A 51,293-nucleotide genomic window follows, 5' to 3' on the forward strand; every position below is an offset into this window, starting at 1 on the left:
GCCAATCGGCAGGTCTTTCTCATGTGTCGGTCCTGCGATCGGCCGGTTGATATTTGCGAAGCGACCTCCGCTCTCTTTAGTCCAGGCCCAGACCTTCGGCGGCGTATAATCGTTGGAAGCACTCATTTGCAAACTCCGGGGATTCGATGGTGAATTGCGTTGACCATCGATCTAGCCTTATTGCTCGTGATGACTAGACGAAAAGGTCAACTTTTGTGGTTCCTGACTTCACTTTTCTGTCAAGTCGCCACCTGATCGGCCGGGAAGCCGATCGTTGACTATCGGCCAAACAAGTGAGGTTTGCAATTTATGCGGGACTTTTGGCGTCACATGTTGCCTTTGCAAACCATTCGTTCGGTTTTCTGCTTTTTTCGTGTTTTGAGCTATTGCGTTCTCAGGCCAATATCTCTAGGGACAGCAGCGTCAACAAAGGACGGAGCGTAGCGCAGCCTGGTAGCGCATCTGGTTTGGGACCACCGTGTCCACCCGAATTGCTCTTTAATTCCAATCACTTGCGGTTTGCTTTTTTCTTGGTGGGATTTTTGGTGGGACTCGCTGCCTCCAACCCGGCGCGCAAGTCTTCATGTGTAACGTGGGCATAGCGGCTCGTGGTTTTGATATCCGTATGGCCGAGCAGCAACTGCGCCTGCTTGAGATTGCCAGTCGCGCGCACCAGGCGGGTGGCAGCGGTATGGCGGTTATCGTGGAACCGATAGCCCTTGAACGACCGTCCAGCCTTCTCGCAACGTTCCTTCGTGCGCCGCCATTCTGTCTTCAACCCGTTATAGGTGATCGGATAGCGCGCATCCTTTGTGCGACCGTCGCGGGTGCGCACGGCCACATAGGTGAAGACGGCCGTCGGATGGTCATCCTTTAAAGACCACAAGAGATCATAGACGGCTTTGGTCATGGGGATGGTTCGTTCCTTCTTGAGCCCATCCTTGCCCTTTCCCCATACCGTGAAGTCGCGTGTATGGAAGCGAACGTCGGTCCATTCAAGCCCTACAACCTCCTCGAGGCGGACGCCGGTCAGGAGCGTGAAGCGCACGGACGGTGCATAATCGCCGCGCAAGATGGTCATCAGAAAAGCTTCCTGATCGGGGCTGGCTTCGGTCTTAATGACCTCTTCGGCCAGCATGAACTTCTTCCATTCGATGTCCTCGACAGGGACCTTCCAAACCTTCTTGGCCTCGAGCATCATCATGCGAAAGTATTCGGTATGCCGGTTCACGGTCGAATTGGCTGGTCTGGTTCCACGTGTGGTGAGCATGCCGCGGCGCTTCGCAACGAGTTTGGTTACGATCGCATTGTCTATCTTGGTGATAGGTAGATCTGGTCCGCCTTCGATGTTGTTGGCAATCCAGATCAGATAGCGTTCGGCATCGAGGCTGTTGGCGTGGAATGCCGCGCGCTCTTCATAGAACTTGGCGGCAGCCTCGGCGATGGATATTTCCTTGGCGGGTTTGACGGCCTTCGCCTCGTCTTTGAATTCGGCCCTTAGCCGGTCTTTTTCGGCTTTTTCAAATTTGTCAGCCTCTCGTTTGTCATGGCATCCCGTCGTGCCAGAAAATCGATGGCCCTTGAACTGGAAGTCGTAGCTGTACGGCTCGCCCTCGCGCTTCCTGTAGACGGACATTCCTGCCTCTTCCTTCGTTCAATGAATTCCTGAAGGTCCTCTTCAGTGTAACGACGCCACTCACGCTTCATGCCGTTGCCGACATTGACATACCTAATGTGGCCAGACAGCGTGAGTGCCGTCAACTGCTTGTACGAGATTGCCAACTCTCTCGCGGCTTCCTGCGGTGTCAATAGAGCCATCAGACGTACTCCCAACCGCTATGATCGCCGTGCTCGGCACACTTCTGACGGACGTCCTCGGCTTCCGGCGTATCGCCATAATCGAAATCGCCGCAAATAATGCACTGGTGAACATCGACAGAGCAGCCGCAATCACGGTCGCAACCGGCGTTACAACCACCGTAGAATTTCCAGGTATGGCCGTTGGCGATGCACTGAGAGAAGTCGCGAGGCTTCACGCCTTCGCCGGCAGCTTCTTTCAGACGGTAAAACTCTTCCTCGGATATAGAGACGGTGCTCATTTGCCGCCTCCTCTAGCAGCGCGGGCGGCGCGGAAGTCAGAAGGGCCGAACCAATCGCATATGCGGTCGTTTAACGGAGCCTCATGTGTCCATCCGTTTTCGTCCACCCAGTTTTCCCAGTCTCGCACGAACGGCTGTAGCGCCTTCAACGCCTCGTCTCGCTGGCGTTCTGCGAGTTCAAGGCGCGATTGAATATCAGTCCGCTTCTCTCTGGCTTTAGCCATAAATTCCTTTGTGAACTCGTCTATATCCCTGAAGGTAGTGTTAGGGTCTCTCGCCAGCCATTCGCTCTCTGCCCATTCAAAAGCTGCGTCACGTTCTTCGGTGGCATCTGCCTCATCGTTTGCCCATTGAAACGATGTGGCTTTCCACTTCTCGCTCTCCGCCTCTGCCTTCTCCACGCGCTGTATAAGGTGGGTGAGTTCGGTGGCGTCGGAACGGATGCGGGCGATGAGGGAGAGGACAACGCTGTCACCCCAACAATCATCCCAATCATCATCGCACTGGGATGCCCAATCGGTAATCTGTGCGTCTGTCGCAGGCCTAGTCATGGCTTGGGTTCCAGTGCATCTGCGATGAGCGGGATAATATCGTTTCGTATTTCTGAAGCGGACAACATCGCGGCGCGACCGATCTCATCGTCTTGGCTTTTCACCGCCTGAACGGCTTTCATCCAATGCGCTGTTAGCGCTACTCGGATTTGTTGCAGCGCTGCCCGCTCCACCGCCTCCCCGCTTATCTGCTCTGAGGGGGAGGAGTGAATGTAGAGGGGCATTTTCATCCCATATTGCGGCAACGGGATTGTAGACAGACTTATATCTGCACCATCCTCAGTTAGCGCGCGAATGTCAGCCTCGCAGGCATATGCCACAGCCCTGCTTATCTGCTCGGTGGAAGGGCGGGAGTTGAGAGCCGTGATGTGATTATATATCGATTTCCATGTATCTATCTCAGCCTGCAATACCGCGCATTCAGATTGGAGACGTTCAATTTCAGCGATCTGAAGTGTTTTGGTCGATTTGCATTCATCGCATGTGTCTGTCTGCCATTCATCGGCGCGCATTTGGTATGGTTTCAGTACCTTGCCGGAACCGTTGCATGCATCGCAGATGATCTGATTGGGATATTCAACTGTACCCCCCTCCAGCCGTTCACCTTGTCCGTCACAATCTGCGCAAGGCGTCGGATATTCCTGAACGGGCTGCACCTTGTTGTAGGAACGCTTGCCGTCCTTAAACACCCACCGGCGCTCCACTAACTCCCCGCTTATCTGCTCGCCTTCCGGTTTGAGGGTGGAGAGGAGGGCGACGGCTTCTGCGAACAGGTCACCGACGTACGTTCCCGCGTGCATCTCGGACATAACCGACATTTGACGGATGGTCTTCGCCTTATCCATTTTGGGCTTCCCCTTCCTTGAGAAGGGCGCGGAGAGCTTGTGCGGCTTTCTTGGCCGCGTTCACTCGTTCGACCTTTTTGTCGAAGTCTCCATCGCCATTGAATGCCTCGACAGCATCGAAATACTCAACAAAAACCCGTATCGTGTCGTTGTGGGCAACAACAGCCACATCGCCCGGCCCTGCATATCGCCAACCGTCTATGCCGTCGCCAACAATGATTACTGGTGTGGGCTGGCCTACCGGTTTGAGGGCGGCGCGTATCTGCTGTTCATAATCGCGCACCAGATTTAGCCCGCTGGATGCAGCTATATTTCGGTACGTCTCAGCCCTCACATAGAGACCAGCGGCAACGGCCTTGTCATGCTCTCGAATAGCCTTAGCCATCCGGTCAAACCATTCGGCCGCGCCCCAATGGTCACAGATCTCGAATAGATCTATTGGATTTGTCATGATTGCACCTTCAGGGCTGCGGTGAGGGCTGCGCGTCCAGCATCTGTGATCTCCCACGGCGTTGGGGTGGGAGGGCCATCTGAGGGAAGTTCATCCTCTGTAGGACGGGCAAATCCGGCCCTCCCCAGGTCACGGAGCGCAGCAAGCTCAGTTATGCGCGTGCTGGCGTGATCGGAAAGCCCAATCCATCTAGAAGCAGTGCCGCGCTTTAGCAGGATGATATGAGTAGGAAGAAGCTCCAGCACACTCAATGGCTCGGTTGCTCCTTGTGCTGGAGTTGGCCCCCATTCGTCGCCGAAGTGCTTGCGCAAGATGTTGCAGAGAACGGATTGCACGTCGCCGTCCAAGGTCTCGGTTGCGGCGTCCCAGGTGATGATCCGCGGGTCCACGTTGAGAACCTTGCAGAGCTGTTCCATCACAAAATCTACGCCAGCATTCCAGCGATCATCTAGCGCTGGATCGACGCGCCAATCTGCCACCGCCACCTCAGCGGGGGCTGCCGCGCCAGCGGATTTGGAAGTTTCGATGTAATCGGCAACCGTGCGCAATAGCTTGACTGTGCCCTCTGTATCTTTCAGGTAAGCTGCATCAGCACGTGACCGAAGAACCCACGGCCAGTCTATCCGACCATCTTCCACCTCAGCAGGTGCTATGGGGGTAAGGGCGCGGAGTTTGGCCTTGGCTTTGACTGCAATCTCATCACCACCAACCCTGAATTCCATGGCGCGAGAAATGCGATCCTGAACTTCGGCCATTGTTGGCGGCGTGGTCCCCGGCTTTGATATGCCGTGCAAAGCGTTGAAGTGCAGTCCTTCGATGGCCTCGACCTCAATGCAGAAGTCGTTGGCAGGATCAGGGTGATGACCGAAAAGGCCCAAAGTTTCCATGGTAGGCTCCTCGGTTGGCACCATTGGGGAAACTGCGGAGAGGGCGTATTCTACAAACTGCTCGTACGTCATCAGGGCGTGGTCTGGCAAATCTTCTGGTGAAGTCAAATCGTCGGGGTTAGCGTCACAAAAGCTGACCCAAGCATCACGAAGCGCTTTCTCGATCTGGCTCATAGCTCTTCATCCTTGAGAAGCGCGCGGGCATCAGCAATGATCTTGTCGAGTTCTTTGAGGCCAGCGTATCCGTTGTAGCTGTTAACGGGAAAATCTTTGTCCCATTTCACAAGCCGCGAGAGTAACCCCGACTCTCTCGCGGCAGTTACTTGGGGCACGTATTCAGGCAAAGGAGAGTGCTTAGGCTTTGCCGCCTGCTTTGCACGAATCTTCTCCACCTTGGTCCAGATGCGAGTGAGTTCGGTTTCGCCAGCCTCATGCATATCGAGGCCGTGAGCGAGGCAGAAGGCTGCAAGCGTAACCATTACGCCGCCTACCTCTTGTGATGGTTCACCCTTTGGACGGGAATATGTGTATTCCTCCAGGAAGCTAAGGCGCTCGCGCGGATATCCAACTGACTGCAAAAGCTCGAATAGTTCTTCTGCCAGACGGTCGCCGCGCTCCAGTTGATCGTCGCTGATTTCTTGACCGAAGCATGCCATCATCCAGGGCTGGACTCGCTGCTGGAAAGTCGCCTCAGTGGGTGCTTCATAGGCTTCGTCTGCCGAAACAATACGCTGGTACTCAACACCGTTAGGAGCGCGAACTGTTTGAGAAACGCGACCATCAAGTGTGTCGGCCTGCTCGATGACCATCTCTGCGGGCAAAAGGGCGGTGGCGAGTTCATCGAATGCTTTGTGCATGTCGCCCATCGTTGGATAGCTGATAGTAATCCGGTGTTTCCCATCCCCGCTTTCTTGGAGACAAAAGCCCGTCCTGAACGTCGCAAACTTGTCGCTCACCGTCCCTACTGTGGACGGGGAAAGGGCTGCGAAGACATAGACGGTCATGCCATCTTCGAAGTATTCGCCGCAAACAATGTCTTTATGCTTCGCACGGTCGAACCGTTCCTCGACCAGAACGCCATGCTTCAAGCCTAGTTCTTGGATCGTGCCGCCGTCAGCGTCGTGACCTTCGAAGGCAATTCGACAAATATTCTTGCCGAATGCTTCCCATCCTGTGGATGGTTCTATTGGTGTGTTCATTGCAGAATCCTCCCGGCGTAGGCGGCTTTGAGCGCTTCCAAGTTGGGAAAGCATTTGCCACGCGCCCATTCGATAATGGCCCGATAGCCGGGGTTGCCGGCGGCCTCGTATCTATCGACGCCTTCAAACCATTTCTTTTCATCTGGCATTTCGAACAGCATATTCCGGCAATGCGGGCAGCACGGAAGGCCGTCTCGGTTTCCTACTTTGTCAATGCCGTCCCACCATGTGCAGCGGGCCCCATAGGGGATTCGGGTATCTTTCATGGCTGGATGCTCCTGAACAGTTTGCGCGGCGGCAAGGATTTGGAACTCGGCGCGTGCACCTTCTCGGCCTTGCGAAAGCCAGGTGACTTGATCTGGCCTTTCGCCCGTTTCATACCGAGGTGCTTTTCCTCGCGGCTTTTAGCCTTTGCGATAACAGCGACATCGATTTTTGTTTTCGATTTGTGGCAGCATTCGACACCGAGCAGCTGACCATCGTCGGCCGTCAGCTTGCGGCTCTTCTCGATCTCAAGGCCATCCGGCTTGATGTGGTCGACGTGATACGGCTTCTTGCCGAGGATCAGCCCGCAGCCTTCACAGAAGACGCCGTGAACCGGATGCATTGCCCGCTTCACGATCTGGGCATAGACGGTCTTTGTGAACTCGCGCCGGGCCATTATGCAGCCCTCACTTTTGAGCGCTTCATAAAATCGCCGAACTTGAGTTCGCTCCAGCAATCCGAAACTTCGAGGTAGTAGCTATACCGCGCTGCTGATCTGGACTTCGCTGGCACGATGCGGGTGTAACCATCGAACTCAACAACGAACGCCTTCCAAGGTTGTTCTTGCTTCGCCAGATAGTCGGACAAAGCCCAACGTCCGGTTTCGGTCACGGCGAAATATGCCATGTCGTCACGCTGGCCGAGCTTTTCCCAATTGGGGGAGGCGCTGAACTCGGCCTGCTTTGTTCCCGAGCTTGTGGCGAAATAATTCCGGTGCGATTCGAGAAGAGGGAAGATGGGTCGACCTAATGCATGATCGATATGGTCTATGCTCTTATCGTGGAGGTACCGGTTGACGCTCGGATTGTTCATGCTGCGGCCCTCGCTTGTTTGCGAACGGTCTTGATCAGCTTGCCGCCCACCTTGAAGACGCGAACGATCTTGGCTTTCTCGCACTCGAATGAATGATTGCCGACGCCGTCAGGATCCGGGACAACTGCACCTATTGGCTCGACCTCGTAAACTCTGCCACGGATGTCAGTGTGCAGGCAGGCGCAGATGAATGCAGCTTCCATGTTCGTGGTGACGTAGACGCGATCCCGTCGGCAAACCGCGCCAGCGCCATAGGATGCAGTCGAAGGAGCTCCGGTTTTCTCCGGCGGCAAGACGTGTTGTCCCACACGCAACCCACCGAAGCCGCCATGGTAGTATTTGACGGCTTCCATCACTCTTTCCCTTCCATGCGATCGAAGAACTCGCGATCTTCGTTCCGGATGTCGCGGAGATGGTCAGGATCCGGTTCTGCCTTGACCGGCTCGCCTTTGCACCAATCACAAACCCGCTCGCATAGATCACAGCCGCCCTCGGGATCGACGCAGCCAATCTCGTCTAAGCAGCAGTAGATGACACCTTCGCCAGCGCAGTTTGAACAGTATTCATCGATCTCGCGATCATCATCTGGGCTCGCGAGCTTCCATTCGTCATAACCTGGCAAGCCCGTCATGCCGCCACCTCGTCGATGTTCTGCTTGATGACGTCGAAGGAGACAGCGACAACCCACGGGTTAGCGTCAGCAGCACTAGCGCCGTTAATGTTGCCCCAAAGGGCGAAATAGGCGTCGGATGCCGTCTTAAAACCTTCGTCGTCGCAGCCGTCGTAAAAGTACCGATGGGCGGTCTCTTCGACGTGAACTCCGCCGGCACAATGCGCGCCTATGATGACGTTCTCGCACGCAATGCCTTCTGCCAAAGCATCGGCTTCGCTGCAATCCTGCAGACGCTCTATGCGAACATCGGTAACGATCAGAGTAAGGCGTGACACAATTCGGCGCATGAACAACGATGGCCGCCAGCGTAGGGCTTCCGGTTGGACGCTATCCGCGCGGTAATAGACATGTCTGCGAAGATCGGGGCAGGCATGGATATCGTCTTCATTGTCACCAACCAGCGCGTGGGTCTCTTTCACCCAGAGCCGGTCGCCAATCTCAAAGCGAACTGGAACCTTTGCCAAGCAACCGGTGTTGGAGGCGATGGCATAGATACCGTCGTCGCCAAGCTCCATGTCTAGGACGCCAGTCGACCATTTCGGGGCTTTGATAATCCGGCGCGTCTGGAACTTGCGGCCGTCAAGCAGTGCGCGAACCATAGGAGCGCTGAACAGGGTAGGACGGTCGGTCATTGGATACCTCCGATGCGTTCGCCAACGCGCTTTTGAAACCACAATGCGGGCGGCTGATACGGCAACGGATTCTGCGTCATGTAGACGCCGACAAAGTCCGGATAATCATCGACAGTAACAATCGTCGGCAGTGGTTCGCCGGTAGCCGATTGACTGTGGCGGTGAAAAACCGATGCAGCTTTTTGCCGTACTTCTGCTATCCGATTTGGAATGCGGGTAAACAGTGCCTGAACATCCGGATGGACGATGCTGAAGCCCGATGTTTGAAGCGGGCTGGCCAGCGCCCTTTCGAGCGGACCTCTCCAATTTACGGGAGTGCCGTCCGTCCATTTGTAATCGCGGCCGATATGGTAGGATTTGCCGCATTCCATCGTGCTGTAGAGCGCAGGGTGGAATTCATCATCCTCTTCTGCCCAATCGGGGTGGCGCATTTTCGGCACCACGTGAGCTCCAACAGAATACGCATAGACTATGCTTGGCTGCGCCCATTCTGGAAGCGGGCAAAAGTATTGCCCGCCGCAATACCCCATATGAATGGGTTCTGGAGGTTGGCAGGCCTTGAACATGTCGTCCGGTATGCCAAGCGTCATAGGGGCGCTGCAGGTGCCGTCCGGATCGCGAAACACTGCCATAGCGTGAGCGCTGACTGCCGCCACGATAGCGCCGCCTTCGGCGCATGGCTCGACGACTATGGTGTCAAAGTATCGTTCATTTTCCGGACGCCGAGAATGCTGAACGATTGGTTGGAGCATCCATAAAATATCGGATCGGAAACCGGCAAACCCGAATTTCGGCTTTTCAGTATCAGCCATGGTTCACCTCCGGAAATGCATCGTGGGTAACACCGTCGAGCAAACGGCCGGAGAGTTTCTTGCCGGCGCGGATCATGCTGTGATCAGGATCAAGATCGTCGCACCACATTGGGCGATCCCAATACTGCCACTCTTCACCATCCCATTCGGCCCACTGATATCGGCTAATCTCCGGATTATCGGGCAGATCGACGGCGCCAAGCTGCGGTGCCCATTCACCGTTCTGTTTGTGGTGATAGGCGAGACCATGAGCGAGGCTCTGATCCCGGATAGAGCGCAGCCAGTCGGGATGCGTAGGACGTGCCTTGTGTCCTCCCTGGTCGGTTTCTCCGCCGCTGATCCACCATCCGATGGCGGGTAATTTTGGCCATCCATCGGCGCCGATCTTCAGCCCGCTCGCCTCATAGTGTTCGCCTTCGGAAAGCCGCTGCGGATAGGGATCGCCGGTCATCCATGGCGACAGGTCGCCGAGATCCCCAAGTAGTGGTTCGCAACTGGCGAAAAGGAATAGAGGACGGAGGCCCGCGGCAACGACCATATGAGGCAGGTTCGTTTCGACGCGCTGCCTATCCTCGATCGAGGTTCCGAAAGCGATGTTGGATGGCATGAAACCTACGATCTTCACCATCTTGACGATGTTCTGTGGGCGCTTGGTAAGCAGCAACCAGACAAGGTTTGGTGTTGCGCGGATCAGGTCGAACAGATCGCGGCGCCATTCCGGCGGCACCTGATTGTCGAACACATCAGCCAGGGAGGCGCAGAACACGAATGGCCGAGTTCCATCGGTCTCGGCTTGCCGGTTCCATTTCAGCGGCTGCTTCCAGTTTGCCGGCGCAGTCCTGACCCGTTCGCCGTGAGGTCCCCATCGGACCTTGCCATAGCGCTTATCCATCAAGGCTTCGGCGTAGCAGCCATCGCAAGCCGGTGAGACTTTGGTGCAACCCATCCACGGATTGAAGGTATGGGTAGCCCAAGAGATTGCTGTGTTCTCGGCCATCAGTTTGCTTCCCAATTTTCAGCGGAGAGAACGCGATCTAGATAGCGCGCCAAAGCTGGCTCGCGCATCGCATCAAGCCGGAGCTGTTCGTGCTTGGCCGCCTGCTTTTCGATGAACTCGGCAAGGCGGGCTTTGGACCGGCGGACATGGCTCGGGGCGTAGAGGGCGGAGGTCATGCTGTCACCGGAACGAAAGCAGCCTCAAATTCTTCCACCTTTTCCATGTCGGCCTGGTAGAACACGCAGTGGTCGTTTCGATCCCAAACGACAATGGGATGTTTCATGGACTTGCACGCAGGGCCGCCGATTTCGATTTGCAAGGCAGCACGAAAGGCTTTGATGGTGTTCTCTCGCGAGTGGTCGCAGCCGATAACGACAAAGCCGCCGCCTGACATGCTGTGCATGGTGTCGCCTTCCGGCAGCAGAGCTTCTGCTTGTTCTGGCGTAAGGATAATCTGAATATCGTCGTTCATGCTGAGATCCTCGTTTGATTGGCCCAGGCTTCGAAGGCTTCGCGATCACCGTTGCAGCACGTGTATTCGGGCTTGACCGGCCCTATGAATGGACTGCGCCACTGGTGCATCGGTTCGTTCCTGCTGTAATGAGCAGGCGCGATCTGCATGCCGGGGAATTTGAAAGAGATGACTACTTGCCCCCAATGCCAGGCGCCCTTGTCCATCGTGACATAGGCGTGGTGGTGGCCGCGGTATTTGTCTGGCTCGTTGTCGCAGAACTCAGCATCCGGGAAGCGCTTCAACACGACGGCCTTATAGGCCCCGATGGCAAGCTGCTCCTGTTCCTTCCGCTTCGCTGCGCGTTTCATCGATTTCCATTTGCAGCGCGCGCAACAATAAACCGAGGTGGCCTGAGTTCCGATCACACCCTCGACGGGCAAGCCTTCTTCGTCGAGCCAATCCTCATCGATCTTTGCGCCACAGCCTTGGCATTCGAAGTGCCAGCCATGTGCGATCATCACGGAAATCGTGGGGTCTTGGTTCTCGGCGAATCTGTCGGCCCATGGCGCCCGACGACACGAGACGTAGGCGAATTCGCCACCGGCATATTCGTTTGCACCATGTCGGCGCGCTGTCACGGCATGCCTGGCAAAGACGATCCCGCCCGTGTTGTCATCGGTTTCGGTTACGGCAAAGGCTTTGAGCGCGCTCATGCTGCCTCGCTTCTGGCCGTAGCGCCACGCTCGACACCCAGAAGGTCATCGATGAAGTTGAGAACGGCTTCCTTGGACTTCTGAAACTCCGCGGCGCCCATGGCCTTCATCGACTGGCTCTTCGCCGTCATGACATGAACAACACAGTTGAGCGGAACGACCACGCAATAATCATGCAGGGGGCGGATGAAAGCGGCTACGCGCTCGGCTTCCTTTTTGTTGGCGCAGACAATCGAGCGCTCGTCACGAAACCCGGTGCGGATCAGCGCCTTTTTGCGCAGGTGTTCGACCGTCGGATACTCGCCGAGCATGGAGTCGTGCAGGTTATCGAAACCGTTCTTGACCGAAGCAAAGTAGTGATTATGCGAAACATCGGAACGTTCGCGATGCTCGACCAGCTTGTAATGCTCGCCGACAACGAAGTGTTTATCAGCCATGGTCTTGTTGAAATGGCTGGACGGGCGGAACGCGCCGTCGCCTTCATACTGGAATGAGATCGGAGGGATGTTCATGGGGCTGTCTCCAGCGCTTTGGCATCTTCGAAATTGACGATGCGCCGGGTCGAACCTGTCTCGCCATCGAGCTTTACAGTGTACTTGGCCGGTCCATACTCATAGACACCATCAATGGTGCCTTGCGCGTCGCCTTTAAAGGTCTTGATCGAGACGCGGGCGCCGATCGGCAATGGTGGCTGGATATTGTTCTCAACAGCCCAAGCCTTCTGTGCTTTTTCCACTTCGATGCTGATCTCGTAGGAATAGCCGTCGAGAATTGATGCCATATCGAGATTGCAGTCCCAGTGCGCGCGGCGATCGAGATCCTTGGCCAACTCGTAACCGTCCGCAGAATCCCCGCCGTACTGCGCAAGATCGTTGGCATGTTGATCGACCGCGTTAGCTTCGATGTGACCGGCCTTCACGAGGCGCGCGGCTATCACGGCAGCTGCGGCGAGGCGCATCTCATCATTTACTTTTGGGCGTTCTGTCATTGTCCTAAACCTTTCCGGGGCATTCGCGCCCCTTGTCTGGTTGCTAAGCCGTCACGCGCTCGTAGGCGCGTTGCATGATGTCAACGAGGCTTTCCCAATCGGGCGGGAAGAACGTCTCCTGCAGGTGAGCAAACTCGCAACGAAGCTCTTCCCAATCGCCTTCGTCCCGGACGCACGCAAAGCGGGTCTCAGCATCCTTCAGAACATCGTCCGGATTGGTGAAATCCTGCTTGGCAGGCTGTTGTTTCGATGGTGACGGTGGTGTGAGGTCCATCGTCTGCTGATCATCATCGGTTGCGATTTGAGCTTCTTCGATCTCGGTTTCGCCTTCATCATCGCCGTGATCATTGTCGAAGCCGTTGTCAGGGATAGGATCGATACCGCTCGGCTTCGTCGGCGAGGGCGGGATTAACGACGTCGCGGCCTGTTCCGGCTCGAAAATCTCGCCAGCGATCTCGCGGGCTTCATATTCGTCTGTGATACCGCCGAGGACGTCGGCAAAGAGCTCTCGCAAGCAGTAGCCAGCGGCGCGCCATTGCTGCATGCGCTGCGGATAGCGAAACCATGGCGCCTCGTTCGGCACATCACTCCACTGCTTCGTGTTCCAGTCCTGCTTTTTGACGAAGGGGCGCTCATCCCAAAGGCCAGCGCGCTTTGCGTCGGCGATCGAGAACTCTACCCGCTTCTGTTCGCCGGTATCGGCACGCTTGGCCTCACACCAGCCGACGCCTCTCGCTTCGTCATATCCGGTGCGGATATAAGCAGCTTTCTTCGAGCGTCGCGCGACATTGATGATGCCATCGCCATAAAGCGCAGGTTTCCCGCCGATGACGGTGAAGCTGCGCAAAGCAACCATGGGAGGCAAGCCAAGCTCGGCGCCGGCCATGATGGCGATAGCAACAGCGCTGACCGCATCATTGCCCGTCTTTTTGCCGACGAGAGCCTTCGGTGCCAAACCGGCCGATACGACCATTGTCGACACGCGCCAGATTTCCTCAATTGACTGAGGAACGATCGCGTTCACGGATCCGCCAACCATCAATGCTGGCGGTCTGCTGTCTGGCATTTGTGTAACGGCGTTCATGGCATGACCTCTGCGATTGACGCCTTCAAGTCGTCGATGAATTTCCGAAGACTGATGACGGATTTTTCGTTTCCCTTGATGGGATAGATGTGAGCGTACAGGCCCTCACCGAGGGTGCCGCGCAGTTGCTGAAGGTGCCAATCGACACTTTTCAGCGACTGCTCCAAGGTATTGATGCGCGAAATTGCACTCTGCATATTCGCCGCTGCGCTCTTCATGGCAGCAACAGCGGCCTTTTCCTTTGCGATCTGATCGTCGGTTTTTTCGGCATTCATTTCGGTGAAACTCCTACTGATCGACGTCGTCGAAGATTGAGCGGTTGCCATGCTCGTCGAGCATTGTCCCGTCGCGTGAGAAGACTGGAAAGCCGTTGGGATGTTTTGTCGCTCGCTGATCGTCGGTGCGCACGTCCTCTGAGACAAAGCGAAGGACGAACCGTTCGGCGCGGTCGGATTCGGTCTTGATCTCAACGATGGTGGCTTTGGTTTCGCCACGGCTGGTTGCGACGTAAACCTTCTGTCCGACCTCAACGGGAATGTCGGAGAAGAAGTCGTACAAGTTCGGGCTAAAGCCGAATTTGACGGCGACGATCGTGCGATGTGCGAGGGCGTCGCTCATGCCGCCCTCTTTTCTTCGAAGCGCTCGACACCGTCGAGTTCATGACCTGCGCGGATGGCGCGGTTGGCAAGCTGCTCGACAAGGGCCTTCATTTCAGGGTGATCCTTCAAGGCAATCAGCGCCTTGTCGTAATCGGCGATACGAGCGGAAACGAACGTGCGCAGCGCCAATTTGGAACCGGTACGACCGGCCGTGACGTTGCGAGCCTGCGCTTCCTTGTCCGCCTCGGCGGCAAGCTTGGCCAGACGTTCGGCATCAGCCTTTGCAGCCTCGTCGACCGGATCATTCGGGTTGGAAGAGATGTTTTGCGCAGCGCGCGCAGCCTCATCAGCGTCGCGCCTGGCCCTGTCGGCTTCCTCGCGTGCCTTGCGTTGGCGTTCCTGTTCCAGGCGATCCTGCTCGTTAAGATAGGCGTCCGAGGCGCGCTTGATCCTTGTGGACAGGAGTTTCGGCTCCTCCTTCAGATCCCGCCACTTCTCATCGACACGACGGCCTTCGTCGAGGCTCGGCTGCTTGTCGACCTTGTGCAGGCTAGTCGCTTTGGTGCCGATGGCAGTAAGGCGCTTTGCCCAGACGGCGGCCTTGTCAGCTTGCTCCCGCGTGGTGATAGGGGTCTTGAGAAAGTTCTCCGCGATTTCCTTGTCGCTCTCGAACTCTGCTTTCAACGCCTCGAACGGATCGGAAGGCACATTAGTCAGAACCTGCGTTGGCTCCGGTTCGCGCGGCCATGGTTTGCCGGTGCGCACTGCCTGGTAGGTCTCTTCCGAGATCGGATTGCGGCAAGCATACGTCCAGACGGTATCTGCTTCCGTGAGCTTGCCATCAACGAGGCAAATGAGTTTGCCCTTCGGATCGATCCAGATGGCGACTGTCTGCCACGGTCCATCCTTGGAGGAGCGGCGGCGGAAGAAACCGGACTTGGGATCAGCCTCCGAAACGCCGAGAGTTTTCATATGCTCGCGGGAAAGCTCGCCGCAATCACCAACGAGTTCCAATGCTTTGAAATACCATGCGTAGGGATCAGTCATTACGCTACTTCCTTCCGTTCAAAAACTGTGTGGTAGACATGCTTGAGTGCAGCGCGAACGCGGTCATCCGGCTCGTTAAGCAGTCGTTTTTCGATGTGTCCGAGCGCATCTTCGCGGGAAAGCCGCTCGATGATGGCGAGATCGGAGGCGATGCAGATCTGAGCGGCGGTCACGATGGGTCACCGTCTAATACGTGCCGGAGATCGCTATGTGTCTGTTCAAAGTCGTGGTGGAGGATGGCTGTGCCGCCTTCCTTGACCCATGCCTTGGTGTTGCGTTCGAAGTCATCGATGAGGATGTCGCCAGGCGCGTGCATGAACAGCGGCTTGTTCGTTCCGCCCATGACTGGCAGGACCAAAACATCACCTGACAGGTGCCTTCGTACCCATGCACGCTTCTGTTTGGCGACATGCTGATAGTTCGACTTTGGACATGCAGTGAGAATGATCGGCCGCATCCAAAACACTTGGCGGAAGAAGTCATAAGCACCTTCGCAGAGCGGCATATCCAAGAAGTACGAGGGATGCGCGTTGATGGTCGACCACATGTCATCATCAGCGAGACTGCGATGATCCAAATTGAAGGTCGCCGGGAAGTGCTTGTCGAAATCAGCCATGACGCCGTCAAGATCGAGATAAAGGCGTCTCATGCCGCAACCTCGTCAGCCATGATGCGGAGAGTGATCCTGCGGACCATCATCCAGCCTTCATAAGCATCGTATGTGCCGATGTAGTCGCCGTTCTTGGCGAACCAGTCACGCTTGCCTTCGACCCGTGATGGCTGGTGACGGATGGCCAGGATGGCGAGGGCGATCGAAAGATTCTTTTCAGCGGTGCTCATTTCGCACCTGCCTTCGCGTCCAGAACACGGCGCTCGGCGTACCAGCCGACCGTCATGCAATTTTCGATTTGAACGCCGTATCCTTGGCCGGTAGTCGACCAGACGTGCTGTTCCATACACTTATCGTTCGCATCCATCAGGGAGGCGGTTTCGTATACGAAGCCGTTTGCACAGCCGGACAGGAACATGGATGAGAGGATGACGCCGAGCGTCACTCCGGTGAGAAGGGCGCGGTTCATGATGCCACCGCCAGTTCTTCGGGATCGACCGGCAGTTCTTCGACTTTGACCGGATCCGGATCAACGCGGACAACCTTGCTGATCCACCACGTCGCGTAATTCCCGTCGCCAAACGACACCCACGCATGATCGTCTTCTATGGCAAGCACCGTGGCTGTACCGGTGCCACTATCAGCCCACACCGTGTCACCAACCTCGATGCGAGGATGGAGCATTTTCACATTGCCCAGTGGCGCATAGGTTTCGCCAAATCTGGGGATGTCTATTTTGACGGCATCCGCACCGTGGTAATCACTTGCGACCACTGCTTGGACAAGCACGACATCGCCTTTTCTAAATTTGGTCATGGGATCAATCTCCGCTGTCGACGGTCATGTTGAGACCGCAATGTTTGCAGGAACCGGGATGCCAGCCGCGACCGTGGTTCGCGCCGGGAGCGTCAACCTTTTCGTGTTTGCAGATCGCAAACCGAAGAACGATTGGTGTCGGAATGCTCTTCTTGGCATCCTGGTCGTACCGGCTGCCGCCATAAATGACCGCGTACCCGGTGCCGTCGAAGGTTCCCTGACCGCCCATAGAAACGGGGCTCAGGAAGAACTGCGTCCATTGCTTACGTCCAGCATCCCGGCCCTCATTACGGAGAGCCCATCCCCATTTCGGGGTCATGCTGTGTCCGCCAGAGGCGAGGTTGTTCAGGAACATGAGAGGTTCGGCTTCCTCGGTATTGGGGAGGGGAACCTTGCCTTCGACGATCGGCAATAGATCGCTCTCGATCGTGTATGCGCGCTGGCTCATTGATCCACCTGCCCGAGCGCTGCTTCACGTGTCTTGAGCGCGCTTCCAATGCTGCCGAGAACGACAGTGGTGAAGCCAAGCAGGGCGACAACGGCTACGAGGAAGCTCATGCTGCACCGCCAGTCGCAGAACCTGAATGCTCAAGGAATGTTTCGAGATTGCCGACGAAGCCCTTGAGCTCGCGAACGTAATCGTTGAACCTGTTAGCATCACCGGGCTTGCTGAGGTCGAAGCCGCGATAGGCAGCCTTCATCTCATCGAACTTCTTGCACGAAACCTCGAAGGCCTCTTCGGCGCATGTGCCAGCGTGCATAAACCTGCCGCCGTGGTTGTACGGTGTCTTAGCGCTCATCAGATTGCCCTCGACTTGAAGCCATTGCAGATGATGTGCGTCTCACGAGCCAGAAGCTCGCCTACGTCGCGCATGTGACCAAGCAGAGCGTACTGCTCGACCATCTGTTCAGCGGCTTTACGGTTGAGAGGGATCAGCGCTTCGAGCTGCTGATAGACGGTCCAGCAATCGCGCGGCAGCTTTGCCAGAGCGACTGCCGTTTCCAGATCGCCGGTCAGGTTGGCATGGTCTGTGAAGAGGGCCGATGCGGTGTTGCTGTAGCTCGTCCGTACCCAAAACGAAGGCTTGCCTTCAGCGGCTGCTTTGCATGCGTACCGCTTTGAATTGGTGTCAGGATAGTTGCGCAGCGCGTCACCGATGCTCTCGATGATGAAGCCGGTTTCGGCTGCAACTTCGTCTGGCGTCCTGAACTCGTGGTTGATGATGTTCATCGTGTGATCTCCAAGCCGTTGATTGGCTCTATGTCGATCACATTAGCGGGAAATTTCCCGAAGTCAACACGGATTTGGGAAAAAACCCGAAATTGATATTGTGACTTCGGGAACAATCCCGTACAATTAAGGAATGGATGAGGGTGATGGTGTCAATGGTAATGGACGGCGAAGCGCTTTTCTGCGGTCGCGTGACCTATGGATTGATTATGTTAATCAGCACCATATGTTGAGCCATGCCACGGCACGCATCGGAATCTTCATAGCACTGCGTATGACAAGTAAAAACCCCACTACACAATGGACGGTGGAGAAATTAGCCCGAACTTTGCATGTCAGCACCAAGACTGTGACTGACGCTACCCTACGGCTGGAGCGCCTTGGGTTAATGAGGGTGAAGCGAAGTAAACACGCGGGAAATGAATACAGCATCCGACTGCCGGGAAAATTGGATACGTTCTAGCTACGTATCCAAACCCGTTGGTTTAGGGCTTTGCCGATCTTAGATCAAATGTATTAGTCGAGCTCTAAGTTCACTTTCCAGGGATTGGGGTAGGGCGATAGCCGCCTGTTACCACACCCTTGATGATGACTTCAGTGGTCTCGTCTCCGTCGATCGGGATAGGCTGCCATTTGTCGTTGGAGCTCTTCGGTACCAGAAAGAATTGCTCTCCGGTGCGCTCGATAGCCTTTACGGTGATCTCAACGAACTGACCCCCGCCCATACGACGCTCGACGTGGACACGCATGCCACTCGCTATTTCAACGCCAGCATCCCAGTAATCAACGCACGTAACGTAGGTTCCGTCTGGGTATTCGAGATCCATAGAGTCCCCGCGGACTAGTAATGCATATTGTCTAGCTCTCGGAAATCTCGGGTCTCTCGCGACGGGGATATGATGCGGTTCTTGTTCACCTTCAAACACAGTTACTTCCAACCAGGTACCAGCGTTAATTTCGGATATGACGGGAAGTCCTACAACCGGGATCTCGACAGTCTCAACATTATCATCGTTCGCCCCCAACAGAAATTCGGTTGAGGTCTTTAATGCTTCAGCTAGCTTTGCGAGATTTTCAGCGCTCGGACTTTTAGTTTTCCCTCTGAGTATATCACGAACGAAACTGGCGCCCAACCCGGCAGCTTTAGCAGCTTGTAGAGCGTTGAGGCCAAGGTGGTCCATGCGTTGCCGCACTCTTTTTTGCAATGACGAATCCATGGCATCTATCATACTTTTGGGAAAAATCACGTCCATCGGGAATGATCCCGAAGTTTGTGGTTGACACATTTGGGAAATTTCCCGATAGTGCCGGGCATGAGCACGAGCACTGAAATCACCAAAGAAGACATCCGGTCATACCTGTTGCAACGCGCCCAGGCGTACGCCGACACGATAGACCGTAAGCTTTCGTTTGTTTCCCAGCAAGCTGTCAGCGATAGCAAGTTTCTGGACCATGTGAGGAACGGTGGGAACTTCACCATCGTCACATACCAGAAGGTCATTGACTGGATCGATGAGCAGGAACGCGTTTCCGCTGGTGAAGCAGCATGAGTGCCGAGGCGGAAGTCAAAGCATTTATCGATCGTATCCTTCGCCTCAAGGAAGAGGGCGCGACGCGGCAAGAAGTGAAGGCTGCCTACGCAGGCCTTTCCGGCGATCAAAAAAATTATGTCGGTCTGATGGTTCGGCAGGAATGGCAAAGGCGCCAAGGATGGCGCGTCTATTTCGCAGCCTTCCCAAAGTCCGGACTGATCAAGATTGGCATTTCCAAGAATGTCGAAAAGCGGCTGCGCGATCTTTCGAAGATCAAGGGAGAGGAAGCTGAGCTTCTTTTCGATTTCCCTGGAATGTTCCCTCTGGAGGGTTGGTACCACGCTGTCTTTCACGACTGGCGCGTTGTCGGAGAGTGGTTCGCCCTCAATGACCTGACGCTTGCCAAGGTCGATGAACTTCGACGGAACGGCCCCGCGATAAAGATGGAGGCCGCATAGATGATCACGCGTAAAAGCCTCGCTGATGAGATCGACACATACGACCAGTCCATCGCTGATCTCAATGACAGCAAGAAGGATTGCTTCGACGCTTACCGCGATCAACTCTTCGCAGCTGGTGTGCTGAAAGAGAACGTTCGCAAAGAGATCGTCGCCGTCAAGGCAGCTATCCGCCGCCGTCGCGCCGTCCAGAAGAACGAAATCGAAGTCGAGGAAAAGGACGCCCTCATCGATGAAATCTTCGACGAGATCAATCAGCGTTCCCGTGCGCCGCGCACACACGTAGAAAACACACGAGAATTTCCGGTTGATCGGGAAGCTCGGCGTAAGCAGCGCATGTCCGAGAGCATGGACGATAATATAGCGCTCTCTGCGGAAATGGTTGCCGATGGCTTGATTTCGGAAGAGGCACACGCTGAGAACATCGCGCTGTCCAATGCCGTTGCTCGTAAATATGGCAATGGACCCCTCGACGGACAAATCGATCCCAAGCTTGCCCATACCATCGTAACCGGCTTGCAGACCGAAGCGGGTCGCGCCGCGCTGATCACAGCCGTCGATATCATGATCGCACGTGAAGAGCGCATAGACCCGGACACCGGCGAAATCCTCGGCGATGTAGGCGAGGGACAGGAAGCCCAAAGCAGTGACGTGGAAGCGGACCCTGCCAACGCAGGAGGCGACGATGTAGATCGCAGCGCATTGCGCGCCAGCAGCGCCGTGGAAGTCGGCGCAACAAATTCGCCGGAAACGGCACACCAAGTCCCAGCGCAGGACGGCGGCGGCACGGCTACCGGCGAAAGCCCTAGCGATAAGTCCAATGCGGCGCGACCAGCATCTGTAGATGCTCAACCGAACGTCGAGGGGATAGCGGGACAGGCTATCAATCCGGGCGTGACGGGTGGCGAGAGTGCCACAACCAATTCGCCGGAAACGGCAAACGAGATGGACCGCGACGTGCTTAGTGGTGGCTTGCCCGCCAATGCCGTGCCAGCGGAAAACGCCCGTAAGGCAATCCCGGAAACGGAAGACGGTAGCGTGAGCCATGCTGGCGCGGATGAAAGCTCCGCAACCAATTCTGAGACTACCCCTGACCCGCACACCCCAGCGGCTGACGACGGCCAGCCGGGCATACACTGCTCTTCTCCCGCGAGCGCAAAATACGATGGACTCCCATCCATCGTCGGTCAGGACCGCGAAAGCGGTGTTAATCATACGGGTTCGAAAGAAGAGCAAGCCGTCGACCAATTCACACCACCAGCATTCCTGCAAAAGCCGGTCAACCTCCGGCCTGATTGCCAGCATCCGAGCGCTTGCGCCGGTTACGGCTCGCATCAGTGCCATGCCTGCACCAAAGCGGCGCAAGAGGTGGCAGCATGAGTACGGTTCGCATCCCGCTCACACGCGGCTTCCATGCGGTTGTTGACGCTGATGATTTTCACTTGGTTGAAGGGTACATCTGGCAGGCAAGCTATAGGTCCGGTCTCATTTATGCTTCGAGACGGGAGGGTAGCCAAACTATCTACATGCACCGGGTAATCCTGGGCATAACGGATGAGCGGCTCGTCGACCATGCCGACAAGAATGGACTGAACAATCGCCGATACAATCTGCGCGAAGCAACCCGGCCGCAGAACATTGCAAACAGCGGACCTCACAAGACGAATGCCTCCGGCTTTAAAGGTGTTTCCTTTGACAAGGAGCGTCGACTTTGGAAAGCGCAGATCAACGCCAAACTCATTGGCCGTTTTGCATCGCCGGAAGAAGCTGCGCTCGCATATGATGACCGAGCCTTCGCGGCTTGGGGTGTATTCGCTTACCTCAATCAAGATCATTGTCCAAACCTCTGTGCGAAACGCATGCTCGATCTCGGGATCGAGGACCTGATTGCAGTTGAAAGCGAGGTCGCATGACCGTCGCGGTAAAAAAACTGGCAGCCGCCCGTAGGTGCTGCCAAGTTATTCAGGACGCAGTTTCCCTTCGGAACGTCGTGGCTTTTGCCTCACTTGATCTGCTTTTCTGTCCTGAAATTCTCGTTGTCGTGTCCCGCCAGGCTGCATCCGCTGTTTCGGATGCGAGCGCGGACGTCCAGCTTGATAACCATGCCGCTCGCCACGTCCTCCCGGCTTTGAGCGGTGACGGCCACAGAGGGTGCGACATCCTCTGTGGCCTCTTTACTCGCCTTTGCGCGGGACAGGATGCGCTCGGCGAGAAGTCCTATCGAATTCCAGTCATCAACCTCGTGATCCCCATCGTGTTGGTTGCTGCTGGCTTCTTCGTCAGTCTGTTTCAGTTCGTTTTTCTGGCTCGGTTGATCCGTCATGAGATCAATTTAGCCAAGGAATTCAAGCATGACGTTGTCAAAAAACGAGCATCACGTTGTCAAATTGAAATCGGAGCCGGAAGTCGTGAGTAGGGCCGAAATAGCCAGTAGCTACGTCAACCGCATGGTTGATGTCGAGAGCCGTGGTTGGGGCGATGTGTACCCGGCCATGGAACGTTTGGGGCGCCGGTACCGGCTCTCCAAGTGGACGCTTAATCATCTGAGGAAACACCGCGCAAAGACGGTCGATGACGGCACATTTCAGCGCATTCGATCGGCATACCTCCATTTCTGCGAGCAGCAAATTTCAAATCTTCAGCACGAATTAGAACTCGAAAGGTCGGTCCACCCAGATGCTCATATGGAGGATTTTGAGCGCGAGGCTTCGCAGCTTTTGGCGAAGGTTCGTGAAGCGAAGAAAACAGCGAAAAGCGCCGAAACCGGAACGCAGGGAGGATCATAAATGACAGTCTATTTCGCCAAGGCAAACAATCTGGTGAAGATTGGCCACGCGGAAGATGTGCAGCGCCGCCTTGCGGCTCTGGCAGCCTCATTTATCGACGGCATTGAGTTGGTTGCTCAATGCGATGGCGGGAAAGACGTAGAAGCCGCCTTCCATGCGATGTTCTCGGATTCTAAGGTCGAGGGCGAGTGGTTTGCCAATTCCCCCTTGATGGAAGCAACGATTTCCAAGCTCGCGCACAACGTTGGCGAGCGCAGGTTCTTCGGTGGTCAGCCCAAACTCATAGTTCGGTGTGTTGAGGCCAATCTGGCGAAGGCACTAATCAACAACCTGTTCGAAGCTGGTCTCTGGTCTGTCTCCAAGAACCTAGAAGCCGTTTATCACAAGCTCGCCGCTCTCAACCCCGAATGGAGCCGTCGCCGAGTGCGATCCATTTGGAATGGCGAAACTCGGAACATCAATTTCAGCGAGGTTGTCGATCTAGCCGCAGCGTCAAGCCTCACGCCTTATCAACTGGCGAAGATGATAGTCGATTCCAATGAACCTCAGGCTCAAGACGCCGAGGTGGCGGCATGAACCGCCCATTGATCATCGATTCTTTTGCAGGGGGCGGCGGTGCTTCCACCGGTATTGAAATGGCGCTTGGCCGTTCGCCGGACATCGCCATCAACCATAACCCGGCTGCGCTCGCCATGCACGAGGCGAACCATCCGCAAACGATGCATCTCTCAGAGAACATCTACAAGGTCGACCCGCTCGATTATGTGGCTGGCAAGCATGTCGGTCTGGCTTGGTTTTCGCCGGACTGCAAGCACTTCTCGAAGGCCAAGGGCGGCAAGCCAGTCGAGCGCAACATTCGCGACCTGGCGTGGATCGTTGTCCTTTGGGGACGCCGTGCCAAGCCGGATGTCATCTTCCTCGAGAATGTCGAAGAGTTCCGCGAATGGGGACCGCTGATCGAAACAGATCGTGGTCTGATGCCGGATCCTGACGCAAAGGGCCATACCTTCGAGCAATGGTGCAAGGCGCTGCGCAGCCTCGGCTATAAGATCGAATGGCGGGAGTTGCGGGCCTGCGACTTCGGCGCTCCAACGATCCGAAAGCGGTTCTTCCTCATCGCCCGTCGCGACGGCAAAAAGATCGTCTGGCCTAATCCTACTCATGGAAAGCCGACTGATCCCGAAGTCATTTCCGGCAAGAAGTTGCCTTGGCGCACAGCTGCCGAGATTATCGATTGGTCGATTCCCTGCCCGTCCATCTTCGATACCTCGGAACAGATCATGACAAAGCATGGATTGCGCGCTGTCCGCCCGCTTGCGCCAGCGACGATGTCGAGAACCGCACGCGGCTTAAAGCGATACGTGCTGGACGCTGCCCGTCCCTTTCTGGTCAACCTCACCCACGGCGCACGGCTCGAATCCGTCGACGAGCCTTTCAATACGATCACCGGAGCCCATCGCGGTGAAAAGTCCGTTATCGCGCCTTCGTTAATTTCAGTGGCGCACGGATATAGCGGCGGTCGCCGCGAGTATCCGCTGACTGATCCTATGGCAACGGTTACAAGCGGCGGCATAAGCCACGCTGTCATCGCGCCGGTTCTCACAGCCGGACAACACGGCGGGTCTAATCGCTCCGTCGAAGATCCCCACCACACCATCACCGCCAGCAAGAAAGACCAGAACGCGATAATCGTTCCCCATCTTTCAAAGTTGTATGGCAAATCGGATGCGCAGACCGTTGAAGGGCCAGCACATACGATAGCAACAAGGGGCAAGTCTGCCCTCGTGTCCGCCTTCGTGGCGCAGCACAACAATGACAGCCGTCGCGACGGCGGGGTTAATCCCGGCCGCGCAATGCATGAGCCGTTGTCGACCGTCACACAGACCGGATCGCAGCAAGGCGTCATCGCAGCATCGCTCATGAGCCTCAAGGGATCAGATCGGCGAGATAGCGACATGGACGAACCTCATCCAACAGTGCTTGCCGGCGGACGGCATTCGGCGCTCGTGACCCCGTTCATGACGAAATACTACGGCACTGGCGACGGTGCTCGAGTCGACGAACCGGCACACACCGTTACGATGAAAGATCGCTTTGCCTTCGTCGAGGGTGAGGTCGCACCGCCACCGCTGACCGATGACCAGATCACCCGGGCGCACGCTGTAGCCGACTTTATGCGCGAGCATGGTTTCTGGGATGAGCGCGAGGTCGTCACTGTCACGATCGGCGGCGACCTTTACACGATCGTCGATATAGGAATGCGCATGCTCACGCCGCGCGAGTTGTTCGGCGCGCAAGGCTTTCCACCAAACTACATCATTGACCCAATCTACAATGGCAAGCCGCTTTCGAAGAGTGATCAGATTGGCTGTTGCGGCAATTCCGTTTCCCCGCCCATGGCCGCTGCGCTTGTTGGTGCGAACTGTTCTGACCTCATTGAATATCGCGAGGCTGCCGAATGAGCGACAATCCTGACACGGTCAGCCCTTTGCATACCGCTATCGGCGTGTGCCTGGCACTCGTCGCCCGCTCAACTCGATCTGTTCGGCGGTGCGGCATGATCATTTTTCGGCAGGATATTTCTCCAAAAGCTGCATCATGGCGTCAAGCCACTCGGGTATCGCACGATCTCCCGACTTCCATCGGCGCATTGTCCGGGCATCAACCCGTACTCGGCGCGCCAACGGAGATTGCCAATCGTGGCCGTATAGTCCCATCGCACGAATTTCCAACTCAGATGGCGTCATTGCGTAATGGTATCAACAAAAGGGATGTTGAACTGTTTCGCGTACTTGCTGGCTTGCTTACGCATAGACGGAAGTGCGTCACCCGTCTTGAACGGAACAGACTCCATGACGGTGTAACCGTTTTCGGTCTGAGGTGCATCAATTCTAAGCTGAATGTACCCGTTCAAGAGCTCAAGCGTGATTTTTGTGGGGGTGAGAGGCCGGTAGTTCATTTCGCAATTTCCTTGTTTCGTTACCATCAATATAGGGCCAATGGTCCTATGTGTCAACGACTATTTTCCGGGGAAATTGCGGCATGAACGACGATCTGAAGCCATGGGAAGTGTACGTCACCCTGTTTCTCGTCTCCCTGCTCATCGGGATCGTTGTCCTCGGCTTCATGTCCATGGGTGAGGTGCCGGTATGAGCTACGTCGATTTCCTCAAGAACAAGGTTCGGCTCGCTCCTGTTTCCGGATTCGAGATATCGGATGATGAAGTCAATCCGATCCTCAAGTCGCATCAGGCGGCCATCGTCAAATGGGCGGTTCGTGGCGGCAAGCGCGCGATCTTCGCTGCGTTCGGCCTAGGCAAGTCTGTAATCCAGATTGAAGTGCTGCGCATCGTCTCGAAGAAGGCCAAGGGCAGGGGATTGATTGTTCTCCCGCTCGGCGTACGGCAAGAGTTCCGCCGCGACGGCCGGATGCTTGGTGTCGAGATAAAGTTCATTCGCAGCATTGCGGAAGCGGGCGAAACCGGGCTCTACATGACCAACTATGAAACGGTCAGAGACGGCAAGATCGATCCGAACGACTTCATTGCCGTCACTCTCGATGAAGCATCGGTGCTTCGCTCCTACGGCTCAAAAACCTATCAGACCTTCCTCACGCTGTTCGATGGCGTCCGGTACCGCTTTGTTGCGACGGCAACACCAAGCCCGAACCGCTACAAGGAACTGATCCATTATGCTGGCTTCCTTGGCATCATGGACACTGGTCAGGCGCTGACCCGGTTCTTTCAGCGGGACAGCACGCAGGCGAACAATCTCACGCTCTATCCGCACAAGGAAAAGGAATTCTGGCTCTGGCTTAATTCCTGGGCGATCTTCCTGCAACGACCTTCCGATCTCGGATATTCCGATGAAGGCTACAGCCTCCCGCCGTTCAAGGTCATCTATCACGAAGTGCAGTCCGATATCGCTGACGGCGGTATCGATCGCGACGGTCAGTCAGCCTTGTTCAAGGATACTGCCATTGGTGTTGTGTCAGCTTCGAAGGAGAAGCGCGACACGCTCGAGGCTCGTATCGCAGCGATGCAATCCATTCTCGCCGCGGCGCCGGCAGATCATTTCATCATCTGGCATGACCTCGAGGATGAACGCCGCGCCATTGAGAAGGCGGTACCTGGATCAATCTCAATCTATGGAACGCAGGATCTCGACAAGCGCGAACAGTCGATAGTCGATTTTAGCGACGGCAAGTTCCAGCATCTCGCCGCAAAGCCGGTGATTGCAGGATCCGGCTGCAACTTCCAGCGCCATTGCCACAAGGCCATTTTCCTCGGCATCGGCTTCAAGTTCAACGACTTCATTCAGGCGCTGCACCGGATTTACCGGTTCCTGCAAACCGAACAGGTCGAAATTCACATCATCTACGCCGAGAGCGAGCGCGAAGTGCTGCGGACTCTGCAGGGCAAGTGGGAGGCGCATAATCGCATGGTCGAGAACATGAGTGAAATCATCCGGGCCCATGGTCTGGACAAGCTTTCGGCCGCTGATGTGCTGACCCGTTCCATCGGTGTCGAACGGATCGAGGCGAAGGGCGATGGCTGGCTGGTTGCGAACAATGATTGCGTCGCTGAAGCGCAGTCCATGGCGGACAACTCCGTCGACATGATCGTCACGTCAATCCCGTTCTCAAACCACTATGAATATACGCCGAGCTATAACGACTTCGGCCATACCGACAGCGATGCGCATTTCTTTGAGCAAATGGACTTTCTTACGCCGGAGCTCCTGCGCATCCTGAAGCCCGGCCGGATATACGCCTGCCACACCAAAGACCGGATCATGTTCGGCAACGTCACCGGCATGGGAATGCCGACGGTCAATCCGTTCCACGCCAAGACGATGTTTCACACCATGTCACACGGCTTCGCCTACATGGGGATGATCACGATCAATACCGACGTCGTTCGGGAGAACAACCAAACCTACCGGCTGGGATGGACGGAAAATTGCAAGGACGGTACCAAGATGGGCGTCGGCTCGCCTGAGTACGTCCTGCTGTTCCGCAAGCTGCCTTCAGACACGTCGAAGGCCTATGCCGATGATCGCGTAGCGAAAGACAAGGAAGATTACACCAGGGCCCGCTGGCAGGTCGATGCACATGCGTTCTGGCGTTCATCTGGCGACCGGCTGCTCACACCCGATGAGCTGGCGTCCATGGGCCCCGATCTTCTTGCCAAGGCCTTCACCGAATGGACGCTCAAGAACGTCTACGACTATGAAACCCATATCCGCATAGGCGAGGCACTGGAGCTCCGTGGCGCGCTTCCGTCATCCTTCATGAGTTTGGCACCCGGAGCGCATGACGACTTCACCTGGCACGATGTAAACCGGATGCGGACGCTCAATGGCGACCAGACCAAGAAGGGTTTGGAAAATCATATATGCCCTCTCCAGTTCGATATCGTCGACCGGCTGATCAAGCGGTATTCGAATGAGGGCGATCTCGTATTCGATCCATTCGGCGGCCTGTTCACCGTGCCGTATCGTGCGCTGAAGCTGAAACGCCGCGGTCGCGCCTCCGAACTCAATCCCGGCTATTTCCTCGACGGTATCAAATACCTTGAGGCTATGGAGCGGGAAGTTTCGACACCAACCATGTTCGATATCTTCGAGACCAAGCACTTGGAGGCAGCCGAGTGACGATGCAACCGACACTGTTCGAAGGGTCGAAGCGCCTCGTTTATGACGACGCTATCGAACTGACTTTGCAGTCGATGCAAGCATATGGCCCCGAACATGAAAATTGGGGCATTGCTTGGTCAGGCGGCAAGGATAGTTCTGCCACCCTGACGCTGATCATTCACTTGATTGACGTAGGCAAACTGAAGCCACCGAAGAGCCTGACCGTGTTCTATGCCGACACGAGGCTCGAGCTTCCACCGCTGGCGATAGCGGCCGAGCGGATCATGGAACAACTAGCGGCGCGCGGCATCCGATGCGAGGTCGTTCGCGCACCGCTGGATAAGCGGTTCATGGTCTATATTCTCGGCCGCGGCGTTCCGCCTCCGAACAACAACACCCTCCGTTGGTGCACGCGTCAGATCAAGATCGATCCTATGGCCGCAGCGCTCGAGGCTCGCATCAATGAGTTTGACGGCAAAATTCTGATGATTACCGGCGTCCGCGAAGGCGAAAGCGCCATCCGCGACAAGCGCATCACCATGTCGTGTGGCAAAGACGGCGCCGAATGCGGGCAGGGCTGGTATCAGGAAGTTCTGCCGAACGCCAAAGGCATCCGTGGTCGTATTGCTACTCTCGCGCCGCTGCTCCATTGGCGCGTCTGCAACATATGGGATTGGTTGCGCATCTATGCTCCGATGATCGAATATGGCGGATGGTTCACTGCAGCCATTGCCGACGCCTATGGTGGCGACGAGGCGGAAGAGAAGAATGCTCGAACCGGTTGCGCCGGCTGTCCACTGGCTTCGAAAGACATGGCGCTTGATACCATCGTGGCGATGCCAGCATGGTCACATCTGGCCCCGCTGAAGCGCTTGAAGCCTCTTTGGCGGAAACTGCGCGAGCCTGAGAACCGACTGCGTAAGGCTGGCCTGGAGCGGCTGAAGAATGGGTCCGTTGCCGCCAATCCTCAACGCATGGGACCGTTGACCTTCGAAGCGCGACTGATGGGCCTTGAGACGGTTCTATCTATCCAGGCGGAGTGCAACGCGGAAGCTATCCGGCTCGGCCGCCCGCTTCTCGACATTCTCAATCCCGAAGAGGAAGAGCGGATCCGTGAACTGATCGCCGCTGAGACTTGGCCACAGGGTTGGGACGGTGACGAACCGACCGCTGACACTCCGATGGACACGATCTTTGCAGACGGCTCCGTTCAGCCGCTGTTTCTGTGAGGGGTGGATTATGAAACACTCTCGATCATCTGCAGAATGGGAAATCCGCGATGCGCTCGTGACGTATTGCCGGGCATCAATGCCGACCGGCCGGATCGTGCATGAACTCAACACCAGCGGGCAGGGAAGTTGCCGAGCAGACCTTGCAGTGATTGAACCGGACTATCTCACTCTATTCGAGATCAAATCGCAGAAAGACACGCTCAAACGGCTTCCCGAGCAATCCAAGGCCTTCGAGGCGTGCAGTCATGAGTTCATTATTTGCGCCCATACCAAGCACTTCATCTTTGAAGAGACAGAGCACTATACCTGTCCCGTGAAGCGGTTAAATGCTGACGGTTTTGCATGGAGAGATGACCATGTTTGGGAATACCCAGAGCCGCCGAAATATACCGGCCTAGGTGATTTCCGGTGGAAGCTTCGCCGCAACGATCAGTGGAAAAAAGGCAGGCCGTTTGAACCGCGGGCATTGTCTATGCTGTCCATGCTTTGGCAGGAAGAGCTTGTAAACATCTGCCATGCCCATCGCATCGCCGTCACAACCCGCGCCACGATCCCGGTCTGCATCAAGGAAATCACCTGGCACATGACCGGGCAGGAAATCTGCAAAGCAGTATGCAGGGCGTTGCGAGCCAGAACATTCACTGAAGCTGATGCTCCGATGATGGTGGCAGCGTGAGAATGACATCTGCCGAGTTCCGCCAGATGGCAACAGCAAAGCCAACCAAGTATGGCAATGAGCCTGTTTGGATCGATGGCATTCGCTTTGACAGCAAAGCCGAGGGCAAGCGCTATTGCGAATTGAAGCTCTTGCAGGCCGCCGGTGAGATTGCTGATCTGGAGTTGCAGCCCAAGTTCAAACTGATCGTCAATGACGTAGAGGTCTGCACCTATATCGGCGACTTCCGTTATTGGCACAATCATTCCAAGACGCGTGTTTGCGAGGATGTGAAAGGGGTTTCCACACCTGCTTTCCGTCTAAAGGCAAAGCTGTTTCGTGCCGTCTTTGGCTATGAAATCGTTCTGGTGAAGTCATGACCAGCGCTGCCGTGCGTCTCACCCAGATCGACGGAAAGCTGCCGAACCTTGCTTTGATGAAGCTTGCTCACTGGCACAAGTCACGGGGGGATGACGTAATTTTCACCAAGCATATCGAGCGCGACCTATACGAGCCCGAGTATCATCGGGTCTATGGCTCTGCCATATTCTCCTATAGCGCAGATCGTGTTGCCCTTTTCAAGGAACAGTTCCCTTCTGCCATTATTGGAGGGACATGGAACCTTTCCACCCTGACCACCGTCGAAGAGATGATTGGCCAGGACGAATACGAACACTACGATTATTCGATCTATCCGACCTTTGACGCGTCGATCGGCTTCACACAGCGCGGTTGCCGGCTGAAATGCGGCTTCTGTGTCGTTCAGAAGAAGGAAGGCAAACCGCGTTCGGTCAATACCATCGCTGATATTTGGCGCGGCGGTTCCTATCCGAAGCATCTGCATCTGCTCGACAATGACTTCTTCGGCCAACCCGAGGATCAATGGCGGGCCCGGCTCAATGAGATACTGGACGGCGGCTTTAAGGTTTGCCTGAACCAGGGAATAAACATCCGTCTGATCACAGAGGAAGCCGCTCAAGCGATTGCGACTGTTCCCTACTACGACGACAGCTTTAAGTACCGACGCCTCTACACGGCTTGGGATAACCTCAGGGATGAGAAGATATTCATGCGCGGTGTGGAGCGCCTAAATAGCGCGGGCGTGCCTCCGTCTCATCTCATGGTCTATATGCTGGTGGGTTTCGATAAATCCGAAACATGGGAACGGCTGTTCTACCGGTTCAACAAAATGGTCGCCCTCGGCATCCGCCCTTATCCGATGATCTTCGGCGATCGAGGAAAGACCCTTCCACTCGGAGGCGTCAACGCTCCGATCGCGGATCGAACCCTTGGTGAGTTTCAGCGGTGGGTGATCCGCAAAGCATATAATTTCGTTCCATTCGAATCCTATGACGTGAACGCCCGCGGAACCTTGGCGCCTGGACAGGGAAATTTGTTCGAGGTGGCCGCATGAGCAAGAACCCTTGGATACGATTTTTTCCCTCGGATTGGCTTGGTGGAACGCGTGGCATGAGCGCTGTTGAGACCGGCGTTTACATCACGCTGATCATGACGATGTACGAGCGTGGCGAGCCAATTCCAGAGGATCACGCCCGTCTGGCTCGGCTCTGCGGAGCGTCAAATTCTGCCTTCAAATCCGCTCTCGAAACCCTCGTTTCGGAGGGAAAGATCGTCCGCGTCGTGGCTGGTCTGTGGAATGAACGTGTCGAAAAAGAGCAAGTCTACCTCTCGGAAAAGTCAGAGGTAGGATTTCAGGCCGCAAAAGCCAGATGGACGAAAACCAAACAAAAACAAAGGCCGAAAGATGCAGATGCAATGCGTTCGCAATGCGATGGCAATGCCATTCCAGAAGCCAGAAGCCATATAGAAAAACCTACCAGTTTTTCTGAGCGCGCAAGCGCGCGAAAACCGAATGGATTTGTCCATATTCGGAAATCAACAGATGCAGCACTTTCACTCATCCAGGAGCTCAAGGAACATGAACAATTCGGAGAAGATCGAGGCGACAAAGTCATTGACCAAACTGTTCGGGAGCTTCCCGCAATCGCCCATGTCAGATCCTGACCTGCAGCTTCGTGCTTACCTCGATGCTGTCGAGGACTTCGAGTGCATCGACGTGCTGGCAGCCGTAGAGCGGTTTCGTCAGGGCGAGGTCAAGGAGGTCAACAAGGCCTATTGCCCGTCCACAGCTCAGCTCTGCGATGAGGTTCGGTACCGGAAGCAGATGCGGGAAATCATGGCCCGTGCCGGCATGAAGCCGGGACAGGCAGTAATTCAGTAGGAGTGCGTTGCATGGAACATGCAGAGAGTTCAGTAATGGCCAGCATCGAGGAGAGGGCAGATCGCATCATCGCGGTTAGCCCGGCGCTGGCGAGGGAAATAGCGCGACGGTTTCATGTGGAGCCGTCAGGACTCACCCATCGCCAATCCGAGGCGTTGGCGTTCCTCAGAAATTTTCAGGCCACGCATGGTGTTGCCCCAACATACAGCGAAGCGGCTGAAGCTCTTGGCGTATCAAAAACAGCAGCGTTCCACATGATCCATCGACTGGAGAAGCGCGGTCACATCCGCATGCTTTCCAATCAATGCAGGTCGATCGCGTTCATCGAAGCAGCATAGACCACGGGGAGGCGACGCCCCGAACATTTAACGGACAGGACAGGACACAATGGAAGCGGTGATTGACAAAGACAAGCATTGGTACGTGGTGAGAACCAACGTGAAGAGCGAGGAAAAGGCCTTTGCGAACATCCGCAAGGCCGGATACGACACGTATTATCCTCGTCGACGGGTTGAGGTGCAGAATCGACGCACCCATACCTATAAAACGCTCGAAAACCCTTTGATGCCGCGATACCTATTCGTCGCTTTCTATGTCAGGGACAAGAGCTTCTATCGGGTGACTTGCTGCGACGGTGTCGAATGCATCCTTGGTGTTGATGGCCGTCCCATCCAGGTATCTGCCAATAATGTGGAAAAGATTTACCTGGCTGAAATCGACATGAAGTTCGACGATACCCGAGCTGCGAGAATACATCGGCAAGAAGAGTTGGCATCAGAGAAGGAAAACACAGCGATGCAGTTTCCGGCCGGGCGCAATGTCTTTGTCACAGAAAAGGGAAATCCTTTTGCTACGTTCGGCGGTGTTGTTGAGGAAGTCACCAAATCCGGCAAGGTCATTGCACTGATAGAACTATTCGGGCGCATGACGGCGGTTCAGTTTGATGGTAAGCAATTGACACCAGCTTAGGTGGAGGCTTTCCATGAAAGACCCGAGAGAACTGGCAGCGCGTGCGCTGTGTCGAAAGGCCGGTAATCCAGAGAATACAAAGTTCGAAGGCAAGCCGATGTGGACGTCTTATCTCGATGAAGTTGAGACCGTGCTCGCCGCCGTGAATTATGACGAGCTCGTTGCTTCCTTGGCAAAGAAAGCATAATAGGTAGATATCCCCAGTATCTTGATAAAAATCCTTTTGTGTAGGACGCAAATCAGTATATACGCGCATATGTGATTTGCGCTGCCGCCGGACCTTAGTCATCGGGAACACTCGCCGGGCGCCTGGGAAGAGCTTCACGGCTTCCCGCCATGGAAAGCTATTCACCAAATTCAGTGTGTCGGAGTGGAGCAGTCTGGTAGCTCGTCAGGTTCATAACCTGAAGGTCGCAGGTTCGAATCCTGTCTCCGCAACCAATTGCCCGGTAGTGCTGCTGGAAAATGCAGATAGACCTCGACCGGGTAAGTGCCGCCACCCATTGACCGCAGTCTATGCGATAGGGTGGCGGCCTTTCCATTCTTGCAGTCGGGTCTGGCCAATCCATCCGCCAAGACGTGCAAGGTCTCGTGGCCCGCGAGCGATAAAGGAACGGGCGAGCGCATGCCGGGCGTGCTTCTGTTGAGAAGCGATACGGGCGCCAGCGGGTCAGTGGCCTTCTCGTTTGGTGGCACCCTTGGAAGAGGTCTCCATGGCGGTAGGATCCCGCCCTGTCTGGCGAGAGACGGTAAACCTCGCATAGTTCCCAGCGCCGGCACACACCCCGGCTCACCTTCATTTCGTTTCCGGTAAATCGGGATGCGGGGACATCAGGAACCGGCAGGTAAGTGCGCTCCCACAGGAGGCCAGAAGCCTGATAGCGAGGCGCGGAACGGGTATCATACCGGTCTACGGCGTGGAGTGGGGAAGCCCCAGTCTCGAAGTTTCGCCACATGGTGGCAGGGATGGCCAGTAATCGCGGATCAGAATGCCGTGGTGAATACCATCCCAATCTGTCCGCCCCGCCTTGTGCGGGGCTTTCATTGGAGAGCAGTGATGAACGCGTGCAACTGCATCGGCCCTCAAAACGGCAATCCACTCTGCCCCTGCATGATGCGCGGCGTCACCGTTGAAAACGGGCGTTATGTCCAGAAGACAGATCTCGGTCCCGCACCTGCAGAGGTAGGCGGGAAATCATGGCTCACCCGTCAACCTGCGAAAAGGAAACTGACATGACTACGACTGTAATCGTTAAGGCAAATCACGGCTGGCCGGTTGATGTAACGCCACGCGATCCAAAGACGGGCGAAGCGTTGGATCACTATCCGACACAGCGCGTCGAGCCAAACACCGAACGCATGGTCCACGTTCACTCGGGTATGGATCTGCTTATTCATGAAGTCCAGCCGGACGAAATCAAAAGCGACGACGACGGCGCTTAACACCATCCCCCGCACCTCATAGTGCGCTTGCGGCGGCCTTTCGGGTCGCCGTTCTCATTTCACCAACCCGAAAGGAACCAAGCATGCGAATGTTTCGAAGTATCATGTTCTGCAGTCTGGCAATGTTTGCCGCTGCCATCATTTATGTGACGCCCTCCAGTGCGGAATATCACCGCTCAGATGCTGGAATCTACAGCCTGGCATTCACCGACTTCGACTATATGGCTCCGCTGGCCGTGCACATTGATGTGGAACGCCTCGCTGTTGTCCATGCCGATGATCCCATGAAATTGGTCAAATCGCGAAGTATCGGCATTCTCAAGCCGGTCTATCAGGCTTCGCTCATCACCGACGGTCAGAACCTCATCGATCTTCGAATGCGCTGCTAGCGTCTCTAAATCGAGCCGGGTGCCACAACGCGCCCGGTTCTTCCGATGTTCATCTCTGCTTCCTCGAATCGAGGACGAAGAAATTAACATAGGGGTTTCAATCATGGGTGATATCGGCGGTGCATTCAAAATGCTCCTGATAGTTGCATGCTTCGGTCTCGCCTTCATCGGCTCAATGGCTGTTAGCGCACTCGTGGCCATATTCGCTCCTGTCAGCATCTTCTATGCAATTGGCTTTGCTTTGCTCGTTAGCACGCTCGCCAGCTTCTACGTTTCGGCAAAGGTGCAGTGATGATCAATCGGGTACGTCGCAAGCCAGGTGGAGAAGTTCGCCAGCAAATCCGCGAAGCTATCCTTGCAGATTATACCGCAGGTGTTCCGGTTGGTGAGATTGCTCAACGCCACAACGTCTCGGGTAGCTATCCTACGATTTTGGCTCGGCGCCATGGATTGACGCGTCGATCGAATGAAGTGACCAAGGCAATCAAGGCTGCAAAGATTGCCAAGCGCGAAGCGGAAAATGCTCCAGCGCCAAAGGTAGCCGCGCCTTGTCCGGTCAATGAAGTTCTTCGCCTGTCCGCCAAAGGAATAGGCATTTCAGCTATCGGTGCTTTGCTTCGCTGCTCATACCGCGATGTGATGGCAGCCCTGGATATGGGAGAGACAGCATGAACCGGCGCTCACTCCTCGCATTCATCGGCCTTGCTCCCATTGCTGGAGTAGCGGCTGCGCTGCCACGGCCGGCAGACCCGGTGAAACTCGCTGGTACCGGCGGTCGTGAGGTGAAATTTACCTTCCCACCCAATCCCGAGGCGGATGATTATCTCAAGCAATACTTGCATGAGTGCTACGGCAATCGACGGCCGTTCATTTTCAAGGATGGTGTTTTGGTGCTGGAGAATGCTCGCATCAACGATATCTACCGGTAGATCGCATGTTCATGTCCCGTCCCATACCCCCGGAGAGCATCACGTCCATTGATGCCAGGATAACCTTTGCTCCGGCTCCTGAATTGGTCGAGTGGGCAAGGGCTACCTTCATTGAGGATGATGGCAAGTTGCACAACCCAGATCACTTCCATTTGCAGTCGGCTTCCATCGGCATGCTCTGGACCAACGTGAGCAACAGCCGCAAAGGCCGTCGCATCGTCGGTCAATGTGAAGAGGGTCAGCCATCCGGCATGATGGGCAAATGGGGCAAGGCTCGGGCGGAAGAGCAGATCATCGGATGGTTCGGTCACGTGCCGGATTTCATTCTGACCTTCGAGGCTGAATACGCCATGTCCTGCAGTGATGCTGAATTCTGCGCACTGGTTGAGCACGAGCTGTATCACGCTGCGCAAGAGACTGATCCTTTCGGTGCCCCGAAGTTCCGTAAGTCGACAGGACTGCCAGCATATACCCTGAGAGGACACGACATCGAGGAGTTCATCGGTGTTGTCCGTCGTTATGGGGCAGATGCTTCACATGTTCGCGCACTGGTCGATGCAGCCAATGCAGGGCCAGAGATCGCCAATGTCCGTATCGCTCATGCATGCGGTACCTGTCAGTTGCGTGCCGCTTGATTGCTTGATGGATACTTGATCGACCATGGCCAAGGGAAAATTGTCAGTCGAGCAGCAAACCTTCGTTGTTCAGTCGCTTGCATGCTTCGACACTCCGATGGTTGTCGTCGCTGCACTCAAGAAGGACTTCAACGTCGTCGTCAGCGCACAGGCCGTAGAGGTTTACGATCCGAACAAGCGGGCTGGTCGGAAACTGTCAATGCGGTGGCGGGCACTGTTCGAAGAGACGCGTAAGACTTTCCTCGCGGATACTGCGACGATCGCGATCTCTCATCGCGCTGTTCGTTTGCGTGCTCTCCAGCGTATGGCGGACAAGGCTGAGACGCAGGGAAACATGGTCCTCGCATCATCGCTGCTAAAGCAGGCTGCTGAAGAAGTTGGCGGATCGTACACCAACCGGCGCGAACTGACCGGGAAGGATGGAAAGGACCTACCGACGGCGGTGCCAGCGGTGACGATATTCCAGTTGCCCGATAATGGCAGGAGCTAGCGCAGGGCAGGTCGCCCAAACCATCATCCGGCCGCAAGCGGGACCACAGACGACATTCCTCGCTTCTCCGGCTGATATTGCTATCTATGGCGGATCGGCAGGAGGCGGCAAGACGTGGGCGCTTCTCATGGAGCCGCTGCGCCATGTGGCCAATCCACAGTTCGGTGCAGTGTTCTTTCGGCGCACCACGGTGCAGGTCAGAAACGAGGGCGGTCTTTGGGACGAGAGTGAAAAGCTCTACCCGCTCATGGGGGCGCAACCGAAGGAACATAACCTTCAGTGGAAGTTCCCTTCCGGTTCGGCTCTTTCGTTTGCTCACCTCGAGCATGACAAGACCGTACGCAACTGGCAGGGCTCGCAGATCCCGCTGCTCTGCTTCGATGAGTTGACGCACTTCAGCGCGAAGCAGTTCTGGTACATGGTTTCGCGTAACCGCTCGATGAGCGGCGTTCGCGGGTATATCAGGGCAACTTGCAATCCTGATGCTGATAGTTGGGTCGCTGGCTTCATTTCGTGGTGGATCAACCAGGACACCGGATTTGCCATTCCAGAACGTGCCGGCATCCTGCGTTGGTTCGTGCGCATTGGTGATGCGATCATCTGGGCCGATCAACCACAGGATCTTGCAGACTACAGACAGCCAGACGGGACACCAATCCCGCCGAAGTCTGTCACGTTCATTCCGGCCAAGCTGACCGATAACGCCGCGCTCATGGCGGCTGATCCCGGCTACATGGCCAACCTCATGGCTCTGCCAACGGTAGAGCGGGAACGCCTACTCGGCGGCAACTGGAAAATTCGCCCCGCCGCTGGTCTCTACTTCCAGCGCGCTTGGTGTCAGGTCGTTGATGCTCTTCCGACGGACATCACTTGGATACGCGGATGGGACTTGGCAGGAACGCCGAAGATCGAAGGTAACGACCCGGATTGGACGTGCGGTACCAAGATGGGCAAGACACGGGATGGTCGGTATTTCATTGCCGATCACCGCAGGGACAGAACAAGCCCGGCCGGTGTCGAGCGCATGATCAAGAACACGGCTGATGCAGACGGCACGAACGTCCGTATTTCATTGCCGCAGGATCCGGGGCAGGCGGGCAAGAGCCAGGTCGCAACACTGACCAAGCTGCTCGCTGGCTACAATGTCCGGTCATCTCCCGAATCCGGTGACAAGATCACTCGTTTCGGCGGGTTTTCGGCACAGGCTGAAGCCGGGAACGTCTTCGTTCTTCGCGGTAACTGGAATGAGACTTGGTTCACAGAGCTCGAAAGCTTCCCTGAAGCCGAACATGACGATGATGCAGACAGCACGAGCCGAGCCTTCAACGCCCTGTTGGATGGCTCTACCGCGGCTTTGTTTGGCACGTATGGAAATCGATAATGACCGATAAGCAACCCAACGCGACGAGCAGTGATTTTGACGCCATGAGTTCGTACTGGACCATGGTGTCAACGATCCTTGCCGGCGCGGATGCCATGCGTAAGGCCAAGCAGTATCTGCCGAAGTTCCCGAACGAGACAGAGACCGATTACGAGTTCCGTCGCAAGAACAGCAAGTTCACCAATATCTTTCGTGATATCGTTGAGAACCTGGCAGCGAAGCCTTTCTCAAAGGAAGTCGCGCTTGGCGACAAGGTTACAGAGCGGATCAAGACCCTTGCCGAGAACATCACCGGGCAGGGGGACAGCCTGCATGTTTTTGCGGCTAATACCTTCTTCCATGGCATTTCCTACGCCGTTGACTGGATCCTTGTCGACTATACCAAGAACGTTCCTGCCAACGTCACGGTTCAGCAGGAGAAGGAACTCGGCGCCCGTCCGTATTGGGTACGGGTACCGGCGCAGAACTTGATTGCAGCCTATTCCGAGATGGTGGGCGGCGTTGAGACCTTCGTCCATGTCCGCATCAAGGAAGATGCGACGGAACGTGACGGCTATGGCGAAAAGACGGTTGAGCGGGTCCGCGTCCTCAATCGTGAGTTGACCCGCGATGAAAAGGGCGAGGTGATCTCCGCCGCTGATGCAACGTGGGAAGTCTGGGAAAAGCAGAAGGATGCAGCCGGCAAGGAAACTTGGGCTTCGGTCGGTGCTGGCCCGATCACGATCAAGGAAATCCCGCTTGTCCCGTTCCTCACCGGTCGACGCCTCGGTCATTCATGGCAGGTCGTTCCGCCGCTTCAGGATGCGGCCGATCTCCAGATTGAGCACTATCAGCAAGAGTCTGGCCTGAAGTACGCCAAGGAGTTGACCTGCTTCCCGATGCTCGCCGGTAACGGTGTGTCTCCGGCCATGGGCGAAGATGGCAAGCCGCTTGCCGTCCCGGTCGGTCCGAAGTCGGTTTTGTACGCTCCGGCCAATGGCGCTGGCGACCATGGCGAGTGGAAGTTCATCGAGCCATCGGCTCAATCCCTTAAGTTCCTTGCCGATGATGTGAAGGAGACGGGCCAGCAGCTTCGTGAGCTTGGTCGCCAGCCGCTGACCGCTCAGACCGGCAATCTCACTGTGGTTACGACCGTGTTTGCCGCCCAGAAGGGTAACAGCGCGATCCAGGCATGGGCCCTGAACCTCAAGGATGCGCTTGAGAACGCAATGCGGCTGACCGCGCTATGGTTGAACGAGGAAGTCGAGGCCGAAGTCACGGTGCACACCGATTTCGACGTCGAGACAGACAGCGTCGAAGGGATGAAAGTCGTTCTCGAAATGAAGAAGGACAGCCTGATCTCGCGCACCGCGTCTATCACGGAAGCCAAGCGCCGCAACATCCTGTCGCCTGAATATGACGGTGAAGCCGACATGGAACTCATTCTCGAGGAAGTGCCGGGCGAGGATACCGAGGCCGATATCACTGGATCGCAGACACCTCCGACCAAGCAGCCGATCATTCCGGCACAAACCGTATAGGAACCGCCATGTCATTCGAAACCAAGAAGGTATTCACCGGGACCGGCGTGTCTGACTCGGTCTACATGGCCAAGGGCCTTGCCAAGATCAGCGGAACGTTCGTCGGTACGGTCGGCATTGAAGTGGATGTGCTTGGCGATGGCGTGTTTGCACCTGTCGTGGACATGACAGGCGCAGCGGTCGCTTTGACTGCGCCCGGTGCTATCAAGATCGATAATGGTGTCGGTGCCTTCGTGCGGCTGTCCTGCACAGCATTTACATCCGGTACGATCACTGGCGGGTTGCGCGGTCAATGATCATCGATCCGATCGCAGCACCACTGGCCAGAGTGATCGGTCGAAGTGTCGGCAGCGATAGCGTTGCACTGCCTGACCTTGTCGCTGACTTCACCATAACGATTGGTGCGGAAGCGGCAGCGCCAACCTATCTCGGGGCGGGCGCTGTCGGCGCCACCACGTCAGTCACGACAATCACCCCAGCGCTTGCCGCTGGAATGGCTGCAAACGACATCATCGTCCTGCAGGCTGTTTGCCTTGGGTCGAACACGGCATTCGATCTGCCGACCGGCTACACGCTGATATCTGACTTCAATGTCGGTTCGCATCGCGTCGCATGGTGGTGGAAGCGTCATACCGGAACGGAATCTGCTGTTGCCGTCGTCAATACCGGCAGGACATCGACAAACCTTCTTGCTGCACAGTCCAGCGCCCGCCGCGGCTGCATCACGACTGGCACGCCATACGAAGCGCTCAACACGGCGCTGCAAGCCGCTGCCTCGGTTGTATCGGGTGTAGCCGTCACCTCCTCCGGATGGCGCCGCCTGGCAGAACAGAACATTCAGCGCCTTGGTGCGAATACTGCGTCGACACCTTCATTGCCATGGCTGGAAAACCTCGATCAGGGAACAAGCGGCGGCGGTGGTTGCCGTTTCTATATCGCCACGTCGACGCTGGACTTCGCCGAGACCGTCCCGGCAACCGATATCGCAGGCGCTAACGTGATCTATGGTGCTATCGGACTGGCTTGGAAGGGTGTTGCACCTGAAATCACGGTCTCGCCTGCGAAGACGCAACGGCGCGGTCTCTGGGTATGGGACTACTCAACGGTCATTGCGACGACCAATGAGAAGAACATTCTGCTCAATGAGTGCGTGAATAGCTCGATCACCGATCTCTATTGCTTCACCACGGCAGCTCTGGTCACGGCCAATGCGGCGGCGATGCGCAGTTTCAATGCCCAAGCCAATGCCTTGGGGATCCGTGTCTGGGGATTGGATGGTGATCGCGGTCACTTCTCCGACGGCGACGGCTTCGGCTTCATGTTCGCTAACATTGATGCTGTGATCGCGTTCAATGCGGCTTCGACCACGGCGCAGAAGTTCTGCGGCTTCCAGATCGACAACGAACCGCCTGACACCGGCATATACACGACGTTCCACAACGGGATTGCGAGTTCTGTCCTGAGTGCGGTGTCCGGTGGCGTCTGGCAGGCCACACAAGCGCTTGATCGTGAGTTCCTGATGCGTGATTGGGTGTCGATGCATAGCCAATGCAAACAGCGTTGCGCCACTGCCGGTCTGCTGTTCGGCTCTGCGTTGCCGACATGGGTTGATGATTATTTCGGCGAACCCATCACCTGTACCTATGATCATGGTGACGGTGCCGGTGCGATAGCCCAGAACGTGTTCCTGCACATCGCCCGTTATACCGACGTCATCGCCTCGATGTCCTATGTCACCACGGCGTCGAACCTGATTGATCGGGTCAGATACGAGACCGGCAAGAGCAATCAGATGGTTCCGCCAACCCAGATCGGCATGTCGATCGAGAGCGCTGTTGGCGTCGGCTCCGGCACTTCCTACGGTGACACGGCTGGAAAGCAGACGAAAGCCGCTGCCCTGGCTGATCTCACCACGGCAGTTGCCATGTATTCCGGCGATCCGGCGGTTAACTGGACAAACCTGCATGATTGGGCGGGATGGAAGGCATTGAGCCCTGCATCGGTCAATACGGCCACGCCGACACCGACATCAGCGCCGAGTGCCGAGACGGTCTATCCCATTCAGTCCAAGCGGACCGCGAGAGGAACGATATCGCTCTCCGCCTCGACTGTTTCCGAAGCCGCTGCCGTCGATATCGCTGTTGGTACGTTGAGCGGCGGTTCGGGTCACGTCCTGCGATATGATCCCGGCCGGTTCTTCAAGATCGTATCGGGAGAGCTTCGGGTCGCGCGCCGGCCTATCAAACCCGGCAGCTACGCCATTCAGGTCTCGGCCCGAGCCTCGTAGCAGTCACACCACATTTTCGAATTGGCCTGCCAGCGGATGTTGGCGGGCGAACGGGCGGGATTGCCCATAGCAAGAGGCCGGATGGCCGGAAAGACCTGACATGAAACTCAAACTGATCACCATCGACGGCAAGACTTTTGCCGAAATTCAGGATGGCAAGCCCATCTATGTGCATGAAGATGGCAAGGAAGCGGCATTCGACGCTCCAACGACCGTCGCCACGATATCGCGCCTGAACGGCGAAGCCAAAACGCATCGTGAGGCCAAAGAGGCTGCCGAGGCGAAACTGAAGGTGTTCGAAGGCATCGAGGATGGCGACGCTGCCCGCAAGGCGCTCGAAACCGTCAAGAACCTGAAGGATGGCGAACTGGTCACAGCCGGCAAGGTTGAAGAAATCAAGGCTGCGGCGAAGAAGGCCGCGGAAGAGCAGGTCGCACAAGCAGCCAAAGCCAGTGGCGAGCAGATCAAGACACTGGAAGGCGAGCGCGACAAACTTCGCGATGACCTGTACGGCGAAAAGATCGGCGGAGCATTCTCGCGGTCGAAGTTCATCAGCGAAAAGGTCGCTATCCCTGCCGATCTGCTTCAGTCCCAGTTCGGTGGCCGTTTCAAGGTCGAGGATGGCAAGACCGTTGCCTATGACGCCTCCGGCAACAAGATCTATTCCCGCAGCAAGCCTGGCGAGATTGCCGAGTTTGATGAAGCGCTCGAAACCATCATCGATGGTTATGCCCACCGCGACGCTATCCTCAAGGGTACCGGGAACAGCGGTACGGGCTCAAAGGGAACCGGAACCAATAACAACGGTACCAAGCAAATCGGCCGCGCCGAGTTTGACGGTCTCGATCCTGCGAGCCGCGCAGCCAAGATGAAAGAAGGTTTCACCGTAACCGAGTGAACCTGACCTGATCCAATTTGCCGCGACCCGGATAGGTGGCGGTGTTCCGGGCTGGATAGCCCAACCAACCCCAAAACATCGCCATTTAGCCACGAAAGGGCTCCCAGATGTCTAATACCATCACGGGTCTATTCCCGACCCTCTACAATGCACTCGACGTCGTATCCCGCGAACTGGTCGGCTTCATCCCGGCTGTTTCCTCGGATATGACATTCGAGCGCGCCGCAGTCGGCCAGACTGTCATTTCTCCCGTGGCACCGGCCGCGACTGCCACCGACATCACTCCCGGCGTTACGCCTCCGGATGATGGCGATCAGACCATCGGCAATGTGTCGATGACCATCACCAAGGCCCGCCGCGTTCCTGTCCGCTGGAATGGTGAGCAGAAACTCGCCCTCGACAACAACGGTGCCAGCTACAACGTCATCCTGCGCGATCAGTTCGCCCAGGCCATGCGTACGCTGTGCAACGAAGTGGAAGGCGATCTTGCTGCCCTTCACGTCAATGCTTCCCGCGCCTATGGCACGGCCGGCACCACACCGTTCGCAACGAACCTTGCCGATACTGCCCAGGTCCGCAAGATCCTTTCGGACAACGGTGCGCCGCTCAGCGACCTGCAGTTGGTCATCGATACATCTGCCGGCGCCAACATGCGCACCCTGACGCAGCTGTCCAAGGCCAATGAATCGGCTGATACGTCTCTGCTTCGCCGCGGCGTGCTGCTCGACGTGCATGGCTTCGCTATCCGTGAATCCGGTCAGGTCAAGACTGCTACTGCCGGTACCGGTGCAGCTTCCACGACCAACGCTGCCGGTTATGCCGTCGGCGCAACGGTCATCACACTTGCCGCGGCTGGTACCGGCACGATCCTTGCCGGTGACGTCATCACCTTTGCCGGTGACACCAACAAGTACCTGGTCGCATCGGGCGATGCCGATGTATCCAACGCGGGTACGATCACGCTTGCTGCTCCCGGCCTTCGTAAGGCTATCCCGGCCGCTGCTACGGCGATCACGCTCGCTGCTGCTTCTGCTCGCAGCATGGGCTTCGCCCGCTCTGCAATTGCACTGGCAACCCGTGCCCCGGCACTTCCTGAGCAGGGCGACCTGGCTCGCGACCGCACGCTGGTCACCGATCCAGAATCCGGCTTGACCTTCGAAGTCGCGATGTACCCGCAGTACCGCCAGATGCAGTACGAAGTGTCTCTCGCTTGGGGTGTCAAAGCCGTCAAGGGCGAGCACATCACTGCGCTGCTCGGCTGATCTGAACCATAAGCCGGGGCCTCGGTCCCGGCTCCTCTCCTCGCAACAATGGAGTTCGCCATGTCGAACACTATCCGGGTCAAGCCATGGTCAGACGATCAGGGTGATTTCGTCATCATCAATGAAGCGGATTTCGATCCGAAGTTCCACGAACTGCTCGACGCTGCCCCCGCAACGAAGCCTGCCGCTCCCGCGTCAACACCCGCTCCGGTCGATACCGGCGACAAGACTGCACTAGAGGTGCTCGCACTCGCTGACGGTAACTTCATGTCCTTTAAGTCGGCTGCGAAGAAGCTGCTCGGCGACAAGACGCCGTCGACCAAGCCCGAGATCATCGCGGCGCTTGAAGAACTCGCGACAACCCCGGAGTAAGCCGACATGAACGTTTTACCCGCTGGATCATCCCAGACCCAAACCCTGCCACCCTATCAAGCGCTCACTATCTCCGGATCAGCGGGATCGGGCAGCCTTGTCCGTCTCGGCGACGTGCCTGGTGAAGATATGCAGGGCGTTACGCCGGTCGCAGCGGGTAAAACCATCGTCGTCGGCCCGTTCACCAAGCCAACGCGTTACAATGTAATTTGTGATGTAGGGTCGCTTTCGTTCGGTATTGCTGCCGCCACCGCAGCGGCTATGGAGCGCAAGCAGCAGGTTGTCGCGACACGTGGCGCAATTCATGGCGGTGTCGCCAATTCCGGCACAACCATGACGCGCGGCGAACATCGCATGAAGGTGAACTTCGGGCCTTCGCCTTGCCGCGATATCCAACTCGTGTTCGGCAATTTTCAGGCAAGCGGATCCGCTGCGGAAGTAGCAGGACCGAACGCCATTACTGTCGAGGCCGCGATTGAAACGATATCGCCGAGCGTTGCGTTTGCCACGGTTACCTTCGGCGGTGATACGTCCGTAGTGATCCAGCCCGGCGCCGTTGTCATATCTGATCCCATTCCCCTTGACTTTGATGCCAATGCCTCAGCTTGGATCAGGACGGGCGTTATCGTCACTCTTGGTCAGTCATGGCCGCGTACCAGCATGTTCGCCATTACAGGCGAAGCGATGTATGAAAGCACCGAGGCTACCAGCCAGGTGCAAGCGACCGGCGCAATGGCTGCGCGTGCGACGGGCGCAGTTGCGGGCGGCGGATATATTCCGATGGCGATCATCGGTGTTCCCATGGAACCATTCCCATCAGTCGGTCTGCTTGGCGATAGCATCATGGCCGGTACGGTCGGCGATAGTTCCGATGCGACAACCGGCGCGCGCGGCATGTTCGCTCGCGGCATGTACTTCACAGATGGCACGGTGTGGCCATGGGGGCTCTTGGCCCGAGCGTCTGAAACAGCGGCGTTCAATGTCGGTGTCGCGGGATATCGCCGTCGCGGCGTGATGGACTATTGCACCCACATCATCTGCGACTATGGCACGAATGACATTGCTGCCTCGGCAACACTTGCGGCAATTCAGGCTTCGCTCACCACGATATGGACAAGCGCCAAGCGGCGCGGCTGCAAGGTCTATCAGTCGCTCATTCTCCCGCGCACCAATGCGGGCAATACTGCACCATCTGCTGGCTTTACAGTCGGCGGCGTTCGCGACCAGTTGAATGCATGGATCATCACGCAAGTCGGCAATGGCATCCTTGATGGCTACATCGACACCAATGCCATCGCGGAATCAAAGGTCACGCCGGGGCTTTGGGCCAACAGTGCTTGGACCAGTGATGGTACCCATCCGAATGCAGCCGGATGCATCGCAATCGCTGCAGCTGTTCGGTCCGTCGCCGCAGCATTCACGGTCTGATCTCGATGACCACGGTCGTTTACCGCGATGGCGTGATGGCTGCCGACAGCCGGGCATATGCCGGTAACAAGCAGCCACTCGGCACAAAGCGGAAAATTCATCGGTTGGCTGATGGCTCTCTCTTCGGGTGTAGTTCCTCCAAGGTCGGGCTTCCAGAGAAGCTTCGACGCTTGGTGGAGGAGTTCGGCGTCGAGACCTCATTCAAGGAATCGATTGATGCCCAAGCCATCGTGGTCAAACCCAACGGCGACATCTTCTATTTCAACGCAGAAGATGGGTTTTCTGGTCCCATTGCTTCGGATTTCATCGCGATCGGGTCGGGCGAACACTTCGCACAAGGCGCTCTCATGATGGGAGCGGATGCAGTTCGCGCCGTCGAGATTGGCTGCGAATGTGACGTATGGACCGGCGGTCCCATTACCCAACTGAAACTTGAGGGCTGATCATGGCACTGATCGTTGAAACGGGCACGGGCTCTTCCACGGCGAATGCCTTCTGGGATGTCGCGAGCATCGACACCTATCACGCCTCCCATGGCAATGCCGAATGGACTGGCGCTGATGCCCTCAAGGAAGCCGCTATCATCCGCGCAACAGCATTCCTGTCCAATTCCTACCAATGGCAGGGGTGGAAGCGCAACGGGCGTCCTCAAGCCTTGGCATGGCCTCGCGTAGACGTGGTCGACAATGAGGGATGGGGCGTGGCCTTTGATGAAGTGCCGATCGAGATCAAATACGCCACGGCCGAGATTGCTTTGCGCGAGCTCGTTACACCAGGTTCGATGAACCCGGATTTCACTGCGTCCGAACAGGTCAAGCGTGAAAAGGTTGGTGATCTCGAAACCGAATACCTCAATGCAAACACCTCGGCGGAAGCGGCTCGGCCGGTTCTTCTCGTTGTCCGTGATCTAATCGGTGGATTGCTGCGCAAAGGTGCCGGAAACGCTCTCGTAGGGCAGGCGTACCGGGCATGAGTGCGAAATTCAACTATGCCCGGTCGCAGCAAACCGCCCTTCGCCTGATAACCAAGTTCGGGCAAGCAGGATCCGTTGTGCGCGATGTGCCGGGCGGCGGTCCTGTCTATGACCCTGGTGAGCCTGTTCCGACGTCTTATGCCTGCACGCTGGCTGTCATGAAGTTCGACAACAGGGACATTGACGGCACGCTGATCAAGGCGAGTGACAAGAAGGTCTACATCGCTGCCAAAGGCTTCGCGATCATTCCTGTCACCACGGATCGGCTGCTGATCGGCGGTCTGTCCCACACCATCGTTCGCGTCATGCCGCTCAATCCGGCGGGTATCAACGTCTATTTCGAAGTGCAGGCGAGGGCGTGATGTTGCAAATGGCGCTGATGTTATTTGCCGCTCACGCCTTGGCGGATTATCCGTTGCAAGGCGATTGGCTCTCGAAAGCGAAGAACCACAAGCTTTCGTTGGTACCGGGCGAAACGATCTGGCCGATGGCTCTTGCTGGTCATGCGGCGATCCATGCCTTGCTCATGCTTCTTGTGACAGGTTCCGTCATCATCGCCTTTGCCGAATTGGTCTGCCACACGGTGATCGATTACGCGAAGTGCGACGGTCGGCTGACATATAATCAGGATCAGCTACTGCACGTGGCCTGCAAGGCTGTTTGGCTTGTGCTCATAGTTTCAGGTCTCGTCTAATGCTTAAGCGCCTATCAGCCCGAGAGAAGTTCGAACAGCTCATCGCCGACTACGAGCCGCTGCTTCGAAACGCTTTCCTCGAGAGTATCCGCGACATCAAGTCGAATATCCAGATCGTTCGGATTATCGAACGATTGGAGCGGAACGATATCGCCGGCGCTATTGAAGCGCTGTATCTTGATCCGGCTGCCTTCCGGCCGCTCGATCGCGCCATTGCCCAGGCATTCGAAGGCGGCGGTGTGTCGACCGTGACGAACCTCCCTACGGTGCGCGAACCGAGCGGTGCAAAGCTCATTGTGCGCTTCGATGTCCGCAACTATCGGGCCGAGGCTTGGCTGCGAGATCATAGTGCCGGTCTTATCACCGACATCATTGCCGATCAGCGCGTAGGGCTTCGCAACTTCCTGACCGATGGTCTTGAGGCAGGCAGGGGCCCGCGTGCAGTAGCACTGGATATCGCCGGTCGCCTCAATCGGGCAACGGGCGTCCGTGAGGGCGGTATCATAGGTCTGACATCCACTCAGACCAAATACGTTGCAACCGCGCGTGGCGAGCTTCTGTCGAACGATCCGGAGCAGTTGCGGCACTATCTGACCCGCAATCGGCGTGATAAGCGCTTCGATGCGACTGTTCGCAAGGCGATATCGACCGGCAAGGCCATTCCAGTCGCGACCGTCGACCGGATGACCACTCAGCAATATGCCAACCGGCTTCTGCTCCTTCGCGGCGAGACTATCTCCCGTACCGAAACCATGGGCGCATTCAATGCAAGCCAGATGGAAGCCTACCAGCAGCTGATCGACAGCGGCGCGATCGCAGAATCGGCGATACAGCGCGTCTGGCATACGGCAGGAGACGGTCGCGTTCGTGACACCCATCAGGGCATGAACGGGCAGACAGTTGGTTTCAGGACACCGTTTCAATCGCCGAATGGTCCGTTGCTGCAATATCCGGGCGATCCAAGAGCTCCGGCTTCTGAAATCATCAATTGTCGGTGCCGCATGAGCATCAACATTGACTTCCTCGCGGATATCGACTGATGGCCGTCTCAAATGTCTCTTTCGCCTCCCAGGTCGAGGAATGGGTGAGGGATACCGAAAAGCGCATGATCGCGGTGTTTCGGACCTCGGCAAGCATGGTCATCAAGGACATGCAGAAGACGCGCTTTGAAGGCGGTCTGAACCGGATTGATACCGGCGCTCACCTCGCTTCGATGCAGGTTGGCATCAATACGCCGCCGCAGGACGCGATCAAGAAGGCGACTGGAAAGCCTTCGGCACCATTCAACATGGGCGCAGTCGACGCAGTGATAGCCGGTGCAGAGATCGGCGATACCATCGTCGCCTCTTATGGCATGGCCTACTCGCTCCGGCTCGAATACGGCTTCGAAGGAACGGACAGTCTCGGACGCAAGTACAATCAAAAGCCATATGCCTTCGTCCGCACCGCGGCGCAGCGGTGGCCACAAATCGTTGAGAAGGCCACGGAACTGGCCAAGGCTAGATCAGCAGCAAGGAATAAGTGATGGCAGCCACAACGATCGAAGGGCGCATCCCCGAGGCTCTGCTGGCGCATATGGCGGCTTTGGTACTTTCTCCCGCGCTGCCCGTTGCATATCCCGACGTCGCGTTCTCGCCTCCGGCCAATGCTCCATATCTTCGGGTCTACTTCATCCCGAACGGCACCGAGCGTCTGTTCATCGGCAACGGAGAGGAGAACCTGCATCAAGGCATCCTGCAGGTGACGGTTGTTTTCCCGGCCGGGCAGGGCGCCATCAAGCCGAATGATGTTGCCGGCACGATCGCCAATCACTTCGGCGAAGGAACGCAGCTTCCGATTACCGGCGGCGTGATCCGCATCGACAAGAGGCCAAGCATCGAACCAGCGATGCAGGAAACCGACCTCATTCAGATTCCAGTCTCAATCAACTGGATTGCCTTCCTCTAAAGGCTGCCGTCCCCGTCCCTTCGGCAAGGATTTCAGAGCATAGGAGGCCGCTATGGCCACTTTATACCCGGTCGCCGGATGCAAGATCTATATCGGCCCTGCGATGGACCTCGAAGACGGTGACATGGTTGCCGCCGATTTCACCTCGGTCGTCTGGACCGAAGTCAAGAAATGGACATCGATGGGCGCATACGGCGATGCTGCGGCGCTGATCACGACCCAGGTCATCAGCGAGGCCCGAGACGTCAAGCAAAAGGGCACGCGCAATGCTGGCCAGATGCAGAACGTCTTTGCCGTGGCTGCTACTGATCCCGGTCAGATCGCGCTCATCGCGGCCGAAAAGACCAACCTGAACTATCCGATCAAGGTTGAGCTCAACGACAAGCCGGCCGTCGGCGCTTCGCCGAAGAACTCGATGCGTTACTTCATGGCTCTCGTCACGAGTGCGCAGGAGGCAGGCGGCGCTGCCAATACGGTGCAGAGCCTGAATTCAACCTTCGAAATCAACTCGAACATCGTGCCCGTCGCCGCGTCGGCCACGTAAGGAGACCAAGCATGTCAGCCAAGAAGATCAACGATCTTTCCGCGTTCGATGGCCTTAACGAGGCACAGGAAAACGGGATCGATATCGAGATCAAGGATCCGTCCGGTCAGCCAATCGGCATTTCGATCAAGATTGCCGGTCCGGACAGTTCCAAGCAGAAGAAAGCGGTTCAGGCGCTTACCAACGAGCGCCTCGCCGCCGAGGACATGGCACCTGTTACCGCACAGGACATCGAGACGAACACGCTCAAGATACTGGCAAGCTCTGTCATATCCTGGACGCCGATCGTTCTCGACGGTGCCGACCTTCCCTGCTCGGAAGAGAATGCATTGCGGCTCTTCGCCCGTTTCCCGTTCATCCGTGAACAGGTCGAGAAGAAGGCAGGCAAGCGCGCGGGTTTTATGAAGCGCTCGTAAGGGCGCTCTGTAGGGCTTTACGCGATAACCATAATGATCGGCGGCCAAACATTCCGGCCGCCGCTCAACACGTCTGGAACTGGTTCTGTGTTCTGGACATGAAGCGTTCCCATAATGGCTACATCTGGTTGCCGATCAGTCATCTCGAAATTGATGCCTGGCAGCGGCTATCCGGGGAAGAGGTCGACCCATGGGAGCTTCGCGCAATCAATGCGATGGATATCGAGAAGACGAAACTGCTTAACGCTCCGAAGGACGATAGCAGTGACGTCCTGTCATCACGGCCGGTCACGCCAGACCTGTTCGACGCGCTGTTCTAGCATCCGGTGTTTTCGAGATAGACCTTCTGCCGGTCGGGGATGAACTTGAACGGTTTGAAACCGACATACCCGCCTTGCGTGTTCTTCGTG

At 56.5% G+C, this 51,293-nt stretch carries 78 protein-coding genes, 1 tRNA gene and 1 pseudogene (2 of these 80 only partly in view); 44 read left to right on the plus strand and 36 right to left on the minus strand.

Annotation, left to right across the window (positions count from 1 at the left end):
- From yghU to LB462_RS02360, 34 genes and pseudogenes are all read right to left on the minus strand, one after another.
- Positions 1-126: the beginning of a glutathione-dependent disulfide-bond oxidoreductase gene (gene yghU, locus LB462_RS02195; protein WP_224505750.1), read on the minus strand. It extends 750 nt beyond the left edge of the window; 126 of the gene's 876 nt are visible here — the first part of the coding sequence; the start codon lies at positions 124-126; its stop codon lies beyond the left edge, outside the window.
- A 382-nt stretch (positions 127-508) separates the two neighbouring features.
- Positions 509-1,636 (minus strand): site-specific integrase, encoded by a 1,128-nt coding sequence (locus LB462_RS02200; RefSeq protein WP_224505751.1) that lies wholly within the window; start codon positions 1,634-1,636, stop codon positions 509-511.
- 23 nt (positions 1,637-1,659) lie between these two features.
- Positions 1,660-1,818, minus strand: a pseudogene (locus LB462_RS31365) (helix-turn-helix domain-containing protein); the annotation flags it as partial.
- Positions 1,818-2,099 carry a hypothetical protein gene (locus tag LB462_RS02210; RefSeq protein ID WP_224505752.1) on the minus strand — a complete coding sequence of 94 codons (282 nt, stop codon included), beginning with the start codon at positions 2,097-2,099 and terminating at the stop codon, positions 1,818-1,820. The gene LB462_RS02210 and the pseudogene LB462_RS31365, both read right to left, overlap by 1 nt.
- A complete protein-coding gene (locus LB462_RS02215) occupies positions 2,096-2,650 on the minus strand; it encodes a hypothetical protein (RefSeq protein WP_224505753.1) in 555 nt (184 codons plus the stop codon). The genes LB462_RS02210 and LB462_RS02215 overlap by 4 nt, the downstream gene beginning before the upstream one ends.
- On the minus strand, positions 2,647-3,495 hold the full coding sequence (locus tag LB462_RS02220; protein WP_224505754.1) for a zinc finger-like domain-containing protein: 849 nt from the start codon (positions 3,493-3,495) through the stop codon (positions 2,647-2,649). The genes LB462_RS02215 and LB462_RS02220 overlap by 4 nt, the downstream gene beginning before the upstream one ends.
- Positions 3,488-3,946: a hypothetical protein gene (locus LB462_RS02225; RefSeq protein WP_224505755.1), complete on the minus strand. Its 459-nt coding sequence runs from the start codon at positions 3,944-3,946 to the stop codon at positions 3,488-3,490. Before LB462_RS02225 ends, LB462_RS02220 begins: the two co-directional genes overlap by 8 nt.
- Positions 3,943-5,007, minus strand: a complete 1,065-nt coding sequence (locus LB462_RS02230) for a hypothetical protein (protein ID WP_224505756.1) — start codon at positions 5,005-5,007, stop codon at positions 3,943-3,945. Before LB462_RS02230 ends, LB462_RS02225 begins: the two co-directional genes overlap by 4 nt.
- Positions 5,004-6,086: a hypothetical protein gene (locus LB462_RS02235; RefSeq protein WP_224505757.1), complete on the minus strand. Its 1,083-nt coding sequence runs from the start codon at positions 6,084-6,086 to the stop codon at positions 5,004-5,006. The genes LB462_RS02230 and LB462_RS02235 overlap by 4 nt, the downstream gene beginning before the upstream one ends.
- A 208-nt stretch (positions 6,087-6,294) precedes the next feature.
- Complete coding sequence (locus LB462_RS02240; RefSeq protein ID WP_224505758.1) at positions 6,295-6,693, minus strand: HNH endonuclease signature motif containing protein; 399 nt, start codon at positions 6,691-6,693, stop codon at positions 6,295-6,297.
- Positions 6,693-7,109 carry a hypothetical protein gene (locus LB462_RS02245; protein WP_224505759.1) on the minus strand — a complete coding sequence of 139 codons (417 nt, stop codon included), beginning with the start codon at positions 7,107-7,109 and terminating at the stop codon, positions 6,693-6,695. The genes LB462_RS02240 and LB462_RS02245 overlap by 1 nt, the downstream gene beginning before the upstream one ends.
- Positions 7,106-7,462 carry an NAD(+)--rifampin ADP-ribosyltransferase gene (locus LB462_RS02250; protein WP_224505760.1) on the minus strand — a complete coding sequence of 119 codons (357 nt, stop codon included), beginning with the start codon at positions 7,460-7,462 and terminating at the stop codon, positions 7,106-7,108. Before LB462_RS02250 ends, LB462_RS02245 begins: the two co-directional genes overlap by 4 nt.
- Complete coding sequence (locus LB462_RS02255) at positions 7,462-7,740, minus strand: hypothetical protein (RefSeq protein ID WP_224505761.1); 279 nt, start codon at positions 7,738-7,740, stop codon at positions 7,462-7,464. The genes LB462_RS02250 and LB462_RS02255 overlap by 1 nt, the downstream gene beginning before the upstream one ends.
- Positions 7,737-8,414, minus strand: a complete 678-nt coding sequence (locus tag LB462_RS02260) for a hypothetical protein (RefSeq protein WP_224505762.1) — start codon at positions 8,412-8,414, stop codon at positions 7,737-7,739. The genes LB462_RS02255 and LB462_RS02260 overlap by 4 nt, the downstream gene beginning before the upstream one ends.
- Positions 8,411-9,226: a hypothetical protein gene (locus LB462_RS02265; protein ID WP_224505763.1), complete on the minus strand. Its 816-nt coding sequence runs from the start codon at positions 9,224-9,226 to the stop codon at positions 8,411-8,413. The genes LB462_RS02260 and LB462_RS02265 overlap by 4 nt, the downstream gene beginning before the upstream one ends.
- Complete coding sequence (locus LB462_RS02270; protein ID WP_224505764.1) at positions 9,219-10,223, minus strand: DUF5131 family protein; 1,005 nt, start codon at positions 10,221-10,223, stop codon at positions 9,219-9,221. The genes LB462_RS02265 and LB462_RS02270 overlap by 8 nt, the downstream gene beginning before the upstream one ends.
- The gene (locus LB462_RS02275) at positions 10,223-10,399 is read right to left on the minus strand and encodes a hypothetical protein (protein ID WP_224505765.1); all 177 of its coding nucleotides are present in this window, start codon (positions 10,397-10,399) and stop codon (positions 10,223-10,225) included. Before LB462_RS02275 ends, LB462_RS02270 begins: the two co-directional genes overlap by 1 nt.
- Positions 10,396-10,695, minus strand: a complete 300-nt coding sequence (locus LB462_RS02280) for a hypothetical protein (protein ID WP_224505766.1) — start codon at positions 10,693-10,695, stop codon at positions 10,396-10,398. The genes LB462_RS02275 and LB462_RS02280 overlap by 4 nt, the downstream gene beginning before the upstream one ends.
- Entirely contained in the window at positions 10,692-11,390 is a 699-nt protein-coding gene (locus tag LB462_RS02285; RefSeq protein WP_224505767.1) for a hypothetical protein, read from the minus strand. The genes LB462_RS02280 and LB462_RS02285 overlap by 4 nt, the downstream gene beginning before the upstream one ends.
- The gene (locus LB462_RS02290) at positions 11,387-11,902 is read right to left on the minus strand and encodes a hypothetical protein (RefSeq protein WP_224505768.1); all 516 of its coding nucleotides are present in this window, start codon (positions 11,900-11,902) and stop codon (positions 11,387-11,389) included. The genes LB462_RS02285 and LB462_RS02290 overlap by 4 nt, the downstream gene beginning before the upstream one ends.
- Positions 11,899-12,378 carry a hypothetical protein gene (locus LB462_RS02295; RefSeq protein ID WP_224505769.1) on the minus strand — a complete coding sequence of 160 codons (480 nt, stop codon included), beginning with the start codon at positions 12,376-12,378 and terminating at the stop codon, positions 11,899-11,901. The genes LB462_RS02290 and LB462_RS02295 overlap by 4 nt, the downstream gene beginning before the upstream one ends.
- 43 nt (positions 12,379-12,421) lie before the next feature.
- Complete coding sequence (locus tag LB462_RS02300; RefSeq protein ID WP_224505770.1) at positions 12,422-13,462, minus strand: hypothetical protein; 1,041 nt, start codon at positions 13,460-13,462, stop codon at positions 12,422-12,424.
- Positions 13,459-13,737: a hypothetical protein gene (locus tag LB462_RS02305; protein ID WP_224505771.1), complete on the minus strand. Its 279-nt coding sequence runs from the start codon at positions 13,735-13,737 to the stop codon at positions 13,459-13,461. Before LB462_RS02305 ends, LB462_RS02300 begins: the two co-directional genes overlap by 4 nt.
- Before the next feature lie 13 nt (positions 13,738-13,750).
- A complete protein-coding gene (locus LB462_RS02310; protein ID WP_224505772.1) occupies positions 13,751-14,080 on the minus strand; it encodes a hypothetical protein in 330 nt (109 codons plus the stop codon).
- Positions 14,077-15,108, minus strand: a complete 1,032-nt coding sequence (locus LB462_RS02315) for a hypothetical protein (RefSeq protein WP_224505773.1) — start codon at positions 15,106-15,108, stop codon at positions 14,077-14,079. Before LB462_RS02315 ends, LB462_RS02310 begins: the two co-directional genes overlap by 4 nt.
- Positions 15,108-15,281, minus strand: coding sequence for a hypothetical protein (locus tag LB462_RS02320; RefSeq protein WP_224505774.1), 174 nt, complete (start codon positions 15,279-15,281; stop codon positions 15,108-15,110). Before LB462_RS02320 ends, LB462_RS02315 begins: the two co-directional genes overlap by 1 nt.
- Positions 15,278-15,757, minus strand: coding sequence for a 5' nucleotidase, NT5C type (locus LB462_RS02325; protein ID WP_370637032.1), 480 nt, complete (start codon positions 15,755-15,757; stop codon positions 15,278-15,280). The genes LB462_RS02320 and LB462_RS02325 overlap by 4 nt, the downstream gene beginning before the upstream one ends.
- Positions 15,754-15,948 (minus strand): hypothetical protein, encoded by a 195-nt coding sequence (locus LB462_RS02330; RefSeq protein WP_224505776.1) that lies wholly within the window; start codon positions 15,946-15,948, stop codon positions 15,754-15,756. The genes LB462_RS02325 and LB462_RS02330 overlap by 4 nt, the downstream gene beginning before the upstream one ends.
- Complete coding sequence (locus tag LB462_RS02335) at positions 15,945-16,187, minus strand: hypothetical protein (RefSeq protein ID WP_224505777.1); 243 nt, start codon at positions 16,185-16,187, stop codon at positions 15,945-15,947. Before LB462_RS02335 ends, LB462_RS02330 begins: the two co-directional genes overlap by 4 nt.
- Entirely contained in the window at positions 16,184-16,534 is a 351-nt protein-coding gene (locus tag LB462_RS02340; protein ID WP_224505778.1) for a hypothetical protein, read from the minus strand. Before LB462_RS02340 ends, LB462_RS02335 begins: the two co-directional genes overlap by 4 nt.
- Before the next feature lie 4 nt (positions 16,535-16,538).
- A complete protein-coding gene (locus LB462_RS02345) occupies positions 16,539-16,982 on the minus strand; it encodes a hypothetical protein (protein WP_224505779.1) in 444 nt (147 codons plus the stop codon).
- A 106-nt stretch (positions 16,983-17,088) separates the two neighbouring features.
- A complete protein-coding gene (locus LB462_RS02350; protein WP_224505780.1) occupies positions 17,089-17,334 on the minus strand; it encodes a hypothetical protein in 246 nt (81 codons plus the stop codon).
- Positions 17,334-17,765: a hypothetical protein gene (locus LB462_RS02355; RefSeq protein WP_224505781.1), complete on the minus strand. Its 432-nt coding sequence runs from the start codon at positions 17,763-17,765 to the stop codon at positions 17,334-17,336. The genes LB462_RS02350 and LB462_RS02355 overlap by 1 nt, the downstream gene beginning before the upstream one ends.
- 533 nt (positions 17,766-18,298) lie before the next feature.
- A complete protein-coding gene (locus LB462_RS02360) occupies positions 18,299-19,018 on the minus strand; it encodes a LexA family protein (protein ID WP_224505782.1) in 720 nt (239 codons plus the stop codon).
- A gap of 60 nt (positions 19,019-19,078) precedes the next feature.
- Here LB462_RS02360 and LB462_RS02365 point away from each other — a divergent pair, with 60 nt between their 5' ends.
- From LB462_RS02365 to LB462_RS02400, 8 genes are read left to right on the plus strand one after another with little or no spacing between them, the layout of a single operon-like run.
- Positions 19,079-19,315 (plus strand): hypothetical protein, encoded by a 237-nt coding sequence (locus LB462_RS02365; RefSeq protein WP_224505783.1) that lies wholly within the window; start codon positions 19,079-19,081, stop codon positions 19,313-19,315.
- Positions 19,312-19,755 carry a GIY-YIG nuclease family protein gene (locus tag LB462_RS02370; RefSeq protein ID WP_224505784.1) on the plus strand — a complete coding sequence of 148 codons (444 nt, stop codon included), beginning with the start codon at positions 19,312-19,314 and terminating at the stop codon, positions 19,753-19,755. The genes LB462_RS02365 and LB462_RS02370 overlap by 4 nt, the downstream gene beginning before the upstream one ends.
- Entirely contained in the window at positions 19,756-21,135 is a 1,380-nt protein-coding gene (locus tag LB462_RS02375) for a hypothetical protein (protein WP_224505785.1), read from the plus strand.
- Positions 21,132-21,668, plus strand: a complete 537-nt coding sequence (locus LB462_RS02380) for a hypothetical protein (RefSeq protein ID WP_224505786.1) — start codon at positions 21,132-21,134, stop codon at positions 21,666-21,668. The genes LB462_RS02375 and LB462_RS02380 overlap by 4 nt, the downstream gene beginning before the upstream one ends.
- A complete protein-coding gene (locus LB462_RS02385) occupies positions 21,665-22,171 on the plus strand; it encodes a hypothetical protein (RefSeq protein ID WP_224505787.1) in 507 nt (168 codons plus the stop codon). Before LB462_RS02380 ends, LB462_RS02385 begins: the two co-directional genes overlap by 4 nt.
- 31 nt (positions 22,172-22,202) lie before the next feature.
- Positions 22,203-22,541 (plus strand): hypothetical protein, encoded by a 339-nt coding sequence (locus LB462_RS02390; protein WP_224505788.1) that lies wholly within the window; start codon positions 22,203-22,205, stop codon positions 22,539-22,541.
- Positions 22,542-23,117 carry a GIY-YIG nuclease family protein gene (locus LB462_RS02395; RefSeq protein WP_224505789.1) on the plus strand — a complete coding sequence of 192 codons (576 nt, stop codon included), beginning with the start codon at positions 22,542-22,544 and terminating at the stop codon, positions 23,115-23,117.
- Positions 23,114-25,003 carry a DNA cytosine methyltransferase gene (locus LB462_RS02400; protein ID WP_224505790.1) on the plus strand — a complete coding sequence of 630 codons (1,890 nt, stop codon included), beginning with the start codon at positions 23,114-23,116 and terminating at the stop codon, positions 25,001-25,003. Before LB462_RS02395 ends, LB462_RS02400 begins: the two co-directional genes overlap by 4 nt.
- 281 nt (positions 25,004-25,284) lie before the next feature.
- Here the strand turns inward: LB462_RS02400 and LB462_RS02405 are convergent, their stop codons facing one another.
- A complete protein-coding gene (locus LB462_RS02405; protein ID WP_224505791.1) occupies positions 25,285-25,500 on the minus strand; it encodes a hypothetical protein in 216 nt (71 codons plus the stop codon).
- A gap of 190 nt (positions 25,501-25,690) precedes the next feature.
- On the opposite strand from LB462_RS02405, the gene LB462_RS02410 reads away from it, so the two are divergent.
- From LB462_RS02410 to LB462_RS02585, 36 genes are all read left to right on the plus strand, one after another.
- Positions 25,691-28,195 (plus strand): DNA methyltransferase, encoded by a 2,505-nt coding sequence (locus tag LB462_RS02410; RefSeq protein ID WP_224505792.1) that lies wholly within the window; start codon positions 25,691-25,693, stop codon positions 28,193-28,195.
- Between the two features lie 2 nt (positions 28,196-28,197).
- A complete protein-coding gene (locus LB462_RS02415; RefSeq protein WP_224506034.1) occupies positions 28,198-29,406 on the plus strand; it encodes a phosphoadenosine phosphosulfate reductase domain-containing protein in 1,209 nt (402 codons plus the stop codon).
- 10 nt (positions 29,407-29,416) lie between these two features.
- Positions 29,417-30,085, plus strand: coding sequence for a hypothetical protein (locus LB462_RS02420; protein ID WP_224505793.1), 669 nt, complete (start codon positions 29,417-29,419; stop codon positions 30,083-30,085).
- Between the two features lie 2 nt (positions 30,086-30,087).
- Positions 30,088-30,444, plus strand: coding sequence for a DUF1064 domain-containing protein (locus LB462_RS02425; protein WP_224505794.1), 357 nt, complete (start codon positions 30,088-30,090; stop codon positions 30,442-30,444).
- Positions 30,441-31,478, plus strand: coding sequence for a radical SAM protein (locus LB462_RS02430; RefSeq protein WP_224505795.1), 1,038 nt, complete (start codon positions 30,441-30,443; stop codon positions 31,476-31,478). The genes LB462_RS02425 and LB462_RS02430 overlap by 4 nt, the downstream gene beginning before the upstream one ends.
- Positions 31,475-32,089 (plus strand): YdaU family protein, encoded by a 615-nt coding sequence (locus LB462_RS02435; RefSeq protein WP_224505796.1) that lies wholly within the window; start codon positions 31,475-31,477, stop codon positions 32,087-32,089. The genes LB462_RS02430 and LB462_RS02435 overlap by 4 nt, the downstream gene beginning before the upstream one ends.
- On the plus strand, positions 32,076-32,306 hold the full coding sequence (locus LB462_RS02440; RefSeq protein WP_224505797.1) for a hypothetical protein: 231 nt from the start codon (positions 32,076-32,078) through the stop codon (positions 32,304-32,306). The genes LB462_RS02435 and LB462_RS02440 overlap by 14 nt, the downstream gene beginning before the upstream one ends.
- A gap of 11 nt (positions 32,307-32,317) precedes the next feature.
- The gene (locus tag LB462_RS02445; RefSeq protein WP_224505798.1) at positions 32,318-32,644 is read left to right on the plus strand and encodes a LexA family protein; all 327 of its coding nucleotides are present in this window, start codon (positions 32,318-32,320) and stop codon (positions 32,642-32,644) included.
- A 49-nt stretch (positions 32,645-32,693) separates the two neighbouring features.
- The gene (gene nusG / locus LB462_RS02450) at positions 32,694-33,275 is read left to right on the plus strand and encodes a transcription termination/antitermination protein NusG (RefSeq protein ID WP_224505799.1); all 582 of its coding nucleotides are present in this window, start codon (positions 32,694-32,696) and stop codon (positions 33,273-33,275) included.
- A gap of 13 nt (positions 33,276-33,288) precedes the next feature.
- The gene (locus LB462_RS02455; protein WP_224505800.1) at positions 33,289-33,462 is read left to right on the plus strand and encodes a hypothetical protein; all 174 of its coding nucleotides are present in this window, start codon (positions 33,289-33,291) and stop codon (positions 33,460-33,462) included.
- A gap of 176 nt (positions 33,463-33,638) precedes the next feature.
- Positions 33,639-33,716: transfer RNA gene (locus LB462_RS02460), tRNA-Met, on the plus strand.
- 792 nt (positions 33,717-34,508) lie between these two features.
- A complete protein-coding gene (locus tag LB462_RS02465; protein WP_224505801.1) occupies positions 34,509-34,718 on the plus strand; it encodes a hypothetical protein in 210 nt (69 codons plus the stop codon).
- An 83-nt stretch (positions 34,719-34,801) separates the two neighbouring features.
- Positions 34,802-35,107 carry a hypothetical protein gene (locus LB462_RS02470; protein WP_224505802.1) on the plus strand — a complete coding sequence of 102 codons (306 nt, stop codon included), beginning with the start codon at positions 34,802-34,804 and terminating at the stop codon, positions 35,105-35,107.
- Between the two features lie 103 nt (positions 35,108-35,210).
- Positions 35,211-35,399, plus strand: a complete 189-nt coding sequence (locus tag LB462_RS02475) for a hypothetical protein (protein ID WP_224505803.1) — start codon at positions 35,211-35,213, stop codon at positions 35,397-35,399.
- Entirely contained in the window at positions 35,399-35,779 is a 381-nt protein-coding gene (locus LB462_RS02480) for a hypothetical protein (protein ID WP_224505804.1), read from the plus strand. The genes LB462_RS02475 and LB462_RS02480 overlap by 1 nt, the downstream gene beginning before the upstream one ends.
- Positions 35,776-36,036 carry a hypothetical protein gene (locus LB462_RS02485; protein WP_224505805.1) on the plus strand — a complete coding sequence of 87 codons (261 nt, stop codon included), beginning with the start codon at positions 35,776-35,778 and terminating at the stop codon, positions 36,034-36,036. The genes LB462_RS02480 and LB462_RS02485 overlap by 4 nt, the downstream gene beginning before the upstream one ends.
- A gap of 5 nt (positions 36,037-36,041) precedes the next feature.
- A complete protein-coding gene (locus LB462_RS02490) occupies positions 36,042-36,671 on the plus strand; it encodes a putative metallopeptidase (RefSeq protein ID WP_224505806.1) in 630 nt (209 codons plus the stop codon).
- 25 nt (positions 36,672-36,696) lie between these two features.
- Entirely contained in the window at positions 36,697-37,161 is a 465-nt protein-coding gene (locus LB462_RS02495; protein ID WP_224505807.1) for a DUF2280 domain-containing protein, read from the plus strand.
- Positions 37,148-38,542 carry a phage terminase large subunit gene (gene terL, locus LB462_RS02500; RefSeq protein ID WP_224505808.1) on the plus strand — a complete coding sequence of 465 codons (1,395 nt, stop codon included), beginning with the start codon at positions 37,148-37,150 and terminating at the stop codon, positions 38,540-38,542. The genes LB462_RS02495 and terL overlap by 14 nt, the downstream gene beginning before the upstream one ends.
- On the plus strand, positions 38,542-40,062 hold the full coding sequence (locus LB462_RS02505; protein WP_224505809.1) for a DUF4055 domain-containing protein: 1,521 nt from the start codon (positions 38,542-38,544) through the stop codon (positions 40,060-40,062). Before terL ends, LB462_RS02505 begins: the two co-directional genes overlap by 1 nt.
- A gap of 8 nt (positions 40,063-40,070) precedes the next feature.
- The gene (locus LB462_RS02510; protein WP_224505810.1) at positions 40,071-40,358 is read left to right on the plus strand and encodes a hypothetical protein; all 288 of its coding nucleotides are present in this window, start codon (positions 40,071-40,073) and stop codon (positions 40,356-40,358) included.
- On the plus strand, positions 40,355-42,349 hold the full coding sequence (locus LB462_RS02515) for a hypothetical protein (protein ID WP_224505811.1): 1,995 nt from the start codon (positions 40,355-40,357) through the stop codon (positions 42,347-42,349). The genes LB462_RS02510 and LB462_RS02515 overlap by 4 nt, the downstream gene beginning before the upstream one ends.
- A gap of 100 nt (positions 42,350-42,449) precedes the next feature.
- Positions 42,450-43,247: a DUF6651 domain-containing protein gene (locus LB462_RS02520; protein WP_224505812.1), complete on the plus strand. Its 798-nt coding sequence runs from the start codon at positions 42,450-42,452 to the stop codon at positions 43,245-43,247.
- Positions 43,248-43,354: 107 nt separating this feature from the next.
- Positions 43,355-44,509: a major capsid protein gene (locus tag LB462_RS02525; RefSeq protein ID WP_224505813.1), complete on the plus strand. Its 1,155-nt coding sequence runs from the start codon at positions 43,355-43,357 to the stop codon at positions 44,507-44,509.
- Positions 44,510-44,569: 60 nt separating this feature from the next.
- Positions 44,570-44,881 (plus strand): hypothetical protein, encoded by a 312-nt coding sequence (locus LB462_RS02530; protein WP_224505814.1) that lies wholly within the window; start codon positions 44,570-44,572, stop codon positions 44,879-44,881.
- Positions 44,882-44,887: 6 nt separating this feature from the next.
- Entirely contained in the window at positions 44,888-46,309 is a 1,422-nt protein-coding gene (locus tag LB462_RS02535) for an SGNH/GDSL hydrolase family protein (protein WP_224505815.1), read from the plus strand.
- Between the two features lie 5 nt (positions 46,310-46,314).
- The gene (locus LB462_RS02540; protein ID WP_224505816.1) at positions 46,315-46,752 is read left to right on the plus strand and encodes an Ntn hydrolase family protein; all 438 of its coding nucleotides are present in this window, start codon (positions 46,315-46,317) and stop codon (positions 46,750-46,752) included.
- Between the two features lie 2 nt (positions 46,753-46,754).
- Positions 46,755-47,282 carry a DnaT-like ssDNA-binding protein gene (locus LB462_RS02545; RefSeq protein ID WP_224505817.1) on the plus strand — a complete coding sequence of 176 codons (528 nt, stop codon included), beginning with the start codon at positions 46,755-46,757 and terminating at the stop codon, positions 47,280-47,282.
- Positions 47,279-47,644: a hypothetical protein gene (locus tag LB462_RS02550; protein ID WP_224505818.1), complete on the plus strand. Its 366-nt coding sequence runs from the start codon at positions 47,279-47,281 to the stop codon at positions 47,642-47,644. Before LB462_RS02545 ends, LB462_RS02550 begins: the two co-directional genes overlap by 4 nt.
- An 8-nt stretch (positions 47,645-47,652) precedes the next feature.
- On the plus strand, positions 47,653-47,976 hold the full coding sequence (locus tag LB462_RS02555; RefSeq protein WP_224505819.1) for a DUF3307 domain-containing protein: 324 nt from the start codon (positions 47,653-47,655) through the stop codon (positions 47,974-47,976).
- A complete protein-coding gene (locus tag LB462_RS02560) occupies positions 47,976-49,016 on the plus strand; it encodes a phage minor head protein (protein ID WP_224505820.1) in 1,041 nt (346 codons plus the stop codon). The genes LB462_RS02555 and LB462_RS02560 overlap by 1 nt, the downstream gene beginning before the upstream one ends.
- Positions 49,016-49,501, plus strand: coding sequence for an HK97 gp10 family phage protein (locus LB462_RS02565; RefSeq protein ID WP_224505821.1), 486 nt, complete (start codon positions 49,016-49,018; stop codon positions 49,499-49,501). The genes LB462_RS02560 and LB462_RS02565 overlap by 1 nt, the downstream gene beginning before the upstream one ends.
- Positions 49,501-49,923 carry a DUF4128 domain-containing protein gene (locus LB462_RS02570; protein WP_224505822.1) on the plus strand — a complete coding sequence of 141 codons (423 nt, stop codon included), beginning with the start codon at positions 49,501-49,503 and terminating at the stop codon, positions 49,921-49,923. The genes LB462_RS02565 and LB462_RS02570 overlap by 1 nt, the downstream gene beginning before the upstream one ends.
- Before the next feature lie 52 nt (positions 49,924-49,975).
- The gene (locus LB462_RS02575; RefSeq protein ID WP_224505823.1) at positions 49,976-50,467 is read left to right on the plus strand and encodes a hypothetical protein; all 492 of its coding nucleotides are present in this window, start codon (positions 49,976-49,978) and stop codon (positions 50,465-50,467) included.
- An 11-nt stretch (positions 50,468-50,478) separates the two neighbouring features.
- Positions 50,479-50,883, plus strand: a complete 405-nt coding sequence (locus tag LB462_RS02580) for a hypothetical protein (protein ID WP_224505824.1) — start codon at positions 50,479-50,481, stop codon at positions 50,881-50,883.
- A gap of 50 nt (positions 50,884-50,933) precedes the next feature.
- Positions 50,934-51,203 (plus strand): phage tail assembly chaperone, encoded by a 270-nt coding sequence (locus tag LB462_RS02585; protein ID WP_444358157.1) that lies wholly within the window; start codon positions 50,934-50,936, stop codon positions 51,201-51,203.
- Here LB462_RS02585 and LB462_RS02590 read toward each other — a convergent pair.
- Positions 51,200-51,293: the 3' portion of a hypothetical protein gene (locus LB462_RS02590; RefSeq protein ID WP_224505826.1), read on the minus strand. Its footprint extends 212 nt past the window's final position; 94 of the gene's 306 nt are visible here — the last part of the coding sequence; its start codon lies off the right edge, out of view — the gene reads right to left on this strand; its stop codon occupies positions 51,200-51,202. The genes LB462_RS02585 and LB462_RS02590 overlap by 4 nt on opposite strands.

The organism is Phyllobacterium chamaecytisi (assembly GCF_020164455.1).
GTDB lineage: Bacteria > Pseudomonadota > Alphaproteobacteria > Rhizobiales > Rhizobiaceae > Phyllobacterium > Phyllobacterium chamaecytisi.

What these genes read in the sequence shown, in the direction of transcription:
- LB462_RS02380 (WP_224505786.1), top strand. Translation starts at nt 21,132, where the DNA reads ATGAGTACGGTTCGCATCCCGCTCACACGCGGCTTCCATGCGGTTGTT.
- LB462_RS02375 (WP_224505785.1), top strand. Translation starts at nt 19,756, where the DNA reads ATGATCACGCGTAAAAGCCTCGCTGATGAGATCGACACATACGACCAG.
- LB462_RS02555 (WP_224505819.1), top strand. Translation starts at nt 47,653, where the DNA reads ATGGCGCTGATGTTATTTGCCGCTCACGCCTTGGCGGATTATCCGTTG.
- LB462_RS02315 (WP_224505773.1), bottom strand. Translation starts at nt 15,108, where the DNA reads ATGACTGATCCCTACGCATGGTATTTCAAAGCATTGGAACTCGTTGGT.
- LB462_RS02435 (WP_224505796.1), top strand. Translation starts at nt 31,475, where the DNA reads ATGAGCAAGAACCCTTGGATACGATTTTTTCCCTCGGATTGGCTTGGT.
- terL (WP_224505808.1), top strand. Translation starts at nt 37,148, where the DNA reads ATGGCAGGAGCTAGCGCAGGGCAGGTCGCCCAAACCATCATCCGGCCG.
- LB462_RS02310 (WP_224505772.1), bottom strand. Translation starts at nt 14,080, where the DNA reads ATGAGCGACGCCCTCGCACATCGCACGATCGTCGCCGTCAAATTCGGC.
- LB462_RS02260 (WP_224505762.1), bottom strand. Translation starts at nt 8,414, where the DNA reads ATGACCGACCGTCCTACCCTGTTCAGCGCTCCTATGGTTCGCGCACTG.
- LB462_RS02580 (WP_224505824.1), top strand. Translation starts at nt 50,479, where the DNA reads ATGTCAGCCAAGAAGATCAACGATCTTTCCGCGTTCGATGGCCTTAAC.
- LB462_RS02220 (WP_224505754.1), bottom strand. Translation starts at nt 3,495, where the DNA reads ATGGATAAGGCGAAGACCATCCGTCAAATGTCGGTTATGTCCGAGATG.
- LB462_RS02540 (WP_224505816.1), top strand. Translation starts at nt 46,315, where the DNA reads ATGACCACGGTCGTTTACCGCGATGGCGTGATGGCTGCCGACAGCCGG.
- LB462_RS02390 (WP_224505788.1), top strand. Translation starts at nt 22,203, where the DNA reads ATGGTTGATGTCGAGAGCCGTGGTTGGGGCGATGTGTACCCGGCCATG.
- LB462_RS02400 (WP_224505790.1), top strand. Translation starts at nt 23,114, where the DNA reads ATGAACCGCCCATTGATCATCGATTCTTTTGCAGGGGGCGGCGGTGCT.
- LB462_RS02475 (WP_224505803.1), top strand. Translation starts at nt 35,211, where the DNA reads ATGGGTGATATCGGCGGTGCATTCAAAATGCTCCTGATAGTTGCATGC.
- LB462_RS02335 (WP_224505777.1), bottom strand. Translation starts at nt 16,187, where the DNA reads ATGAACCGCGCCCTTCTCACCGGAGTGACGCTCGGCGTCATCCTCTCA.
- LB462_RS02280 (WP_224505766.1), bottom strand. Translation starts at nt 10,695, where the DNA reads ATGAACGACGATATTCAGATTATCCTTACGCCAGAACAAGCAGAAGCT.
- LB462_RS02240 (WP_224505758.1), bottom strand. Translation starts at nt 6,693, where the DNA reads ATGGCCCGGCGCGAGTTCACAAAGACCGTCTATGCCCAGATCGTGAAG.
- LB462_RS02270 (WP_224505764.1), bottom strand. Translation starts at nt 10,223, where the DNA reads ATGGCCGAGAACACAGCAATCTCTTGGGCTACCCATACCTTCAATCCG.
- LB462_RS02560 (WP_224505820.1), top strand. Translation starts at nt 47,976, where the DNA reads ATGCTTAAGCGCCTATCAGCCCGAGAGAAGTTCGAACAGCTCATCGCC.
- LB462_RS02480 (WP_224505804.1), top strand. Translation starts at nt 35,399, where the DNA reads ATGATCAATCGGGTACGTCGCAAGCCAGGTGGAGAAGTTCGCCAGCAA.
- LB462_RS02525 (WP_224505813.1), top strand. Translation starts at nt 43,355, where the DNA reads ATGTCTAATACCATCACGGGTCTATTCCCGACCCTCTACAATGCACTC.
- LB462_RS02295 (WP_224505769.1), bottom strand. Translation starts at nt 12,378, where the DNA reads ATGACAGAACGCCCAAAAGTAAATGATGAGATGCGCCTCGCCGCAGCT.
- LB462_RS02455 (WP_224505800.1), top strand. Translation starts at nt 33,289, where the DNA reads ATGAAAGACCCGAGAGAACTGGCAGCGCGTGCGCTGTGTCGAAAGGCC.
- LB462_RS02505 (WP_224505809.1), top strand. Translation starts at nt 38,542, where the DNA reads ATGACCGATAAGCAACCCAACGCGACGAGCAGTGATTTTGACGCCATG.
- LB462_RS02570 (WP_224505822.1), top strand. Translation starts at nt 49,501, where the DNA reads ATGGCAGCCACAACGATCGAAGGGCGCATCCCCGAGGCTCTGCTGGCG.
- LB462_RS02345 (WP_224505779.1), bottom strand. Translation starts at nt 16,982, where the DNA reads ATGAGCCAGCGCGCATACACGATCGAGAGCGATCTATTGCCGATCGTC.
- LB462_RS02520 (WP_224505812.1), top strand. Translation starts at nt 42,450, where the DNA reads ATGAAACTCAAACTGATCACCATCGACGGCAAGACTTTTGCCGAAATT.
- LB462_RS02425 (WP_224505794.1), top strand. Translation starts at nt 30,088, where the DNA reads ATGACATCTGCCGAGTTCCGCCAGATGGCAACAGCAAAGCCAACCAAG.
- LB462_RS02510 (WP_224505810.1), top strand. Translation starts at nt 40,071, where the DNA reads ATGTCATTCGAAACCAAGAAGGTATTCACCGGGACCGGCGTGTCTGAC.
- LB462_RS02515 (WP_224505811.1), top strand. Translation starts at nt 40,355, where the DNA reads ATGATCATCGATCCGATCGCAGCACCACTGGCCAGAGTGATCGGTCGA.
- LB462_RS02565 (WP_224505821.1), top strand. Translation starts at nt 49,016, where the DNA reads ATGGCCGTCTCAAATGTCTCTTTCGCCTCCCAGGTCGAGGAATGGGTG.
- LB462_RS02440 (WP_224505797.1), top strand. Translation starts at nt 32,076, where the DNA reads ATGTCAGATCCTGACCTGCAGCTTCGTGCTTACCTCGATGCTGTCGAG.
- LB462_RS02215 (WP_224505753.1), bottom strand. Translation starts at nt 2,650, where the DNA reads ATGACTAGGCCTGCGACAGACGCACAGATTACCGATTGGGCATCCCAG.
- LB462_RS02250 (WP_224505760.1), bottom strand. Translation starts at nt 7,462, where the DNA reads ATGGAAGCCGTCAAATACTACCATGGCGGCTTCGGTGGGTTGCGTGTG.
- LB462_RS02245 (WP_224505759.1), bottom strand. Translation starts at nt 7,109, where the DNA reads ATGAACAATCCGAGCGTCAACCGGTACCTCCACGATAAGAGCATAGAC.
- LB462_RS02535 (WP_224505815.1), top strand. Translation starts at nt 44,888, where the DNA reads ATGAACGTTTTACCCGCTGGATCATCCCAGACCCAAACCCTGCCACCC.
- LB462_RS02545 (WP_224505817.1), top strand. Translation starts at nt 46,755, where the DNA reads ATGGCACTGATCGTTGAAACGGGCACGGGCTCTTCCACGGCGAATGCC.
- LB462_RS02225 (WP_224505755.1), bottom strand. Translation starts at nt 3,946, where the DNA reads ATGACAAATCCAATAGATCTATTCGAGATCTGTGACCATTGGGGCGCG.
- LB462_RS02465 (WP_224505801.1), top strand. Translation starts at nt 34,509, where the DNA reads ATGACTACGACTGTAATCGTTAAGGCAAATCACGGCTGGCCGGTTGAT.
- LB462_RS02395 (WP_224505789.1), top strand. Translation starts at nt 22,542, where the DNA reads ATGACAGTCTATTTCGCCAAGGCAAACAATCTGGTGAAGATTGGCCAC.
- LB462_RS02405 (WP_224505791.1), bottom strand. Translation starts at nt 25,500, where the DNA reads ATGAACTACCGGCCTCTCACCCCCACAAAAATCACGCTTGAGCTCTTG.
- nusG (WP_224505799.1), top strand. Translation starts at nt 32,694, where the DNA reads ATGGAAGCGGTGATTGACAAAGACAAGCATTGGTACGTGGTGAGAACC.
- LB462_RS02575 (WP_224505823.1), top strand. Translation starts at nt 49,976, where the DNA reads ATGGCCACTTTATACCCGGTCGCCGGATGCAAGATCTATATCGGCCCT.
- LB462_RS02340 (WP_224505778.1), bottom strand. Translation starts at nt 16,534, where the DNA reads ATGACCAAATTTAGAAAAGGCGATGTCGTGCTTGTCCAAGCAGTGGTC.
- LB462_RS02350 (WP_224505780.1), bottom strand. Translation starts at nt 17,334, where the DNA reads ATGAGCGCTAAGACACCGTACAACCACGGCGGCAGGTTTATGCACGCT.
- LB462_RS02255 (WP_224505761.1), bottom strand. Translation starts at nt 7,740, where the DNA reads ATGACGGGCTTGCCAGGTTATGACGAATGGAAGCTCGCGAGCCCAGAT.
- LB462_RS02275 (WP_224505765.1), bottom strand. Translation starts at nt 10,399, where the DNA reads ATGACCTCCGCCCTCTACGCCCCGAGCCATGTCCGCCGGTCCAAAGCC.
- LB462_RS02490 (WP_224505806.1), top strand. Translation starts at nt 36,042, where the DNA reads ATGTTCATGTCCCGTCCCATACCCCCGGAGAGCATCACGTCCATTGAT.
- LB462_RS02285 (WP_224505767.1), bottom strand. Translation starts at nt 11,390, where the DNA reads ATGAGCGCGCTCAAAGCCTTTGCCGTAACCGAAACCGATGACAACACG.
- LB462_RS02300 (WP_224505770.1), bottom strand. Translation starts at nt 13,462, where the DNA reads ATGAACGCCGTTACACAAATGCCAGACAGCAGACCGCCAGCATTGATG.
- LB462_RS02495 (WP_224505807.1), top strand. Translation starts at nt 36,697, where the DNA reads ATGGCCAAGGGAAAATTGTCAGTCGAGCAGCAAACCTTCGTTGTTCAG.
- LB462_RS02415 (WP_224506034.1), top strand. Translation starts at nt 28,198, where the DNA reads ATGCAACCGACACTGTTCGAAGGGTCGAAGCGCCTCGTTTATGACGAC.
- LB462_RS02370 (WP_224505784.1), top strand. Translation starts at nt 19,312, where the DNA reads ATGAGTGCCGAGGCGGAAGTCAAAGCATTTATCGATCGTATCCTTCGC.
- LB462_RS02230 (WP_224505756.1), bottom strand. Translation starts at nt 5,007, where the DNA reads ATGAGCCAGATCGAGAAAGCGCTTCGTGATGCTTGGGTCAGCTTTTGT.
- LB462_RS02470 (WP_224505802.1), top strand. Translation starts at nt 34,802, where the DNA reads ATGCGAATGTTTCGAAGTATCATGTTCTGCAGTCTGGCAATGTTTGCC.
- LB462_RS02265 (WP_224505763.1), bottom strand. Translation starts at nt 9,226, where the DNA reads ATGGCTGATACTGAAAAGCCGAAATTCGGGTTTGCCGGTTTCCGATCC.
- LB462_RS02360 (WP_224505782.1), bottom strand. Translation starts at nt 19,018, where the DNA reads ATGGACGTGATTTTTCCCAAAAGTATGATAGATGCCATGGATTCGTCA.
- LB462_RS02420 (WP_224505793.1), top strand. Translation starts at nt 29,417, where the DNA reads ATGAAACACTCTCGATCATCTGCAGAATGGGAAATCCGCGATGCGCTC.
- LB462_RS02530 (WP_224505814.1), top strand. Translation starts at nt 44,570, where the DNA reads ATGTCGAACACTATCCGGGTCAAGCCATGGTCAGACGATCAGGGTGAT.
- LB462_RS02330 (WP_224505776.1), bottom strand. Translation starts at nt 15,948, where the DNA reads ATGAGCACCGCTGAAAAGAATCTTTCGATCGCCCTCGCCATCCTGGCC.
- LB462_RS02210 (WP_224505752.1), bottom strand. Translation starts at nt 2,099, where the DNA reads ATGAGCACCGTCTCTATATCCGAGGAAGAGTTTTACCGTCTGAAAGAA.
- LB462_RS02445 (WP_224505798.1), top strand. Translation starts at nt 32,318, where the DNA reads ATGGAACATGCAGAGAGTTCAGTAATGGCCAGCATCGAGGAGAGGGCA.
- LB462_RS02485 (WP_224505805.1), top strand. Translation starts at nt 35,776, where the DNA reads ATGAACCGGCGCTCACTCCTCGCATTCATCGGCCTTGCTCCCATTGCT.
- LB462_RS02355 (WP_224505781.1), bottom strand. Translation starts at nt 17,765, where the DNA reads ATGAACATCATCAACCACGAGTTCAGGACGCCAGACGAAGTTGCAGCC.
- LB462_RS02200 (WP_224505751.1), bottom strand. Translation starts at nt 1,636, where the DNA reads ATGTCCGTCTACAGGAAGCGCGAGGGCGAGCCGTACAGCTACGACTTC.
- LB462_RS02325 (WP_370637032.1), bottom strand. Translation starts at nt 15,757, where the DNA reads ATGAGACGCCTTTATCTCGATCTTGACGGCGTCATGGCTGATTTCGAC.
- LB462_RS02305 (WP_224505771.1), bottom strand. Translation starts at nt 13,737, where the DNA reads ATGAATGCCGAAAAAACCGACGATCAGATCGCAAAGGAAAAGGCCGCT.
- LB462_RS02430 (WP_224505795.1), top strand. Translation starts at nt 30,441, where the DNA reads ATGACCAGCGCTGCCGTGCGTCTCACCCAGATCGACGGAAAGCTGCCG.
- LB462_RS02290 (WP_224505768.1), bottom strand. Translation starts at nt 11,902, where the DNA reads ATGAACATCCCTCCGATCTCATTCCAGTATGAAGGCGACGGCGCGTTC.
- LB462_RS02550 (WP_224505818.1), top strand. Translation starts at nt 47,279, where the DNA reads ATGAGTGCGAAATTCAACTATGCCCGGTCGCAGCAAACCGCCCTTCGC.
- LB462_RS02235 (WP_224505757.1), bottom strand. Translation starts at nt 6,086, where the DNA reads ATGCTTTCCCAACTTGGAAGCGCTCAAAGCCGCCTACGCCGGGAGGAT.
- LB462_RS02365 (WP_224505783.1), top strand. Translation starts at nt 19,079, where the DNA reads ATGAGCACGAGCACTGAAATCACCAAAGAAGACATCCGGTCATACCTG.
- LB462_RS02385 (WP_224505787.1), top strand. Translation starts at nt 21,665, where the DNA reads ATGACCGTCGCGGTAAAAAAACTGGCAGCCGCCCGTAGGTGCTGCCAA.
- LB462_RS02410 (WP_224505792.1), top strand. Translation starts at nt 25,691, where the DNA reads ATGAGCTACGTCGATTTCCTCAAGAACAAGGTTCGGCTCGCTCCTGTT.